Here is a 55,507-nt window from a genome sequence, read left to right as displayed (position 1 = left end):
GGAAGTGGTTCGGCGGCACCCCGCAGCTCCTGCGGACCGTGTCGGCGAGCACCGGGCTCCCGTTGCTGCGCAAGGACTTCATCGTGCGGGAGTCCGACCTGGACGACAGCCTCGCCTGGGGCGCCGACGCGGTGCTGATCACCGCGTCGGTGCTGCCCGCGGGGGCGCTCGACGGCTTGGTCACCGGGGCCCTGCGCCGGGGGCTGACGCCGTTCGTCGAGGTCACCACGGCCGCCGAGGTGGCGGCGGTGCCGCACGCGGACGAGTGCGTGGTCGCGGTGAACAACAAGGACATCGGCGACCGGGAGCGCGGGTCGGCCGACCTCGGGCGCAGCCGGGAGCTGCTGGCGGCCGTGCTGGCCACGGGGACGCCGTGCCCGGTCAGCGCGAGCGGCCTGGACGACCCGGTGGCCGCGGCGGGCCTGGTGGCAGACGGGTACGCCGGTCTGCTGGTGGGCACCGGGGTGCTGCGCGCCGACGTCGACGGCTGGGTGGCGGCGTTCCGAGCCGCGCGCGGCCCGGCTGGAGCGTTCCTCCACGGCGAACCCGGCACTGTTCCAGGGAGCTTTGAGCCGGGGCGGTGATGCTGGGGCACAAGCGGAAGAGCGATGCGGGGAACGCGGTACAGGGCCACACCGCCGTCGGCGGGGGCACGGACGAAAGGTCGGCTCATGGCTGGACAACGACGAGTCGTCATCACCGGGATCGGGGTGGTGGCGCCCGGCGGGATCGGGCGGGAGGCGTTCTGGGACCTGGTCACCAGCGGACGCACCGCGACCCGCGCGATCTCCACGTTCGACCCGGGGCAGTTCCGCTCGCGGGTGGCCGCCGAGGCCGACTTCGACCCGCTGGCGCACGGGCTGAGCCCGCGCGAGGTGCGCCGGATGGACCGCGCCGCCCAGTTCGCCGCGGTGTGCGCCAGGGAGGCGCTGGCCGACAGCGGCCTCGGCGTCGCGGACCTGCCCCCGGAGCGCACCGGGGTGACCGTGGGCAGCGCGGTGGGCTGCACGATGAGCCTGGAGCAGGAGTACGCGGTGGTCAGCGACTCCGGCGAGAAGTGGCTGGTGGACCCGTCCTACGCCGTGCCGCACCTCTACGACTACCTGGTGCCCAGCTCGCTGGCCCGCGAGGTGGCCTGGGCGGTCGGCGCCGAGGGGCCGGCCACGGTGGTCTCCACCGGCTGCACCTCCGGGATCGACTCGGTCGGCCACGGCTGCGAGCTGATCCGCGAGGGCTCGGCCGACGTGGTGATCGCGGGCGCCGCCGACGCGCCGATCTCCCCGATCACGGTGGCCTGCTTCGACGCGATCAAGGCGACCACCCCGTACAACGACGACCCGGAGCACGCCTCGCGCCCGTTCGACAACACCCGCCGGGGTTTTGTGCTCGGCGAGGGCGCCGCGGTGTTCGTGCTGGAGGAGGCGGGGCGGGCCGCCGCGCGCGGCGCCAGGGTGTACGCGGAGGTCACCGGTTTCGCCTCGCGCTGCAACGCCTTCCACATGACCGGCCTGCGCCCGGACGGCCGCGAGCTGGCCGAGGCGATCCGCGCCGCCCTCGACGAGGCGCGCATCGACCCCACGGCGGTGGACTACGTCAACGCGCACGGCTCGGGCACCCGGCAGAACGACCGGCACGAGACCGCGGCGATGAAGTCGGCGCTGGGGTCGCACGCCTACGCGGTGCCGGTGTCGTCGATCAAGTCGATGATCGGGCACTCGCTGGGCGCCATCGGCTCGATCGAGATCGCCGCCTGCGCCCTGGCCATCGAGCGCGACGCGGTGCCGCCGACGGCGAACCTGCACGAACCCGACCCCGAGTGCGACCTGGACTACACCCCGCTCACCGCGCGCGAGCTGCCGGTGGGCACGGTCCTCACGGTGGGCAGCGGGTTCGGCGGGTTCCAGAGCGCCATGGTGCTCTCCGCGCCGGGGGTGGCGGCGTGACCCGCGCGGTGGTGACGGGCCTGGGTGTGCTGTCCCCCAACGGGTTGGGCGTCGAGCAGTACTGGGCGGCCACCCTCAAGGGGGTGACCGGGATCGCGCCGATCACCCGGTTCGACCCGGCGGGGTACCCGTCGCGGCTGGCCGGGGAGGTCGACGGGTTCGATGCGGGCGAGCACCTGCCGTCGCGGCTGCTGCCGCAGACCGACCACATGACCAGGATGGCGCTGGTCGCCTCGGACTGGGCGCTGGCCGACGCCGGGGTCGACCCGGCCGAGCAGGCCGAGTTCGGCATGGGTGTGGTCACCGCGAGCGCGTCGGGCGGGTTCGAGTTCGGCCAGCGGGAGCTGGAGAACCTGTGGCGCCGGGGTTCCCGGCACGTCAGCGCCTACCAGTCGTTCGCCTGGTTCTACGCGGTGAACACCGGTCAGATCTCCATCCGGCACGGGATGCGCGGCCCCAGCGGGGTGCTGGTGTCGGAGCAGGCGGGCGGGCTCGACGCGATCGCGCAGGCCCGCAGGCACCTGCGCCGCGACACCGACCTGGTGCTCACCGGGGGTGTGGACTCGTCGCTGTGCCCGTGGGGCCTGGTCGCCCAGCTCCCCAGCGGCAGGCTGAGCACCTCGGCCGACCCGGACGCGGCGTACCTGCCCTTCGACCGCCGGGCCGCCGGGCACGTGCCCGGTGAGGGCGGCGCCATCCTGGTGCTCGAACGGGCGGGCGCCCGCCCGGGGCAGCGCCCCTACGGCGAGGTGGCGGGCTGGGGCGCGGGCCTGGACCCGGCGCCGGGCTCGGACCGCCCGTCGGCGCTGCGCCGCACCGCCGAGGCGGCCCTGGCCGACGCGGGCGTGGACGCCGCCGACGTCGACGTGGTGTTCGCCGACGCCGCGGGCACCCCGGAGCTGGACGCGGCCGAGGTGGCGGCGCTGGTGGAGGTGTTCGGCGCCGGGCGGGTGCCGGTGACCGCCCCCAAGACGATGACCGGGCGGCTGTACTCGGGCGGGGCGCCGCTGGACGTGGTGGCCGCCCTGCTGTCCATCCGGGACGGTGTCATCCCGCCCTCGGTCAACACCGCGGGCACCGCGGCGGACGGGCTCGACCTGGTGCTGGACACCCCGCGCCCGGCCGCGCTGCGCACCGCGCTGGTCCTCGCCCGCGGGTTCGGCGGCTTCAACTCCGCGGTGGTGGTGCGCGCCGCCGACTGAGGCAGCGCCACCGACACCTGCCCGACCCGCCCGTTCCCGGGCGGGCACACCGAGAGCACGGAGGTTAGGACGATGCAGATGACCCCGACCGAGTTCAGCGAGGTCTTGCGGGCGAGCGCGGGCGGCGAGGAACCCGCCGACGTGGGCCCGGACTTCCTGGACACCACGTTCGAGGAGCTGGGCTACGACTCGCTGGCCCTGCTGGAGACCCAGGGCCGGATCGAGCGCGACCACGGGGTGGTGCTGTCCGACGAGGCGGTCACCGAGCTGACCACCCCGCGGGCCTTCCTGGACCTGGTGAACGAGCACCTGGGGCGGGCGCTCGCGGTGTGAGCGCGCTCCCCCGCCCGGCTGCCGCGCCGCGCGGTGGCGCGGCAGCCGGGCGGGGGTTCCTCCTGCTGGGAAGAGTCGACACGCGGAGGGGGTGGTGCGAGAATTCCCGCCACTGTGCTCCGGGAGGCGGGTTGATGGGGATCGAGACGAGTCGGCGGTCGTTCCTGGCGGTGGCCGGGTTGCTGGGGCTGGCGGCGTGCGGGTCGAACACCGGGCGGGAGGGGTCGGCGAAGGGGACGCTGCGGCACTGGTACCACGCCTACGGGGAGGACGGGGTGCAGGACGCCGTCCGGCGGTACGCCGCCGCCTACCCCGGGGCGAAGGTCGAGGTGCAGTGGAACCCCGGGGACTACGACTCCAAGATCGTCACCGCCCTGCAGAACAGCGCCGTGCCGGACGTGTTCGAGGCGCAGGTGAAAGTGGACTGGGTGCGGCAGGGGCAGGTCGCGCCGGTGGGCGACCTGCTCGGGGACGCCCGCGGTGACTTCGTGGCCTCCCTGCTCGAATCGCAGACCGTGGACGGGCAGCTCTACGGCATCCCGCAGTCCATCGACACGCAGGTGCTGTTCTACCGGCCCAGCCTGCTCCAGCAGGCCGGGGTGACCCCGCCGCGGACCGTGGACGAGTTGCTGGACGCGGTCAAGCGGCTCAACACCGGAGGCGTTCGCGGGCTGTTCGCGGGCAACGACGGCGGTGTCGGTGTGCTGACCCCGCCGCTGCTGTGGGCCGCGGGGCTGGACTTCCTGTCCCCCGACGGGACAGCGCCGGGGTTCGACGACCCGCGGGCCGCCACCGTGTTCGGCAAGTTCCGGGAGTTGCAGACCGGCGGCGGGCTGCTGCTGGGCGCCCCCGCCGACTGGTCGGACCCGGGGGCGTTGGTCGACGGCCGGGTCGCCATGCAGTGGACCGGGCTGTGGAACCTGCCCAAGATCACCGCCGCGCTCGGGGACGACGTGGGGGTGCTGCCGTTCCCCAGGCTCGACGACAGCGGTGCGGTGTCGGTGCCGGTCGGGGCCTACAGCGCGATGGTGAACGCGCGCAGCGCCGACGTGGAGGCGGCGAAGGCCTACGTGCGGTGGCTGTGGGTGGAGAAGACCGACTACCAGACCGAGTTCGCCACCGCGTTCGGCGCGCACGTGCCCGCCCGCAAGAGCCTCGGCGACAAGGCCGAGTCGCTGCGGTCGGGGCCCGCCAAGGACATCGTCGGGTTCGTCGTCGACAGCGGGCGGATCGCGAGCCCGTCCCGGTGGTCGGCGCGGGCGAACACCGCCCTGTCCGACGCGGTGTCGCGGATCGCGCGCGAGGGGGCGGACGCCGCCGCCGAACTGCGCGCCGCGGTGGAGGTCGCCCGGGGTGAGATCAGCAGGACCGGTCGGTGAACCGACGGGGCGCACTGGCGTTCTGGCTGTTCGTCGGTCCGTTCGCGGCGGGGTTGCTGCTGTTCACGTACGTGCCGATCGGGTGGAGCGCGTACCTGAGCTTCTTCGACGCGCACAACACCGTCACCCCGACCGAGTTCGTCGGGCTCGACAACTACACCGACATGCTCACCGACCGCGCGTTCCTCGACAGCATCGGCACGTTCTCCGCGTTCGCGGCGCTGATCGTGCCCACCACGGTCGTGCTGTCGCTGCTGCTGGCGCTGCTGGTCAACCAGGTGCGGGTGGCGCGGGCGTTCGTGCGGTCGGTGTTCTTCCTGCCGTTCGCCTGCTCGTACGTGGTGGCCTCGCTGGTGTGGAAGATGTCGCTGTTCTCCGGGGTGGACACCGGGGTGGTGAACACCGTGCTCGGGTGGTTCGGCGGCGAACCGCAGGCGTGGGTGGGCACGGTCGACCCGCCGCTGTACTGGGTCGTGCTGGTGACCGTGCGGCTGTGGTTGCAGCTTGGCTTCTACATGATCCTGTTCCTGGCCGCCCTGCAACGCGTCCCCGACCACCTCTACGAGGCCGCGTGGATCGACGGCGCCTCCCCGGGGTGGCAGACGTTCCGGCACGTGACGCTGCCCGGCCTGCGCGGGGCGCTGGTGGCGGTGCTGGTGCTGAACCTGATCAACGCCTACCAGGCGTTCGACGAGTTCTACAACATCCTCGGCGACGCGCGCGGCTACCCGCCGTTCGCCCGGCCACCGCTGGTCTACCTCTACTACACCTCACTGGGTTCCGGCGGCCAGGACCTGGGGCGGGGCAGCGCGGGCGCCCTCGTGCTGGCGCTGGTGATCGCCCTGGTGACCCTGTTGTCCGGCCGCGTGCTGCGGAGGTCGTCGACGTGAACCCACCCGTAGGCCACAACCGCACGACGGTGTCCCGCGTGCTCCTCTGGCTCGTGCTGGCCCTCGCCGCGGCGCTGTTCCTGCTGCCGTTCGCGGTGATGCTCGGCAAGGGCCTCGCCGAGGACTGGTCGACCGTCGGCGACCTGTTCACCGACGACGAGGTCCCGTTCGCCCGCAGCCTGCTGAACTCCGTGATCGTGTCGGTGCCGCAGACCCTCGGCCAGCTCGTGGTGTGCTCGCTCGCGGGCTACGGCCTCGCCCGCGTCCCGTACCGGCACGCGTCGAAGGTGCTCTACGCGGTGGTCGCCACCCTGATGGTGCCCACCGCGGTGACGTTCGTGCCGAGCTTCGTGGTGGTGTCGAGCCTCGGGTGGCTGTCGGACCTGCGCGGGCTGATCGTGCCGGGGTTGTTCAGCGCGCTCAGCGTGTTCCTGTTCCGCCAGTACTTCCTGGACTTCCCGCAGGCGCTGGAGGAAGCGGGCCGGTTGGACGGGCTGAGCCGGTGGGGCGTGTTCTGGCGCGTGGTGGTGCCCAACTCGACCGGCTTCATCGCGGCCATCGCGGTGATCGACTTCATCGGGAGCTGGAACCAGCTGCTGTGGCCGCTGATCATCGCCCAGGACTCGTCCACCTGGACCGTGCAGGTGGCCCTGTCCAGCCTGCTGACCGCGCAGAACCCCAAGATCACCCTGCTCTTCGCGGGCGCGGCCGTGTCGATCCTGCCGGTGCTGCTGGTCTTCGTGCTGCTCCAGCGCCACCTCGTGCGCGGCGTCACCGAGACCGGCCTCAAGGGGTAGGCGGGGCGTCCTTGACGAACACGATCCCGTCGTAGTTGTCGGTGTGCGCCGGGTCGAGCGGGGCGTAACCGTAGTAGGGCGACACCCGGGGCTCCGCGTTGCCGAGGGCAGCCCCGAGACGGCGGGGGTCGACGAGGCACCGATCTCCCGGGAGCGCGTACAGGAGCCCCTCAAGGGTGCCCGGGGGCGGGGTGTCGACTCCCCGGTGGCGGATCGTGCCGAGGGCCGTGGCCAGGAAGGCGTACCCGTCGCCGAGGTGGGCACCGACGATCGCGCCCGCGCTCCACCACCGCAGCGGCAGGCCGCCCATCCGCATGCTGCTCTCGTCCCGCTGGAGGTGGCCGTTGTGGGCGTGCGCCAGTACCGGGCCCCGTTCCGCGAGGGCGAGCAGGTTGGCGGCCATCATCGAATCCCGCAGGCCCACCAGCCGCGCCATCCGGCTCGGTGACGTGTCGGCCATGCAGGAGTGGTAGCGCAGCAACCCGGTGGCGGTCCGCCCGTACAGGCGGGCCCGGTCCCACTCGTCCCGCGAGGACACCGCGAGCAGGTGCGGTGTCTGCGCGTCGAGCAGGGCCACCAGGTCGTCGGCGATCAACCGCAACCGCTCGGCCTCGGGCGTCCGCCCCGCGGACCGCGCGGGGTCCGCCATCGCGGCGGGGTCGGTCCACCGGTCGTCGGCACCGAGCAGGCGGTCGAGGACCTCGGCGGTGCACGGGAGCAGGTCCGCGCCCACCCGGGCCGCGAGGTGGTCGTGGAGTGCGGTGAGGGCTTGCCGGGGACTCGCGGCGTGGGTCATCTCCAGCGGGCCGTCGATCCCGGCGAAGCGCAGCCGTTCGGCCGCGGGCAGGCCCTCGTTGTGGGCGCGCATCCACCGCACCAGTTCGCGGTTGGCCTCGGACGCGCCGAAGCCGTGGCTGAACCCGGCCTCCACGACCTCGTCGAGGGTGCCCGCGCCGGAGGTGATGTGGTCGTCCACGACCAGGCCCATCATGCAGTCGCTCTCGACCGCGATCGTCCGGTAGCCCTCCCGCTCGACGAGCTGCCGGAACAGGTCGTTGCGCAGGTGGAGCAGGACGTCCTCGCCGTGGGTGGGTTCGCCGAGGGCGAGCAGTCGCGGGCGGTTCGGGAGCAGCCCCATGACGGCAGCGGCGTCGACGGGGTGGGTGGCGTCCACGAGGTCGGAAGTCATGCTTCAACACTATCGTTGAACATTGTATTGAAACTTTTCCTCGGTATGTGGGGTGGAACCCTCAAAACGAGGTGTCGCTACCGGCGGCCGGGAGCGCGGCGGCGAAGTTCGGGGTGGGCGAGCGCGGGCGGGACGTAGGCGACGTCGACGGGTCCGACGTCAGTTCCCGGCGGCACGATGTCGTCGATGCGGTCGAGCACGTCGTCGTCGAGGGCGGTGTCCGCTCCCGCCAGCAGGTCGTCGAGTTGTTCCGGTGTGCGCGGGCCGATGATCGCCGAGGTGACCGCGGGGTGGGCGGTCGCGAACCCCAGGGCGAGGTGGGGCAGCGACAGCCCGGCCTGCTCGGCGACCGGGACGAGGGCTTCGACGGCGTCGAGCTTGCGCCCGTCGGTCATGTGCCGCCGCGCCCAGTGCAGGCGGCCCGCCGACGCCGTTTCCGCGCTGCCCCTGCGGAGGCGGCCCGCGAGCAGGCCCATCGCCAGCGGGCTCCACACCAGGACACCCAGCCCGTGGCGCTCGCAGACCGGCAGGACCTCGCGTTCGACCCCGCGGTTGAGGATCGAGTAGTGCGGCTGCTCGGAGCGGAAGCGGGCCAGCCCGCGCCGATCGGCCACCCACTGGGCTTCGACGATCTCCGAGGCGGGCAGGTTCGAGTGGCCGATCGCGCGGACCTTGCCCGCGCGGAGCAGGTCGGTCAGCGCACCGAGGGTTTCCTCGATGTCGGTGCCGGGTTCGGGGTGGTGGGCCTGGTAGAGGTCGATGTGGTCGACCCCGAGGCGGCGCAGGGACCCTTCGACGGCGGTGACGACCCAGCGGCGGGAGTTCCCGCCCCGGTTCGGGCCGGGGCCCATCGGGCCGTTGAACTTGGTGGCGAGGACAACGTCGTCACGGCGTCCGCGCAGGGCCTTGCCGACGATCCTCTCGGATTCGCCGTCGCCGCCGTAGACGTCGGCGGTGTCGATGGTGTTGATGCCGCCGTCGAGGGCGCGGTGGACGATGCGGGCGCACTCGTCCGGGTCGGGGTTGCCGTGCGGCCCGAACATCATCGTGCCCAGGGTGTAGGCGCTGACCTGGATGCCGGTGCGGCCGAGCGGGCGGGTTCGCATGGGACTTCTCCTGGGTGGTGGGGGGTGCGGCCGGGACCGACCGCACCCCCCGGCGGGAAGATCAGGCCTGGGTGTACTCGGCCGCGACGTCGACGATCCAGGTGATGCCGAAGCGGTCGGCCAGCATCCCGAAGGCGGGCGCCCACTGCGCGGGGCCGAACGGCTCGATCACGGTCGCGCCCTCGGCGAGGCCCTCCCACACCGGGGTGACCTCGTCGACGCTCTCGCCGCGCACGGAGAGGAAGAACGGTTCCCCGGTGATCGTGGTGCCGTTCTCGCGGCGCGTGGTGGGGGCGGCCGGTGCGGCGGGCGCGTCCTGGCCGGGCACGTCGTAGGCCATCACCCGGAAGCCGTTGTCGGCGACGACCTGTCCGAAGACGACGTTCGCCGCGCCGGGCAGTTCGGCGGGCATCCCGAAGTCGGCGTAGGTGGCGACGGTGAGCTGTCCGCCGAACACCGCCCGGTAGAACTCAAGGGCTTCGCGGGCCTGCCCGTGGAAGTTCAGGTGGGCGACAGCGTTGAGCGACATGGTGTTCCGGTCCTTCATGAACGGTTCGCCGCCGGAGGCTTCCGGCGACGAGGTCCACGGTGTCACCAGTACCGGTCAGGGAAGGTCCGCTACTTCCGGACGCGGCCCTGGACGTCCTGTGTCGCGCCGCACGGGCCTGCGCCCGGAAGCCCACCGGGTGGAGGACGAACCGGGTGCCCGGGCGTGTCCTTGGTGGAGAAGACCTTCACGAGCTGGTCGATGGCGGCGGCGATGCCGTCCCGGGCGCTGATGGCGCCACTGTGGAGGGTGCGGGCCAGTTCGTCGAGGTCGAGTGTGACCGAGACCAGGCGGAGCGTGGTGGGGGTGTTCGGCCACCTGCCCGTGTCCGAGGCGGCGAGGACGGGCCCGGCCAGGGAGCGGGGGACGGTGCCCGCGATCCGGATTCCCGGCAGCTCCAGGGGAACGGGCCGCAGGCGCAGGGTGGCGCGGGCGGAACCGTCGGAGAGCTGTTCGGCGGAGACGAACTCCGCCGCCACGGTGGTGCCGTTGGGGAGGTGCGCGCGCACCTCGGGGAAGGCTGCCCGCAACTCCAGCCCCACCTCCAGGCGGAGGTGGGAGATCAGAGCAGCAACAGGGCCAAGAGCACGACCAAGGCCAGTCCCGCGCCGAGCAGGAGCCGGATCGGGAACGGGGTGGGCGCCGGGGACCGCGGGGTCCCCGGCGCTTTTCCCAGCGGCCGCACCCCCACCACGGTCGCGGAGTTGCTGAGGAGCAGGACGGCGGTGTCCGCGCCCAGGGCCTGCCTGGCCCGTTCCGCCCCGGCCTCGCTGACGAGCCTGTTGGTGGCGATCGCGTAACCGCGGGCCTCGCCGGTGAGCAGGTCGCCGAGCCGGGCGAGGAAGGCGTCGGTCGAGGAGGGGTCGTCGGCGGACACCACCCAGGACGCCGGTTGCCCGGCGCCCGGCACCTGCGCCTCCGGGGAGCCGACGGCGTCGAGGACCGCGTCCGCCGCCGGGCCCAGGGGGCGGTCGACGACGCCGCGCCACTCGTCGACCAGGGCCTCGGTGATGACCTCGTCGAGGCGGGCGCCCAGGGCGGCGCGGGCGGTGTCGTCCAGGGCCGCGCGCGCCAGGGCGAGCACCGCGCCGGGCCGGTCGTCGCCCGCCAGGACCAGGGTCACCCGGATGGTGCGGCCCACGGTGTCGCGGCGGGCGGAGGGGATCCCGCTGACCAGTGCCCGGAACCCGGACCCGTCCCGCAGGGCCAGCACCGCGGGCTGGTCGAGGTCGGTGAACCTGGCGGGTTCCACCCACCACTCCTCGCCGGGGGTGCCGAGGTAGCCGTAGTCCCTGGTCCGGCCCCGGGTGATGACGGCGGTGACCTCCGCCCTGCTCACCAGACCTCCACCCGGGCGTCGCGGTCGCGGGTGGCCAGGCTCTCCACCGCCGCGGCCAACTGCTCGTGGCGGGCCTCGATCTCGACGAGTTCGGCGGTGCCCGACTCGATCTCGCGGGTCACCCGGACCGCCTCGCCGCTGAGGTGGTAGGCGAGGGTCCCGATGAGGCCCTTGCGCTGGGCGCGGCGGGAGGTCAGCTCGGCGACCGCCGTGGTGGTGGCGGCCTGGGCCGCGGCCTCCTGCTCGCGCCGGGCGGAGATGATCGCCTGGCACAGCTCCTGCACGACCGTGGCGGCGGCCCGGATCGACGGCCGCGGCGGGTCGCCGCGGAAGCGGTAGGTGGCCCGCAGGGTCAGGATGCCGTCGGCGGCGGGCTCCCAGAACGCCTCCGACAGCTCGACGCAGCCGTAGGTGTCGATCGGCGAGTAGACGACCCGGATGGCGCGCTTGGTCGCCTCGTCGCGGACCGCGGCCAGGACGTCGGCGTAGACGGTGCGGACCTCCTTGGCCAGCTCGACGCCGGAGTAGCCGGTGCGGCGGCCGTTGTCGGAGAAGTACTTCTCGCACTTGAGCGGGGCGAGCACCAGGACCGCGGGTTCGTCGGGGGCCTGGTTGCGCAGCCGCGCCCACTGCTTCACGACCTGGTGCACCTCGGTCAGCCCCAGCCGGGCGACCCTGGCCGCGCGCTCCTTGCCGGTGGTGGTCTCCATCAGCACCGCGGCGTCGATGGGGACCACCAGCATGATGCTCTGCCTGATGTGGCCCTCGCACCGCGGCCAGTCGGTCTTGGCCTGCGGTGAGCCCGCCCGCTCCAGCGGGTCCAGCCAGCCACCGGGGAAGTCGAGGACGGAGAACGGGACCGACAGCTCGGCCCTGTCGATCGACCGCAGCTGCAGGGTGTACTCGGTGGTGGTCTGGGTGCTGCCCAGCGAGTGCGGCTCGAACTCCTGGGCCGCGAGCGCCATGGCGAGCTGCTTGCGGTGGGTGGCCAGCTTGTTCTCGGTCTCCTCGTCCGCGGCGACCTCGACCGGCGTGCCGCGCAGCAGCGACTGGGTCTGGTCGAGGATCGCCGAGACCAGGGTGGTCTTGCCGACCGCGCTCGGGCCGACCATGGACACCTTGAACGGGTCGGTCACGCCGCCACCCCCTGCTCCTCGGCGAGGACGGCCCGCAGCTCGGCCAGCAGCCCGCGCAGCCGCTGCAACCCGATGCCGACCGCCAGGTCCGCGTTGCCGTCGGCGGGCCACATCTGCTCCCGGAAGGCGTCCACGACCCGCACCATCTCCTTCTCCGCCGCCTTGCCGCGGATGAGGCCGTCCTCGAACTGCTCGGCGAAGGCGAGCAGCACGTTGGCCGCGCGCTCGGGGATGGTCGCCATGACCCGCCCGGTGTCGTGCACGCCCTGCTTGGCGAGCTGGGTGACCCGCTTGTAGAGCAGCTCGGCGCCCTGGGCGTCGTGGCTGACCCCGAGCAGCGACGCCATCTGCACGCCCTCCTCCCCCGGCGGCTCCGGGTAGAGCAGTTGCAGTGCGTCGCGCACGTCCGGCAGCACCAGGGTCCGGAAGTCCATGCGCACGTCGAGCACGAACTCGAAGGCGTCCACCATCGCCGGGCACGGCTCCGGGATCTCCCGCAGCGCCCCGACCAGGCGGTTCAGCGCCGCCTGCGGGTCCCGCTCGGCACCGCAGAGCACCCCGAGCCTGCCCAGCGCCTCGACCAGCCCCGACCAGAACTCCGCGCGCCGGGCCAGCAGCACGTCGTCCACCGCGGCGAGCCTGCGGGCCAGCTCCACCCGCACGCTGTTGAGCGCCGCGGCGGCGAACGGGCGCGACGCCTTCTTGCGCCGGAAGTCCTGCAGCGCCATCTCCTGCCAGTGCTCGGCGCCCTCGCCGAACCCGGTGTCGATCCAGGCGCGGATGTCGGCCCGCACCTCCGCGGCCCGGTCGTGGAAGCCGTCGCCGACGTCCTCGCGGGTGAGCTGCCGCTCCAGGTCCCCGATCCAGGCCTGCAACGACTGCGCCAGCTCGGCCAGCACCGACTGCGCCAGCGCGTGCAGCGCCTCGCTGGAGGTGGGGGTGACGACCTTGCGCAGCGCGTCGAGCGCCTCCCCGACCCGTGCGGCGATGGCCTGCTGGTTGCGCGCGCACTGCGCCAGGGCGTCGCCGATCACCGCGGCGTCCATCCGCGGCAGCGCGTCGGCGAGGTGGTCGAGCACGGTGTCCAGCACCTCGACCCGGACCGCGTCCGGGTCGGCCACATCGGCCTCCAGCACCCGGAAGTAGGCGTCGTCGGTGCGGTTGTTGACCCGCTCGGTCAGGTCCGCGCGCAGCGCGGCCACGTTCTCCTGGTCGCACTGCCCGGTGTTGACCAGGATCATGGCGAAGTCGCGCATCGCCGCCGCGCCCCGAGCCTTGTTGGCCAGGTCCATCGCCGCCGCGTCCGAGGTCGTCCACAGCGCGTTGGTGCTGGTCGGCCACTTGACCATGAGCACGAGGTCGACGTCGTTGTGCAGCCCGACGATGTGCCGCTCCTCGGCCCGCGGGGTCAGCTCGCCCAGCCCGGGCAGGTCGATCAACCCGACGTCGGTGGTGTCGGTGCGCGGGAACGCGCAGTGCACCACGGCCTCGCGCACCGCCAGGTACCTGCGGTCGGGGTCCGCGGACTCCTCGGCCGGGTACGCCACCCACTGCCGCAGCTCGTCCAGCGGCACGTCGAGCACGGCGCCGGTCAGGTGGCGGCGCCAGGTGTGCGCGCTGTCCCGGATCTCCCGCAACCGCGCCAGCAGCGGCCCGTTGTGCGGGTCGGCGGCCAACTGCGCGGCCAGGGTGGAATCGGCGAGCACGTCGGAGCCCCGGGTGAACTCGGCGAGGTCGGTCGGCACGGTGACCACGCCGAACTCGGCGTAGTAGGGGTAGAGCACCTCGTCGAGGAAGGACTGCTCGGTGTGGGTGGTGACCCTGGCGCCCTCGTGGTCGGTCGAGTGGAAGATCCGGCTGCGCACGGCGGTCACCGGCCTGCCCTTGCCGGTGGGCACCTGCTCGTCACCGAGTCCGGACAGCGACCGCAGCAGGGTGCTCTTGCCGTTGCGCGCCTGACCGCTGACCCCGATGTTGATCGTCCGCCTGCGCACCCTGGCCCGCACCCGCCCCAGCGCGGCCGCCGAGTCCAGGGCCAGCCCGGCCAGCTCGACCAGGTCGGTGTCCAGCAGCCCGGCCCTGGCGAGCAGGTCCCCGCCCAACCCGGGCGCCTGCAGCAGGCCGAGCACCTCCCCCACCCGGTTCCACCTGGCGATCTCGCCGTCGACGAGGGGGAGCTGGGCCTGCCGCCGCTCCAGCACACCGTCGAGCTTCTGGCTCGTGACCGACACCCCACACCCCTCCCGGCTCCGGCACGGGCAGCGGGGCAACCGCCCACCACCCGCCCCGAACACTACGCAAGGCCGGTGGACAGCCACATCCCTGAGCCGAGGATCGGCGCCCACCGGCCGGGCGTGGGTGGTTCTCCGCCGCAGCGCGCCCGCCCCGTCGACGCCACCCCGGCCTGCGCGGGGCCGGAGACGGGCGGAAGGGCCCCGATCACCCGTCCAGTTGGTTCGCCTGCTTCACCACGCGTTGCACCGAGGCGTTCTCGGCATGCGATTCCAGCAGTCGTCGGAATCCCTGGAAGGCGAAGTCGACGCGGACAGACCGCACGTAGGGGTACTCGTCGAGGAACCCCTGCCAGGTTTCGCAGGCCGGTTCGAGTCGGCCCCGCCGCAGGTGCAGTTCGGCGAGTTGGTGGGTGGTCAGAACGCGGGAACGGCGTTGGGTCCTCGGGAACTGCCGGAGTGATTCCCGCCACGCGCGCTCGGCCCCGTGGTGATCACCGAGCAGGGCCAGCACCTGACCGGTGCGGTGCGCGAGTTCCGCCCGGCAGGCGGCGGAGCCGGTGTCGTCCACGTGCTTTTCGGCTTCGGTCAGCCGGACCAGTGCCGTGGTCCGGTCGGAAAGAGTCGCGTGCGCGACCGCGGCCTGCCCGAGCAGGGCCACCCGCGTGCCGGGTGGCGTCGAGGGGTCGGCGCGGGTCACGGCCGCGTCCGCCAGCAGGACCATCTGCCGGTGGTGGCCAAGGAACCTGGCCTGTGAACTCATGCTGCCCAGGACGGCCGCCTGACCGGCCGGGTCGCCCGCCTCGCCTGCCAGGTGCAGCGCGATGCGGTAGTAGCGCTGGGCCAGGTGGTGGTACAGGCTGTCGAAGCACATGAATCCGAGCAGGCGGACGAGTCCGGCCGTTGCGCTGAGGGAGACGGACGCGGGGGGCTCGGTCCTGCTCAACTGCAAGCGTGGCGTGATGTCGGTGGCCAGGTAGGCGACGAGCGCGAGACGGGCGTGGCCACCCCCGAACTCCTCCCCCGCCGCGGCGAAGGCGGAGGCCATCGCCTCGATCGCGGTCCAGGCGCCGCGTTCGACCGGGCCGGGTTCGGCCAGGGGGACCGCGCGGGCGGTCGGCCGGTCGGGGACCACCGCCCAGTCGGTCCGGAACGGCTGTTCGCGCAGCAGGGTCCTGCGCACCGGGTCCAGGTCGGCCAGGACGAGCTGGCGCAGGCCCTGGACACCGGGAGCCTCCTCCAGCAGCGCCGCGCCCGCCACCGGCGCATCGGCCATCCCGGTCTCCGCCACCGCGATGTGACGGCCGAGGCGGCGGGACATCGCCTCGGCCAGGAGCGTGGGGACCGGCGGGCGCGGGCGACTCCCGGACAACCAGTGCGACACCGCCGTCCGGTCGTAGTGGAATGTCAGGCCCGCTTCCGCCGCGACGCGGTTGACCGCGACCGCGAAGTTGTGACTCGTCCAACGCGCCTCTTTGAGCAACGCACGAAGCGCGTCATTGTGTCTACGGCTTTGTGGCGGCATGTCTCTCCGAACAAATAGGCGGCATCCGTCAGTCTTGGCCGAGGGCAGACCCAATTCCTTCGTTGTTCGCCGATTAGCTCTTCGCACAGCCAATCACCACGCCGTCGACCTGACAACCGGCAACAGGGTGACATGGCCTCACTTAGGCACTCTGACTTGCGCAGCCGCACGTGCAGGCGCGTTCTCCGTAAAAGACCAGGCAATGAGCGGTACGTGAACACGTTCAACATCGACAGGTTGTGGAGTCGCGCTTCGCCTGCTGTGATGAAGAAGGCACCCGGCTACGCCCGACCAGGCCCGAGAAGGGCACACATCGGAACGCACACCCACGAGGAACGGGTTGTCGCGCACGCGCCGATCTCCGCTGTTGCCCTGTGGTGGGCGGTCGCCAAAATCGACGACCAGCCCCGCCGGACCATCCACGGGTGCACCGATGACGAATTCCACGAAAGGACAACCGATGAGGAAATCACGTTTCAGCGTGGTGGCGGCGGCGGTGGCGGCCCTCGGGTCGCTCGCGGTTCCGCAGGCGAGCGCGCAGGCCGCCGCAGCACCAGCCAACGTGACCTGTGCCTCGGGAAGCGCGGTGCTCGACTTCACGCCCGGAATGGGTGCGACGACCGCGCCCATCTTGGCCACCGGCAAGGGCACGGTGTCCGGCTGCTCCGGCATCGTCGGTCGAACGGTGCTCAACGGGGTCGACGGCATCCTCACCTACTACGCCTCGGGCGTCGCCTCGTGCTCCTGGGGCAAGGGGTCCGGGTACTTCGCCCTCCAGCTCAACACGACCCCGACCCAGGTCCTGCGGGGTGAGTTCGTCCTCTCCACCCGGGGGCTGACCGCCATCTTCACCGGCGAGGCGAACTCGGTCGGCATCGCCCAGGCGACCAACCCGACAGAGGACTGCGTCACCGTCCCGGTCACCAAGGTGCGGTCCCTCTTCGAGCCGATCTACATCGTCACCTCCTGACGCACCCCCGGGCGCCCCTGCCCGCTGCGCGGGCACGGGCGCCCGGGGTGGTCGTGGCCTGCCCGGTGGAACCAGGACGGAGAAGGCATGGACCCCACACCCACACCCAGGACCTTCGCCTCCGCCCGGGTGGCGGGCCGGTTCACCCCGGGAATCCTGGGCGCCCGCCTGACCGGGGCGGGGCTGTTCGATTCGGCTGTGCTCCTCGAACGCGACGGCGAGTGCAGGGTGGGCCTCGGCGCGGTGGTGCGCGTGACCGTGGACCGCGAGGAGATCCACTGCTGGAGCGACGGCGGTGGTGTGCGGAGCCGACCGAGGCCGCCGCAGGCACTGGACGGCGTGCGCGAGGCGTTGGCGGATTCCCCCGTGCGGGACTGGTCCGCCTACGGGTGGGTCGGGTTCGACCACTCCGGTGTCCCGGCGGGCCGGGGAAACCCGCCGTCCGGTGACCCGTCCGTCCACATCGTCGTCCCGCACACCGAGGTGATCATCCACTCCGAACAGCTTGTGGTGCGCAGCGCCGATCACACGACCCTCACCCGGGTCGTCGACTTCCTGGGCAGTCCCCTCCCGTGCAGGCTCTACACACCGCGACCGGTCGACGTTGACCGCGATCGCGGCGCCTACGAGGAAATGGTGCGCCGCGGCATCGGCGAGATCCGAGCGGGCCGAGCGCACAAGGTGGTCCTCTCCCGCAGCGTCCCGGTCGACTTCGTCCCCGACCTGGTGGGCACGTACGTCCAGGGGCGGGCGGCCAACCCGCTGGCGCACTCCTTCCTCGTCGACCTCGGCGGTCGGCAAGCGGTCGGGTTCTCCCCGGAGAGGTTGCTGAAGGTCACCGCGGGGGGCCGGGTCAGCACCGAGCCCCTGGCCGGGACCCGCGCCCACGGCTTGGGACAGGACCGCGACGAGCAGTTGCGGGCCACCCTCCTCGCCGACCCCAAGGAGATCTACGAACACGCCATCTCGGTTCGCGCCGCCCGCGACGAGCTCACCGGTGTCTGCGCGCCGCACTCGGTCGCGGTCCACGACTTCCTCTCCGTCAGGGAACGCGGAACGGTGCAGCACCTGGGTTCGTCGGTGGTCGGCAGGCTCGACCCCGACCGCACCGCCTGGCAGGCGCTGGACGCGGTGCTCCCCGCGGTCACCGCCACCGGCATCGAGAAGGCCGATGCCCGTTCGCGCATCGCGGAGCTGGAGGACGGCCCACGCGGTCTCTACGGCGGGGCCGTCCTGGTCGCCGACCACACCGGCGTGGTGGACGCGGTGCTGGTGCTGCGGACCGTCTTCCACGAGCACGGTCGCACCTGGATCCGCGGTGGAGCGGGGATCGTCGCCGATTCCGTACCTGCCCGCGAGTACGAGGAGACCTGCGAGAAACTCCGCAGCGTCGCCGCCCACGTGGTGCCGCTGGAGTCGCCGTGAGCGGCCCCGGCACCCCACCCGGTGGCCAGGCGCTCCCCGAGTCCGCCGTCGACGCCCTGGCCCACTGCATGCGGACCCTGCGTTCGGTCCGCCGCTTCCTCGCCGCCGACGTCGACCAGCGCAGCGTCGAGTTCGTGCTGGAACTGGCGACCCGGGCCGGATCGGCGAAGAACAGGCAGCCCTGGCGGTTCGTGGTGGTGCGCGACGCGCGCGTCCTGGCCGAGCTGACCGGCTGGTACCGGCGCTCCTGGCAGAAGATGGCGGACTTGGCCGCCTCCCGCCCCGAGCTGTACCCGGCCGGGGGCCGCAGGCAGGCCCAGTTGCGGGAGAGCGAGTTCCTCGCCCGGTCCTTCGGCTCGGTCCCGGTGGTGGTCGTGGCGTGTTTCATCCCGTCGCCGTCCAACCCCGCCGACTTCTACGGTGGGGCGTCCGTCTACCCCGCCGTGCAGAACCTCCTGCTGGCCGCTCGGGCGATCGGGCTCGGCGGCACCCTGACCACCCTGCAGGCGGTGGACGAGCTGCCCGAGGCCGCCTGCCTGGAGGGGGGCGGGGGTGTCGTCGCCGAGCTGCGGGAACTGCTGGGCATCCCCGCTGAGGTCGTGCCCGCCGCAGTCGTCCCGCTCGGTTGGCCCGCCGAACCCCTCACCGCGAACCGGAGGACCCCGGTTCGGGAGGTCAGCAGCGTCGACCGGTGGGACAGCCGGTGGTCGACCGGCTGACCGCACCCGTTCACCCTCCCGGAACGACCCCGTGCTGGAGGCTGTCATGAGCCCGTTGATGAACGCGTCGGTGCACCTGGTGGACCGCCAGGTCGCGGCCGGGCTCGGCGAGCGCACCGCCGTCGTGGACCCCGGTGGCCACGTGGACTACCGCACCCTCGGTCGCCGCGTGGAATCGGCCACGAGCCGGTGGCGGGCCGCCGGTCTGCGCCCGGAGGAGCGCGTGGTGCTCCACGCCCCCGACTCGGCGGACCTGCTGGTGGCCCTGTTGTCGGTCATGCGCTGCGGCGCGATCGCCGTCCCGGTCCCCACCCACTACGGCGCGGCGGAGTTGGCCGCCGTGCTGCGCGACTGCCGGGCGCGCGCTCTTGTCGTCGGCGTCGAGCAGGGCGAACGGTTGCGGGAGCTCTCGGAACGGGCCCGGGACTTCCCGGACCTGCACGTGGTGGTGCCCCTGGGCGGACCCGGTTCCGACCCCCCGGGCCGGTTGACGTCGTTGCCCTGGGCGGAGTTCTCGCAGCAGGCGGGTTCCGCGGGTGATCCCGCCGACGCGCACCCCGATCGCACCACCGCGGACTCACCGGCGCTGTGGTTGTACACCTCGGGCACCACCGGCACCCCCAAGGCCGCGATGCACCGGCACGGCAGCATCCGGTTCGTGGCCGAGTCCTACGGGCGCCAGGTCCTCGGCCTCGACGCGGCGGACCGGTGCTTGTCCGTGGCCAAGCTGTCCTTCGCCTACGGCCTGGGGAACTCCTGCTTCCTGCCGCTGTCCGCGGGCGCCACGACACTCCTCGAACCCGCCAAGCCCACCGCGGACGTGGTGTTCCGCCGCCTGACCGCCGACCGGCCCACGGTGTTCTTCGGCGTTCCCACCTCCTACGCCGCGCTGCTGCGCGCATCGGGAGCACCGGAGGGGGCGTTCTCCTCGGTCCGGTTGGCCGTTTCCGCCGGGGAGGCGTTCCCCGCGGAGCTGCACCGCAGGGTGCGCGACCGGTTCGGTGTCGACGTGGTCGACGGTCTGGGCAGCACGGAGACGCTGCACGTCTTCCTGTCCAACAGACCGGGGCGGACCCGGCCGGGCAGCGTGGGCACCGCTGTGCCCGGCTACCGGTTGGAAGTGCTCGCCGAGGACGGTTCCCCCGCGCCCGCGGGCCTGCCCGGGACGTTGCACGTCCGCGCCCCGTCCACGGCCACCGGCTACTGGGGGCGGGTGGAAGCGGGGTGGGAGGTCTTCCGCGGCGCGTGGGTGAACACCGGTGACCTGGTCACCCGCGACGCGGACGGCCGGTACACCCACCTCGGCCGCAACGCCGAGGTCATCAAGAGCGGTGGTCTGTGGATCTCCCCCGCCGAGGTCGAGTCACGGTTGCTGCACCACCCGGGGGTCGACCAGGCGGCGGTCGTGGCGGTGCCCGACGCCGACGGCCTGGACAAGCCGGTGGCCTGCGTGGTGGTGGCCGCGGACCCGGGTCCCGGCGAGGACGAGCTGCGCGAGTTCTGCCGCGCGGAACTCGCCGCGTTCAAGTGCCCACGCCGAGTCCTGGTCGTCAGCGCTCTGCCCACCACGGGCAACGGAAAACTCCAGCGAGAGGTGGTGCGCTCCATGGTGATCGACCTGCTCGGTGCCGAGATCCCGTCGCCTCCGGGCGATCCCGGCCCCCCGTCCTCGGGAGGTCGGTCATGACCCCGGCGAGCACCGGACCCGCCACGCGCGCGCCCGGCCCACTCGACCTGATGTTCCACCAGGCAGCGGTGACCCCCTCACACCCGGCCGCCTCGGCGAACGTGGGCGCGGTGCTGCACGTGGCGGGAACCGCGCCCGACATCGCGGCGCTGCGCGCCCACGTCGCGGAGCGGCTCCCCGGCGTCCCCGCCCTGACCCACTTCCTCACCGGGCACCCCGGCGCGGTCCGGTGGACCACCGGACGAGCCGAGCCGGACACCCAGGTCATCGACCACCCGCTCCCGGAGGGCGCGGAGCACCTCGAAGCCGCGGTGCACCACCTGAGGTTCACGCGATTGCCCGCGGACGCGCCGCCCTGGCGCCTGTGGCTCCTGCGCGGCCACGCCCCCGACCACTACGCGCTGTTCTACCTGGCGCAGCACGACGTGCAGGACGCGGGTGCCATCGTGGGGGTCCTGGAAGCCCTGTTCGGCCCGGAACCACTCCCGTCGTCGTCGGCCACGACGCCCGCGCTCGCCGCGCAGGCGCCCGCGTCCGCCGCCGAGGTCGTCGACGCCCTCGACCAGGTGTGGCACAGCACGCGCGGGCACGGCACCTGGGGGTGGCCGAAGCACCCGCTGTCCGGGGAGCGCACCGTGCGCTGGACGGCGGTGCCCACCGACCTGCTCAGGGCGATCGGCCGGGCGTTCGGCGCCAGCACGAACGACGTGCACCTCACCGCGTTGGGCGCGGCGGTGGCCCGCTGGGCCGATCGGCACTGGCCGCTCGCCGACGGCGTGCCGCTGCCGATCATGGTGCCGTTGAACCTGCGCGGCCCCCAGGACCTCCACCTGCCGGGGAACCGGTTCTTCCTCGGTCGCGTCACGGTTCCCGGGGGGTCGTCGACCACCCCGCTGCGGCGCCTCGCCCACACGGTCCGGGCCACCGCGCCCTTGAAGCCCCCCGGGAACCGGGTCGCCCTGCGGTGGGTGCTGGACTCGCTGCCCAGACCGGCCCTGGACCTGCTGACCGGCATCGGTGCGGCACCGGACCGGCAGAGCGTCGTGGGGTCGATCTTCGCGCTGCGGCAGCCGCTGCGGGTGGGCCGCGACCCGGTGCACCGGGTCGACCCGCTCATCTGCTGCCCGGACGGGTTCCCGATGACCGTGGCGCTGTTCCAGTACGGGGGCGTCGCCTCGGTCTGCTTCCAGGTCGACCGCGCCCTGCCGGACGGCGACGCGATCCCCGACCTGTGGCGCGCGGCCCTCGCGGAGCTGGCGACCGCCCTCGGCGTACCGCAGCCGGACGACCCCACCGGCGATGACGGCACCCCCACCGCGCCCGGCGACGCGGATGGGCGGGCACGACCGTGAACGGGTCGGTCGACCCGCGGCTCGCGGAGCTGCCCGGCCGGACGGTGATCGTCACCGGCAGCACCGGGGGCTTCGGCAGGGCGATCAGCCGGGCGCTGGCCGAGGCGGGCGCGCGGCTCGTCCTCACCGGGCGCGACCCCGACGCGCTCGACCGGGCGGCCCGCGACCTCGACGCGACCCCCGGCGCGGTCCTGACCGTCGCGGGCGACCTCGGCGACCCCACCACGATGGACCGCGTCGCGGCGGCGGCCGTGCGCCGCTTCGGCCAGGTGGACGCGCTGGTGAACAACGCCGCGGTCCTCGGCCCGCTCGGACCGACGTGGACAGTCGACGAGCGGTCGTGGTGGCACACCATGGAGATCAACCTGCGGGGCGTCGCGCACGGCTGCCGGGCCGTGTTGCCGCACATGACCGAGCGCGGCTGCGGCCGGATCGTCAACGTCGTCAGCAGCGCCGGGCGCACCCGCTGGCCGCTGGCCAGCGCCTACTCGGTCTCCAAGGCCGCGGTCATCACCCTGACCGAGAACCTGGCCGTGGAACTGCGCAGGCACGCGGTCGCGGTGTTCGCCTACCACCCCGGCCTCCTCGACGTCGGCATGGCCGGGGCCCCGCACGAGTTCGTCCAGCGCCACGGCCGGGAGGCGGACGCGATCGCCACCTGGCTGCGCGACCAGGTCCACCGCGGCGGGGGCACCCCGCTGCGGACCGCGGTGGCCAACCTGGCCCTGCTGCTCACCGGCGCGGCGGACCCGCTGTCGGGTCGCTACCTCACCGCCCAGGACGACCTCGTTGACCTCATCGACTCCAGGGAGGCCGATCCACGATGAAGATCGAAGCCGCGGTCACCGAGCACCCCTCCGCGCCGTTCACCCTCGACGGGCTCGACCTGGACGCTCCCCGGGCGGATGAGGTCCTGGTGCGGTTGGTGGGAACCGGTGTCTGCCACACCGACCTGGTGGCGCGCGACCAGGGGCTGCCGGTGCCCCTGCCCGCCGTCCTCGGGCACGAGGGAGCGGGGGTGGTCGAGGCCGTCGGTGACGGCGTCCACCACGTGGCACCGGGTGACCACGTCGTGCTCACCTACGACCACTGCGGCACCTGTCGCCACTGCGCCGCGGGCCGCCCCGCGCTGTGCGCGCACTTCCACGCCCGCAACTTCTCCGGCGTCCGCCCCGACGGGTCGACCCCGCTGCACCGGGGGACCACCGAGGTCCGCGGCCGGTTCTTCGGCCAGTCCTCGTTCGCCACGCACGCCATCGCCACCAGCGGCAACACCGTTCCGGTGCCCACCGACCTGCCGCTGCCCCTGTTGGGGCCGCTCGCCTGCGGAATCCAGACCGGCGCGGGCAGCGTGCTCAACTCGCTGCGCTGCGAGGCGGGCAGCAGCATCGCGATCTTCGGCACCGGGTCGGTGGCCTGCGCGGCCGTGCTGGCCGCGGTCCTCAGCGGGTGCACCACCATCATCACGGTGGGCCGCAACCCGGCCGGACTCCGGTTCACGGCCGAACTCGGGGCCACCCACACCCTGCTCACCGGGGACGGGGCCGTCGCGGACATCCGAGACCTCACCGGCGGCGGGGCGGAGTACAGCATCGACACCACAGCGACGCCCGCACTCCTGCGCCACGCGGTCGAGTGCCTGGACCAGGGCGGGATCTGCGGTCACCTGGGGGCGACCGCACCCGGGACCGACGTCCACCTGGACATGGCCTCACTGCTGTTCGGCCGGGAGGTCCGCGGCATCGTGGAGGGGGACAGCCTGCCCGCGCGGTTCATCCCAGTGCTCGTGGAGCTCTACCGGCAGGGGCGGTTCCCCTTCGACAAGCTCATCGCCACCTACCCGCTGAGCGACATCAACCGGGCCGTCGCCGAGGCGGGCAGGCGCGACCGGCCCAAGGCCGTGGTCCTCCCCGGCTGAGGCACTGACCTCGGGTGTCAAGCGGTGAAGGCGTCCCGGTTGGCGGCAACGAAGTCGCGGAATGATCGGGCGGGGTGGCCGGTGAGGTCTCGCACCGTTGAGGTGACGCGGTCCTCTGCGCCGTGGCGGATGGCGGTGTCGAGGTCGGCCAGGATGGTGGCGAACTGCGGTGACATGCCGGTGTCGGTGAACCGGGTGGCCATCTCGGTGGCGCTGACGGCTCGGTGTTCGACCGCGCGGCCGGTGGTCTCGGTGATGATCGCGGCGGTGTCGGCGTAGCTGAGGGCTTCCGGGCCGGTGATCAGGTGGTCGGTGTTGTGCGGCACGGGGTCCAGCAGGGCTCGTGCGGCCACCGCGGCGATGTCGGCGGCGTCGACGAACCCGACTCGGCCGGACCCGGTCGCGGTGACGATTTCCCCGTGTTCCCGGATGCCCGCCGCGACGGGGTGGGAGCCGAGGAAGTTCTGCATGAACCAGGACGGCCGCAGCACAGCCCACTCCGGCACCGCCGCGCGGACCAGCGGGGGCAGGGCTCCCGGCCCGGAGTCGGCGTCCGGCACCGCGGAGGAGCTGAGGAGCACCACCCGCCGCACCCCCGCCCGTGCCGCTTCGGCGAGGAAGCCCTCGACCAGCGGTGCGGGCTCGGCGACCCCGACCGGCGGGAGGAGGTAGACCCGCTCCGCTCCGGCCACCGCGGGACCGTGCGTGGCCCGCTCGCTCCAATCGAACCGGACCTGCCCGGGGTCGTCGGGTTTCCTGGTGCCGATGCGCACTGCGGCTGACTGTTCGCGCAGCAGGGCGACGACCCGGCTGCCGGTGGTGCCGGTGCCGCCGATGACCAGCACTGTCGACGGTGTGCTCATGCCTTCGACGCCTCACCGGCGAAAGCCTTGAGTTCGCCGAGGCCGCCCAGGATCTCCGTGGCCGCCAGGGGGCTCCAGTAGTCGCGGTAGGAGGTGATCTCACCGTTGCGCGCGGTGAGCACCGCGACGTAGCGGATCCGGTAGGGCTTGCCGGTCGCCACTGCCACTCCCGCGGCCTCGAACTCGGCGATCACGACATCCGGGTCGCTCGTGCGGTGGACCACCTGCTCGGTGATCTCCCGAACGTCCAGCAGGTCCGGGTAACCGCGCAGGTAGGCCGCGATGGCCGCGCGGCCTTCCAGGCGGGCCGGGTAGTCCGCCGCGGCGAAGGGGAACACCATGACGCCGTCGACGGCCCACAACGCGGCGTAGCCCGCCATGTCCTTGGCCAGCAGCAACCGCACCGACTCGGTGAAGAGGTCGCTCGCCGTGCGTACCGGTGTGGTCATGGTGCAACTCCCCGTTCCAGAAGCGGACGAGACGGTACCGTCCCGACGTCAATCTTAGACGGGACGGTACCGTCCCGTCCAGGGATAGACTCCGGGGATGACCGAGCAGCGCACCCGACGCGCCCCGACGGGCGCAGCCCTCCTCCAGCCGCACATCACCTCGGCCATCACCGACGCCGTGCTCCACGAGTTGGCCGCGCGGGGCTACGGCAGGCTGTCCATGGAGGCGGTGGCCAGGCGCGCGGAGGTGTCCAAGAGCGCGCTGTACCGCCGCTGGCCGTCCAAGCAGGACATGGTGATCGCGGTGCTGTCGGAGTTCAGCGTGGCGCAGGCCGAGGTGTCCGACACGGGCTCGCTGCGCGGGGACCTGCTGGCGACCCTGCGCGCGGTCCGGGACTGGGTGACCCACCCCCTCTTCGCCACGATCCTGCCCGACCTGGTCGCCGAGGCCGCCCGCAACCCGACGCTGGCCGCGGCGATCGCGGCCACGATCGGCGAGCCCCGCCGCGCCCTCGGCGCGGTCCCGCTCCGCCGCGCGATCGACCGCGGCGAGCTGCCCGCCGACCTGGACCTCGAACTCGCGCTCGACCTGGTGGCCGCCCCCGTCTACTGGCGGCTGACCGTCCGGCGGGCCCCGGCCCCGCCCGACCACCTCGAACGCCTCGCCGACCACCTCGTGCGCGCCCTGCGCGGGTGAGCGCGGGTCATCGGGGTCAGCGGCTCGTCAGGGCGAACGCCAGCAACGCCGTCGCGGTGAAGTCGTCGGCGGGTTCGACGCTCTGCCAGGCGCCGACGTCGTCGACGAAGCGGGCGCCGTGGCCGTCGAAGCGGGTGGAGTCCTCCGACGCGCAGGGGCGCATGGTCGGGAACCGGTTGAGCTCGGTGAAGCGGTCCGCCCGGTTCGGCCCGTTGACCGCCGCGCCGGTCAGCTCCCGCCCGGTGAGGTTCGCGATCTGGTGCTCCGGGCAGCGCGGGTAGGCGCTGCCCGCGCCGATGACAAACGACGACCCCCACGGGTTGGCGCCGAGTGCCCAGTTCCGCTGCTGGGTGCCGAACGCGGCGTAGGTGTCCTCCCCGGTGGTCAGCCGGTGCAGCAGTGCCGTCGCGGCGAGGCCGAAGGCGTGCGGCACGGCGTCGAACTCGAGGTAGTCGGCGCCCGCGCGGAAGGGGTCGCCCGCGGCCCGCGCGCTGCCGTCGTCGAGTTGGCGGGCGAGGTCGCCGGTGAGCCGGTCCCTGGTGACCTCGTCGGCCGCGGCACCGGTGTCGAGGAGTTCGACCAGGTCGGCGTGGGCGAGGGCGCTGACGTCGCCGACACCGAGGGTGCCGAGGGCGTCGGAGGCCAGGTAGTCCGCGGCCCAGTGCCCGGCGTCGCGCGTCCAGCCGCCGGTGCGCGGGTCGCCGAGCGCCCGGCCCGCCCTGGCCAGTTCCGCGGCGGCGAATTCGAGGTCGTCCTGCCAGGACGCTTCGGGGTAGAACGCGTGCGGGTACGCGGTGACCAGCGCGTCCGGCTCGCGGTCGGCCAGGTCGTAGGCCTTCGCCGCCTTGTCGAGCGCGCGGAGCGCCGCGTCGCCGGTGGTGGTCTGGGCCGCCAGCGCGAAGGCGGCGGCGACCTTCCCGGCCAGGTTGGGGCTGATCGGCTGACCGGGGTCGGCGGCGCGGAACACCGGCCTGCGGGCCAGAGCGGGATCGGCACCGGGTGCCTCGTCGGCTTCGGGCAGCCGCCAGACGTCGTGGTCGGTGCGCACGCCCTCGTTGCCCGCGCCGATCCCGACCTGGGCGTGGAGGGTGCCGGTCGAGTCGTCCCACACCTTGTCCAACCACGCCAGGCCGTGCCGGGCCTCGGCCGCCAGTTCGGGTCCGCCTGCGGGGGTGTCCCGCTGGGCCAGCAGGAGCAGGGCCGTGCTGTAGGCGGTGGTGTGCGTGAACTTGAGGAAGTCGCCCGCGTCGAACCAGCCCCCGGAGACGTCGACCGGCCCACCGACGGGGGTGAGCCGGTCGTCGAGCAGTTCGCTCCCGGTCTCGTCGTAGCGGGGAACCTCGTACACGGTCGCGGCGGCGTCGTTGAGGTGCGCGGGTTTGCGGTCCACAATCGACGGGATGACATCCGCGCCGTCGCGCTGGGCCTGGAAGAAGTGGACGTTCGCGGCGACCTGGGGGCCGAACAGCTCGGCACCCGAGCCGACCGGGAAGACCGGCGACGGCTCCGCCCCGGTGGCGAGGACCCGGTAGCTGCCCGGGGTCCGCACGGCCGAGAAGTCCAGCGCCCGGACCTCGGGGAACCCGGTGTTCCACGATCCGGTCGACGGACCCGCGACACCGTTGAGGACGGTTCGCCCGGACTCGTCGACCACCTGGAAGGACGCGTCACCGGCCGACCCCATCAGGAAGGCCAGCTTGGCCTCGTCGGTGCGGTACCCGACCTGGTCGACGCGGACGAACCCGGTCGGCGACGGGGCGGGCGAGCCGCACGCCGCAGCGCAGGCGGCGAGCAGGGTGGCGGCGAGGCACAGCACGAGCCTGGACATGGCCCGAGTATGTCAACGCCTCGGCGGGGAGTTCGGGACCACGGGGGCAGGAACCGGCTCCGCCGGTGTGCCGCCGCCTACAGCGGGCAGCCGCGTCGGACCACCGTGCGGGTGGTGCTGCCCCGACGGGCCCGGCACCGGGTGGTCGGCTCGGGACGACCCACCGCGCACGTCGCGTTCATCCCGCGTACACCGGGACCTCGTACGTTCCGACCATGTCCCCACTCGCCCTCGCCGTGGTCCCGCTGCTGCTGACCGGGGTGCCCGCCGTGCCCCCCGTGCTCGCGCCGACCGCCGTGACGCAGACCTTCGCCGAACCCGCCGACGCCGACGACCCGGCGATCTGGGTCAACCCCGCGGGGGTGGAGCGCAGCGTCGTCCTCGGCACGCTGAAGGAGGGCGGGCTCGCCGCGTTCGACCTGCGGGGCCGCACGCTCGGCGTCGTCCCGGCACCGGCCGCGCCGACACCGGGGGCGAAGCCGGGGCGGTTCAACAACGTCGACGTGCTCGGGGACCTGGCGTTCGTCAGCGACCGCGGCCGGGACCGCATCCGGGCCTACCGGGTGTCGGCCGCGGGCGTGCGGGACGTGACCTCCCCCGGCACCCGCCCGGTGTTCTCCGCCTCCGAGGCCGAGGTCGACGAGCAGCACACCGCCTACGGCCTGGCCGCGGGCACCGTCGGGGGCCGCGACGTGGTCGTCACCAGCAGGCGCAGCGAGACCCGCATCGCGCTGCTGCACGTGGTCGAGGGCAGCACCGTCGACACGCGCGTGGCGGCGACCCTGGACCTGCCGAACCGGTTCACCCTCCCCGACGGGACGACGTGGTCCCCGTGCGGCGATCCCGGCGACGACCCGCAGGTGGAGGGCATGGTGATCGACTCCCGCGCCGGGGTGCTGTACGCCGCGCAGGAGGACGTCGGCATCTGGCGCATCCCGTTGCGCGCGAGCGGTTTCGGCGAGCCCGAACTGGTGGACAGGGTGCGCACGTTCGGCGCGCCGCAGGCCTACGACCCGCAGACCGAGGAGTGCGCCGCCGCCGGACCGGACCCCGGCTTCGGCGGGCGGTGGCTGGAAGCCGACGCCGAAGGGCTCACCATCACCGGCGACAAGCTCATCGCCTCGAGCCAGGGCGACTCGCGGTTCGTGCTGTACCAGCGGACGGGGCACTTCCACGCCCTGCGCGACTTCCGCGTCGAGGGCGTCGAGCACTCCGACGGCGCGGCGATCGTGACCGGGCGGCTGAACCTGCTGGTGGTCCACGACGGCGAACGCCCCGACGGCACCGGGTTCGCCTTCCTGCGCTGGTGACCGGAGCACCCGCCTGGTCCGCGGGTACCGGGGACCAGGCGGGCGGTGTCGGATCAGTTGGCGAAGTAGCCCACGGTGTCGATCACGACGTGGGTGGGCGCGGTGGTCCAGGAGGAGCGGAGGAACGGCCCGAAGATGAGCTGCGGGGGGTGGTTCCGGCGGTTCCAACCCGGCGTCATCAGGTTCGACGTGGTCTGCGCGGCGCTGAAGTCGATGCTGGTCCCGCTCGGCTGCGGGCTCCACTGGCTCTCGGCGACGAAGTGACCACCGGATTCCGGCTCGACGACCGTGATGGTGTTGACGGTGCCCGTCATCGCTCCCTCGCCCTCGGTGGGGATTTCCGGCGAGAAGGTGTTGACGACGCTGCTTCCGCCCGGGGGGATGGGACCGGAGGGGTCGACGCGGGAGTCGTGGGTCCGCACCGGCACCACCGGCCGGTATCCGGGAGTGGCCTGCGGCGTGAACGAGGCCGTCCGGTCGACGATGAGGTGGGTGTGGGCGGTGGTGAAGACCCTGACCGTGCCGTCCGCGCCGACCGGTGCGACGACGGTGTTGGACACCGTCTGGTTCGGCAGGTAGTTCAGGTTGGACGTGCCGGGACGCGCCGTGCCCCCGGCGTGGACGACCACGTACCCGGGTGCAAGGGGCTCGGTCACCTTGATGTTGAGCACGACCTGCTCACCGGGTTGTCCCACCCCCACGGACAGCGCCGTCCCACCCGGGATCCGCTGCCCGGTGTTGCGGGTGTCCACCAGGCGCGTCGGCCCGACCGGTCCGCCGTAGCCGAGGCCGGGTCCGGGCTTGAAGTACCCGACCACGTCGGCGATGACGGCGATACTGGCACCGCTGCCGTTGCCGAGCAGGATGTCACCGCTCGCCCCCACCTCCACGAAGGCCAGGCCGGGCACGCTGCGCCCGGGGGCGAAGTTGACGTTCGAGGTCCCCGGCCGTTCGGTCCCGTCCGCCCACGCCGTCAGGAAGCCCGCCCCGGTGGCGTCGGTGACGGTCAGGTTGACCGCCACCGCCACCACACCGGACGGCATCCCGTGGGCGCCGGAGATCCGGAGCCTGGTCGTCGCGTACGGCCCCACCGGCCCGGTGGCCCGGGTGTCCAGCACCCGCACCGGCCCGTGCGGGAAGTACATGTTCTTCTCCACCTGCTCGGCCGCCGCCGCTCCCGCGACCGGCACCACCAGGACACCGCTCAGCACCGCGACCGCGACGAACAGGCCGCGTAGACGTTTCCCCATCGTATTCCCCCTGACGCATTGCACGTGGCATGCGGACCCCGGCGCCACCATAGCCCCGGATCACCCTTTTCCCAGGCGCATTGGGCCATCCGGTGAATCCCCCCGACCACATGGCCTCGCCCGCTCCCGGTGGCCCGGTGCCGACGTCCCACACCGGGCGGGGCGGGCTGATCGGTGTGATCCTGGTGGCATGACCGATCGGCCCGCGCCGCAGCGGGAGTTGGAGCGCATCCGGGACGGTGGTGGCCCCGGTGCCGACCAGGCCCGGATCGCACTGACCGCTGAGGCTCACCCGGAACGGCTGCGGGCCGCCATCCTGGCTCTGACCTGCGCGCGGGGCGCGGACTCCAGCACCTGTCCGTCCGACGCGGCCAGGGCGGTGGCCGACGACTGGCGGCCCCTGCTGCCGCGGGCCCGGGAGGTGGCTCGGGAGTTGACCCGGGCCGGGCGGGTGCGGCTCACCCAGGGGGACCGGGTGCTCGACCCCGACGGCGAGTGGCGGGGGCCGATCAGGATCCGGCTGCCCGGGAGTGCGGGTGGCTGAGCCGGAGCGCACGCCGGACGGGCGCTTCATCGTGGTCGACGGGCGGCGGTGGCGGGCCACCGATCCCGAGATCCCGGAGGAGGCCGCGGCCCGGTTGCGCAGCCTGCTGATGCGGGCCCGCCGGGACGTCGGGGCCGCCCGCCGCGGGCAGGACGCCGAGGCGGAGCGGGATGCGCGGGCGCGGGTGCACACCGCCAAGGTCGCCCTGGGTGAGCGTGGGACACCGTGGTGGGAACAGGATTTCGCCGAGCGGCGGCGGCGCTGGGAGCACGGGCTGGACGTGCTGGACTGAGGTCGGGCCGGAATCATCCGGCTGGGCGGTTCAGCGGCTACCGGCTCCGCGTCGGGACATGACCGGGAAGCCCAGCTCGCAGGACCACCGGTGGCGTCACGGGCGTTCTCTTGTGCGCAGGCCCTCGAAGGCCACCGCGACGACCGTGGCGGCGAGGGCGGTGGGGCTGGTTCCGCCGCGCGGGCGGTACCACTCGGCGATGGAGTTGACCATGCCGAACAGGAGGCGGGTGGCGGTGGGTGGGTCGATGTCCGGCCGCAGGTCGCCCTCCTGGGCCGCCTGGGCCACCAGGGCGGCGACGAGGTGGTCGAACTCGCGCCTGCGGGCCAGTGCCGCCCGTTCCACCGGGGTGTTGCCCCGAACCCGCAGCAGCAGGGTCACGAACGGCAGCTGCTCGACCAGTACCCGGACGCTGCCCCGGACCAGTTGTTCGAGCCGGTCGATGGCCGGGCCCCGCACCGCTTCCAGCTTCTCCACCTCGGCGAACAGCCCGTCCAGGGCCCGGTCCACCGCCAGGCGCAGCAGTTCCTGCTTGCTGGGGACGTGGTGGTAGATCGCGGACTTGGTGATGCCCAGCCGCTGGGACAGGTGTTCCATGCTGGTGCCGTCGTAACCCCGTTCGGTGAACAGGGTGGCCGCGGCGGTCAGCAGGGATTCCAGGTCGTAGCCCGGCCTGCCCCGGCGCCTGCCTTCGACGTCGGGTCGGGGCGGGTGGGCTGCTCGGGACATGTCGGCAGTGTCGCACCCCGCGGGTGCGGCGCCCGGGTCAGGCACGCGGGTCAGGCGTCGAAGTCGACGGTCACGGTGTCGCCGACGGGGAAGGTCTGGCAGGTGAGGACGAAGTCGCGGGCCACCTCGTCGGCTTCCAGGGCGTAGTTGCGGACCATGTCGACCTCGCCCTCCCGGACCAGGGCCCGGCAGGTGCCGCAGACCCCGCCCTTGCAGGCGAACGGCACGTCGCCGCGCAGCCGCTGGACGGAGTCGAGGATCGTGGTGTCGCGGGGCAGCGGCGCGGTGGTCGAGCGGCCGTCGAGGACCACGGTGACGTCGCTGGTGATCCCCTCGGCGAGCGTGTCCGCGTGCCGGAACCTCGGCGGTGGTTCGTCGACGTAGAACAGTTCGAAGTGGACCTTTGCCGGGTCCACGCCCAGCTCGGCGAGCACGGCGCGGGCGTCGGAGAGCATGTCCAGCGGCCCGCACAGCCACACGTGGTCCAGCGCGCCGACCGGGACCAGGGCGCTCAGCAGGCGGCGCAGCCGGTCGGCGTCGAGGCGGCCGGAGAACAGCTCGACGTCGCGCGGTTCGCGGGAGAGCACGTGCGCGAGCTCGAACCGCCGGTGGTGGGCGTCCTTGAGGTCGGCAAGCTCCTCGGCGAACATCACCGAGTTGGTGGTGCGGTTGCCGTAGAGCAGGGTCACGTGGCTCTTCGGGTTGCGCAGCACCGTGGAGGCGATGGACAGCATCGGCGTGATGCCGGAACCCGCGGCGACGCACAGGTGCCGCCCGCCCGCGTCGGGGTCGGCGCGGAAGGTGCCGGACGGAGCCCGTACCTCGATCGCGTCGCCGGGGCGGACCTCGCGGGCCAGCCAGGTGGAGAACAGGCCGCCCGGGATCGCGCGGACGCCGATGCGGGGTGGCTCGCCCACCGCAGCGCAGATCGAGTAGCTGCGGCGGTGCTCGACGCCGTCGACCACGCGGCGCAGGGTCAGCGACTGGCCTGCGGCGAAGTCGAACTCCGCGCGCAGGTCGTCGGGGACGGTGAAGGTGACCGCCACGGCGTCGTCGGCGACGTGGTCGACCCGGCTCACGGTGAGGGCGTGGAAGCGCGTCGGGGACACCACCGGGAGCGTGCTCGTCACCTCAGATCTCCTTCACGTGGTCGAACGGTTCGAGGCAGGCGCGGCACCGGTAGAGCGCCTTGCACGCGGTGGAGCCGAACTCCGAGGTCAGCTCGGTGTCGGCGGACGCGCAGCGCGGGCAGTGCACGCGGCGCCGGGGCGCCAGCAGGTCCAGCGCCACCGGGCCGTCGCGGCGCGGGGCCGGTCCGGGTGGGGAGATCCCGGCGTCGCTCAGGGCCGCCCGGCCGCGCGGGGTGATCCAGTCGGTGGTCCACGCCGGGTGGAGCGCGACCCGGACCCGCGCGCCGGGGAACCCGGCGCGGTGCAGGGCGCGGACGAGGTCGTCGCGCATGGTGGCCATGGCCGGGCAGCCGGAGTAGGTGGGGGTGATCGCCACCTCGACCGACCCGTCCCCGGCCACCCCGACCTCGCGCAGCACGCCCAGGTCGGCCAGGGTCAGCATCGGCAGCTCGGGGTCCACCACCGACTCGGCGGCGACCCTGGCGCGGTGCAGGGGCGTCGAAGCCGCGCTGTCCTCCACCACGGCTTCGTCGTCCAGCGCGGCGTCGTTCACCACTGCCCCCGGGGGTGGGCGCGGGCCACCACCTGCATCTCGGCCAGCAGCAGGCTCAGCGCCTCGGTGTGCGCGCCGTCGCGGCCGAACCGGCCCGCCACCCCGGCCAGCGGCGCCGCCTCCGGCCGCTCCACCCCGCAGGTCGCGAACACCTGCCCGAGGACCGCGTCGACCCCGGCGGCCACCGACGCCGGGTCCACCCCGACCCCGGCCGCAGCGGCGGCGGCCTCGACCGGGTGGGTGCCGAACAGCTCCGGCCACAGCGGCCACAGCCCGGCCAGCGCGTCCAGCAGCCTGCGGCGGGATTCCTCGGTGCCCCGGGCCAGGGTGAGGAACCAGCGGCCGGCGAAGTCGCGGTGGTAGGTCAGCTCCTTGCGCCCCTTGGCGGCCACCGCGGCCAGCACCGCGTCCCTGCTGCCCGCCAGGTGCTCGAACAGGGCCAGCCGCCAAGTGGAGAACAGCAGCAGGCGGGCGACGGCCTCGGCGAAGTCGCCGTTGGGGACCTCGGCCATGCGGACGTTGCCGAAGTCGCGGTCCTCCCGGAAGTAGGCCAAGGCGTCCTCGGCGGGCACCGGTGAACCCTCGGGCAGTGCGGGCACGCACGACGGGTCCGCGGCGGCGGCGCGGGTGAGCAGCAGGCGGGCCTGGCCGAGCAGGTCGAGGGCGATGTTGGCCAGCGCGATGTCCTCCTCCAGGTCCGGGGCCCGGCCGCACCACTGGGTCAGCCGGTGCGAGAGGACGAGCGCGTCGTCGCCGAGCGCCAGGCAGTACCGGGCGAGCACGGCCGGGTCGACGCCGTCGGGGATGGTGGTGTCCACCCCGGCCAGCGGGTCCTCGAAGTCGGTGCCGAAGGCCCAGTGCGCGTCGTTGACCAGCAGCCCCGCATAGGCGGACTCGTGGTCGTCTGGTGCGTGCACGGCACGCCTCCTCACATGTGCGGGACGGACCGGGGGATGTCGTAGAACGTGGGGTGCCGGTAGACCTTGTCGCCGCTGGGGGCGAACATCGGGTCCTTCTCGTCCGGGCTGGAGGCGGTGATGTGCTCGGAGCGCACCACCCACACGCTGACGCCCTCGTTGCGGCGGGTGTAGACGTCGCGGGCGTGCAGGACGGCCATCGCGTCGTCGGCGGCGTGCAGGGAGCCGACGTGGACGTGGTTGAGGCCGCGCTTGCCGCGCACGAACACCTCGTAGAGCGGCCACTCCGGGCTGGTCTCGCGCTCGCTCACCGGCTTTCCCCCTCCTCGGCCTGCCGGGCGGCGAAGGCGGTGGCCGCCGCGCGCACCCAGGCGCCGTCGTCGTGGGCGCGGCGCCGGTGTTCGATCCGCTGGGCGTTGCACGGGCCGTCGCCGCGCACCACGGCCCGGAACTCGTCCCAGTCCGGCCGGCCGAAGTCGTGCGCCTGCCGCTCCTCGTTCCACCGGAGGTCCGGGTCGGGCAGCGTGACCCCGAGGGCCTCGGCCTGCGGGACGGACATGTCCACGAACTTCTGGCGCAGCTCGTCGTTGGTGTTGCGCTTGATGCCCCAGGCCATCGACTGCGCGGTGTTGGGCGAGTCCGCGTCCGGCGGGCCGAACATCATCAGCGCGGGCCACCAGAACCGGTCCACCGACTCCTGCACCATGGCCCGCTGCTCGTCGGTCCCGCGCATCATCGTCAGCAGCAGCTCGTAGCCCTGCCGCTGGTGGAAGGACTCCTCCTTGCAGATCCGGATCATGGCGCGGCCGTAGGGGCCGTAGGAGGTGCGGCACAGCGGCACCTGGTTGCAGATGGCGGCGCCGTCGACCAGCCAGCCGATGGTGCCCACGTCGGCGTAGGACAGGGTGGGGTAGTTGAAGATCGAGGAGTACTTCTGCCTGCCGGTCAGCAGCTTCTCGGTCAGCTCCCGGCGCGAGGTGCCCAGGGTCTCGCACGCGGAGTACAGGTACAGCCCGTGGCCCGCCTCGTCCTGCACCTTGGCCAGCAGGATCGCCTTGCGCCGCAGCGAGGGGGCGCGGGTCAGCCAGTTGCCCTCCGGCTGCATCCCGATGATCTCCGAGTGCGCGTGCTGGGCGATCTGGCGCACCAGGGTCGCGCGGTAGGCATCGGGCATCCAGTCGCGCGGCTCGATCCGGTCGTGGCTGGCGAGGGTGGCCTCGAAGTGCTCGACGAGCGCGGGCTCGGCGACCGTGGTCATCAGACCTCCTGCGGGGCGATTTACCGACCGAACGTTCTGTATTACCGTGGCACACGGGAACGGGGTCGCGCAACGCCGCGGCGGCACCCCCGCCGACGCACCCCAGGGAGAGGACGCCGACCGGTGAGCGCACTGCTGGAGAGCTACGCCGCGGGCCGCTGGTTCCGCGCCGACGACGAGGGCGAGCCGCTGGCGGACGCGGTCACCGGGGCGGAGGTCGCCCGGCTGTCCAGCCGCGGCCTGGACCTGCGCGCGATGGTCGGGCACGCCAGGTCGGTGGGCGGTCCGGCGCTGCGCGAGCTGACGTTCCACCAGCGCGCGGCCATGATCAAGAAGCTGGCGGCCCTGCTGATGGCGGAGAAGGAGAGCTTCTACGCGCTGTCCGCCCGCACCGGCGCGACCCGGCGGGACTCCGCCGTGGACGTCGACGGCGGCTTCGGCACCCTGTTCAGCTACGCCAGCAAGGGCGCCCGCGAGCTGCCGAACGACACGATCGCCCTCGACGGTGGCGTGGAGCGGCTCGGCCGGGGCGGGACCTTCCTCGGTCAGCACGTCTACAGCTCGCGGCCCGGTGTCGCGGTGCAGATCAACGCGTTCAACTTCCCGGTGTGGGGGATGCTGGAGAAGCTGGCCCCGGCGTTCCTGGCGGGCCTGCCGAGCATCGTCAAGCCCGCGAGCCAGACCGCGTACCTGACCGAGGCGGTGGTGCGGCGGATCATCGAGTCCGGCATCCTGCCCGAGGGCGCGCTGCAACTGCTCTCGGGCAGTCCGCGCGGGCTGCTCGACGAGTTGGGCGAGCAGGACTTCGTCGGCTTCACCGGCTCCGCGCACACCGCGGGCATCCTGCGCGACCACCCGTCCGTGCTGCACGGCGGCACCCGCCTCGGCGTCGAGGCGGACTCGCTGAACTGCTCCATCCTCGGCCCGGACGTCACCCCCGACGACCCGGAGTTCGACCTGTTCGTCACGGCCGTCGTCACCGAGATGACCGTCAAGGCGGGCCAGAAGTGCACGGCGATCCGCCGGGTCCTCGTCCCGGAGGGCACGTCCGCCGCGGTGCTCGACGCGCTGACCGCGCGGCTGGCGCAGGTGACCGTCGGGAACCCGGAGAACGAGGACGTGCGCATGGGCGCGCTGGCGAGCCTGGGGCAGCGCCGGGAGGTGCGCAAGGCGGTCGAGGCGCTGCGCGCGTCGTCCGAGGTGGTCTTCGGCGACCCCGACCGGGTCTCGGTGCTCGACGCGGACCCGGAGCGGGGCGCATTCCTCTCCCCCATCCTGCTCAAGGCGGCGCCGGGCGCGGTCGAGCCGCACGACGTGGAGCCGTTCGGGCCGGTCAGCATCGTGCTGACCTACTCGTCGGTGGACGAGGCCGTGGCGCTGGCGGCGCGCGGCCGGGGCAGCCTGGTGGGGTCGCTGGTCACCCACGACCCGCAGGTGGCCCGCGCGGTGACGATCGGCCTGGCACCGTGGCACGGGCGGGTCCTGGTGCTCGACCGCACCTGCGCCGAGGAGTCCACCGGGCACGGCAGCCCGCTGCCGGTGCTGGTCCACGGCGGCCCCGGCCGCGCGGGCGGCGGCGAGGAGCTGGGCGGGGTCCGGGGCGTGCTGAACCTGATGCAGCGCACGGCCGTGCAGGGGTCGCCGGACATGCTGACCGCGATCACCGGCCGGTGGACGACCGGGTCGCGGCGCGCGGTCGGCGAGGTGCACCCGTTCCGCAAGTCCCTGGCCGAGCTGCGGATCGGCGACTCGATCGAGTCGGCGGCGCGCGAGGTGACCCCCGCCGACATCGAGCACTTCGCCGAGTTCACCGGCGACACGTTCTACGCGCACACCGATGCGGCGGCGGCAGCGCAGAACCCGCTGTTCGGGGGCATCGTGGCGCACGGGTACCTGGTGGTCTCGCTCGCCGCCGGGCTGTTCGTCGAGCCGGACCCGGGTCCGGTCCTGGCGAACTTCGGCGTGGACGGCCTGCGGTTCCTGACCCCGGTGCGGGCCGGGGACACCATCTCGGTCGCGCTGACGGTCAAGCAGATCACCGCCCGCACCAACGCCGACTACGGCGAGGTGCGCTGGGACGCCGTGGTGGCGAACCAGGACGGTGCCCCGGTCGCCACCTACGACGTGCTGACCCTGGTGGCCAAGACCTGGCCGCGCGAGGGCTGAGCGGCGGCGCTCAGGGGCGCCGCGCCGCCCACACGGTGCGCTCGGTGCGGACCGCGAGGTCGTCGCGGCGCAGGATGCTGTGCGGGCCGTCGATGTCGAGCAGCCGGTCCAGCGCGGCGCGGTCCTCCGCCGAGAGCTCGTCGGCGACGCCGCCGCGCACGCGCCGCAGGCCGTTGAGCGCGTAGCGGCCCACCGCCGCCGAGCGGGAGTGCTCGATGTGGACGGTGAGGGTGCGTTCGCCCTCGACGGTGAACCCGGCAGCGGTCAACACGGGGCCCCAGTCGGCACCGCGGTGGGGCATGTGCTCGGCGGCGCGGCGGTCGCCCACGGCGTGGCAGCGCTCCTCCAGCCCGGGGCGGTCCTCGGGGGCGTCGGCGGGCAGGAACCGGGGGAAGCCCGCGAGTTCGACGACGGCGAGCAGGCCGCCGGGGGCGAGCGCATCGCGGACCCGGCGCAGCGCGCGGTCGGGGTCGGCGAAGTGGTGCAGGGACGCCGACGCCCACACCAGGTCCGGTTCGCCGAGGTCGGGCCACGCCGCGTCGAGGTCGGCCTGGACGGCGTGCACGCGGTCGGCCACCCCCGCCTCGCGGGCCTTCTCCCCCAGGCGGCGCAGGTGCTCGGTCGAGGAATCGATGGCGATCACCCGCGCCTCGGGGAAGCGGGCGAGCAGGGCGAAGGTGCCCGCACCGGTCCCGCAGCCCAGGTCGACGACCTGCCGGGGACCCGTCTCGACGGGCAGCCAGTCGATGACGGAGGCGAGGTGCTCCGCGAGCACCTCCGCGTCGAGGTCGAGGATCTCCACCTGGTCGTGGTCGCCGTGCTGGTGGGCGTGGTGGTCGTGCTTCGTGGGTGCCATGGGACCACCGTAGGACGGTTGTGCGTCACAAGCACAGGATCTTGCCAATAAGGCAAGAAGGTGGGCTTTCCGGCTGCCGGACGCGCAAGCGGGTCAGCGCTCCTCCGGAGGGGGCTTGTCGTCGGACCGGTGCCCGCGCCGGGCGTCGCGGTCGAAGATGCCCAGGACCTCGCACGGTCCGCCCTCGGCGCCGATCGCGTGCGGGAGCATGGTGGGGAACTCCGCGGCCTGGTTGGTCTCCACGCGGAAGCGGCGGTTGCCCAGCAGCAGGACCGCAGTGCCGGAGAGGACGACGAGCCACTCGCGACCCGGGTGGGCGCGCAGGCGCGCGGGGTGGTCCGACGGCGGGTCGGTCATGCGCTTGCGCACCACGCTCAAGCCGGGATCGGCCTTGACCGACCACCGCAGCCCGCCCACCCCGTCGACCACCGGGTGGGAGACCACGTCGTCGGTGTCCGTCTGGACCAACTGGTCGAGGGAGGTGTCCAGTGCCTTGGCGAGGATGACGAGCTGGTCCAGGGCGAGGCGCCGCTGCCCGTTCTCGATGCGGCTCAGCGAGGACGGGCTGAGCCGCGCCCGGGCGGCCAGTTCCTCCAGGGACCAGCCCTGCGCCACCCGCAGGGCGCGGATGCGCTTGCGCACCAGGCTGTCCAGCTCACCATCGCTTTGCGTCATGGGCAAGAGACTATGTCCTGACCGCAAGCCGTGTGCACGCTCGCCGCGAAGACCCACAGCCGGGAGAAGGGCGCGGGCCTGTTTCTCCGCCCGCCTTCTGAAACATTCGATACGCGAAGGTGTCCAGCAGCCCGCCATCGACTCTCACCGGCCACTTAAGACCGTCCACAACGGAGAGTCAACCGCCGGGTCCGCGTTCCCCGGCAGCGGGTGCGCGGTGATCGTGCGGCCCGCGCGGGGCAATTCCGCTGGTTCATCACCCGACTCGGTGGTCACCACCTGTCCGCCCGGCGCCACCGGACATTGGGCCATTAGTGTGACTTCCTGGCGGGCGAAGCTCACCTCCACAAGAGGACTCGCACCGCGGGAACCAGGCCACGCCACTGTCGGCAATGGCCTCCACCAGCGCCTCCGGTCCAGCACCACCGATCGGACTCGGCTTTCGAGGGACCATGTCGCACCGCGTACTCACCGATGCCCTTCCCCCACCCGAGCGGCTGACCGCGCCCTGCGGTCCCCGCCTCACCTGGACGGCGAGCGCCTTCGCGGCGCTGGCGGCGCTGGTGGGGTTGCGCCTGCCCGCCGGGGCCGAGGCCGCCGAGGCACCGACCGCGCAGGCCGACCCCCGCTACCCGGCGCGGGTGCAGGTGTTCGTGGCCAACAGCGGTTCCGACACGGTCAGCGCCTACGACACCCGCATGCGCCGGGTCGCGGCCACCATCGCGGTGGGCGACACCCCCGTGGGCGTCGGTGCGGGCCCGGACGGTGACCGCGTCTACGTCACCAACGAGCAGGACGACACCCTGTCGGTGATCGACCCGCGCGCCTACACCGTGCTGGCCACCGTGCCCGTCGGCGCGCACCCCTTCGGGGTCGCCGCCACCCGCACCCACGCCTACGTCGCGAACTTCGGCGCCGACACCGTCACCGTGGTCGCCACCGCCACCAACACCGCCGTGCGCACCATCGGGGTCGGCCGGTTCCCGCACAGCGTCACCACCAACCGGGACGGCACGCGCGTGTACGTCACCGACAACGGTTCCGCCACGGTCACCGTCATCGACACCAGCACCCAGAGCGTGCTGCGCACCATCCCGGTCGGCCACTACCCGGCGGGCATCACCACCAGCCCGGACGGCCGCCGCCTCCACGTCGCCAACACCGGCGACGACACCGTCACCACCATCGACACCGGCAACGACCGCCCGGTCGCCACCACCCCCACCGACCGCTCCCCCATGGGGGTGGCGGCGACCCCCACCGGGCGGGTCTACGTGGCCAACGCGGGCTCGGACACCGTCACCGTCCACGAGGCGGACGACGCCATCGTCGGCTCCCCCGTCCCGGTCCGGCGGCAACCCGAGGGCGCCGCCCACGACGGCACCTTCGTCTACATCACCAACGCCGCCGACGACGTGCTGACCGTCATCGACCCCGCCACCGACACGGTGATCGCCACCGTGCCCGTGGGCAGGCAGCCCGAGGGCATCGCCGTCACCTCGTGACGGCGCCCGGTCAGCTCCCCCCGCGCGGGTGGCCGGGGTAGGTGCCGAAGTTCCACGCGTTGCCCTCGGGGTCGCGCAGCGCGAAGTCCCGGGAGCCGTAGTCGGTGTCGAACGGCGGCGTGGTGATCTCCGCGCCCGCCGCGGCCACCCGGTCGTGCAGGGCGTCGGGGTCGGCCGTCACGACGTAGGCGCTGAACGACCCGGGCCGGGTGACGCAGGCGCCCGACTCGCGCTCCTGGCCGAGCATGACGCCGCCGCCCTCGGGCCAGGCCAGTTCGGCGTGCTGCACGACGCCGCTGTCGTCGCGGTGGGCCATCGTCTCCTCGAAGCCGACGACGTCGACCAGGAAGCGGATCAGCGCGTCGGCGTCCTCGGCGCGGAAGGTCGGCCATACCTGCGGTGCCGGGGGATTTCCGGTTGTTGTGCTCATGCCGGGGAGTCTGCTGCCTCGACCGGACCCATGGCTTGGACGATTCGGAACTCCTCGGCCAACCAGGTCGTCGGCGAGCACCCGGCGAACTCGCGGAAGTCCCGCACGAAGTGCGACTGGTCGTAGTAGCCGTGCGCCGCCGCGACCGCGGCGGCGCTGTGCGGTGCCGCCGCCAGCGCCCGGCGGGCCCGGTCGAACCGCACCACCCGCGCGGCCGTCTTCGGCGACAGGCCCAGTTCCGTGGCGAACCGGCCGGACAGGTGCCGGGCGCTCCACCCCAGCTCGTCGGCCAGCCCCGCCACCGACACGTTCCCACCCGAGCGCAGCAGCCGCCCCCAGGCGTGCCGCACCCTCGGGTCGACCACCCGGCGGTCGTCCACCCGCGACAGCAGCGCCCGGTCGAGCACGGCGAACCGCTGCGGCCACGTGTCCGCGTGCAACATCCGCTCGCGGACCTCCCAGGCCAGCGGCCCGAGCACGTCGGCCGCGTCGAGTTCCAGACCCGCCAGCTCACCGGCCGGGCACCCGAAGAGGACCCGGGCGCCGAGCGGGTGCAACGACACCTGCACCCCGGACTGCCTGCCGCCGTAGGCGATGAACGCGGGCGTGGGGTCCAACCCGCCGAGCAGGGAGCGGTAGCTGCGGGGAGTCCGCGCCGGGTCGGCCATGACCAACGGGTCGTCCAGGGTGAAGATCAGCGTCAGGTACGGCGACGGCAGTCCCCGGTGCACGGCCAAGTCGCCGCCGCTGTCCCGGTAGCCGCTGTAGAAGGCCGCGTAGGGCCGCAGCGCGGCGGCGGGCCGCCCGCGCACGTACTCGCTCACCTCGTCCACGCCCACCTTGCCCACGCCCACCCTGCCCACGCCCACCGCCTTCCCCACCGGCCAGTCCGGAGGCACCCCATCCTCGCAGAGGCCACCGACACCCCGACCCGCTTCGAAGATCCCGCAGAGGTGCCGCACGAGCGGCGCTCCGGCGGGCGCGGTCGCGGGACGGGTCACCGGGTGCGGGCGATCCGGTGGTGTTCGCGGGCGGTGGCGACCGCGTAGCCGCCACCGCCCGCGCCGCGCTGGGCGCGGGTGGCGGCGAGCGTGGCGAAGACGGTGCCCGCGGCGAGGCCCGCGCCGAGCAGGGCCGTCGGCAGCCACCCGGGGAGGGTGACCAGCGGGTCGGGGCCGGTGGTGATCGCGGTGGAACCGTGCCCGAGCACGTAGGCCAAGCCGAAGCCGGTGTAGGCGGCGCGGTTGTCGACCTCGCCGACGCGGGTGGGCGGCGGGCAGGCGGGGAGTGCGACGGCGGTCATGGCGGGTGCCTCCGGGGCGGGCCGCGGTGGGGTTGGGGAGAGGAGTCGGTGCGCGAGGGCGTGGCCGGGTTCGAGGACGCGGGCCGCGCTCACGGGACGATGACGACCTTGCCCGCGGTGGTGCGCGACTCGGCGAGTGCCAGTGCCGCGTGGGCTTCGGCCAGCGGGAACTCCGCGGCGACCTGCGCGGTGAGCACGCCGTCGGCCAGCAGACCCAGCACCCGGGTGAGGTCTTCGGCCAGCCGGGCCCGGAAGGCCGCCGGGCGGCGCTTGCCCGCCCAGAAGTTGTAGAAGTGCGCGCTCCTGCCGTTGGGCAGGAGGTTCCACGCCGCCAGCCGGGCGATCGACTTCAGCACCGGGAGTCGCGAGTTGCCGTCCTCGTCCTTCGTGGCCGCGGTGCCGTAGGACACCAGCGTCCCACCCCGGCGCACCAGCCGCCACGACTCCACCAGCCCGGCGCCGCCGACGTGGTCGAACACCGCGTGCACACCGTCCGGCGCGAGGTCGCGGATCTTGCCGTGCACGTCCGGGTCGCGGTGGTCGACCGGGGTCGCGCCGAGCCCGCGCACCAGCTCGTGGTGCCGCGGCGACGCGGTGCCGATGACCGCGATCCCGGCGTGCCGGGCCAGTTGCACCAGGGTGGAACCGACGCCGCCGTTGGCGCCGAGCACGACGACCGTCGCACCCGCGGGCACCGCGGCGGTGCGGTGCAGCATCTGCCAGGCGGTGACCCCGTTGACCACCACGGTCTCCGCGGCGGCCGAACCGACCCCGTCCGGCACGGGCACCAGGTCCGCCGCGTCGAGCAGCAGTGAACTGGCCCAGGCGCCGACCTTGGTGACCGCGGCGTACCGGCGACCGACCATCGCGGGGTCCACCCGCGGACCGACGGCGGTCACCGCGCCGACCACGTCGTACCCGGGCACGAACGGGAACGCGGGCTGGTCGTAGTACTTGCCGCGGCGCATCTGCTGCTCGGCGAAGGACACCCCGGTCGCCTCCATCCGCAGGACGACCTGGCCTGCGGCGGGCTCCGGGAGGTCGCGGGCGGTGACCCGCAGGCCGTCGGGCTCGACCAGGCCGGGCAGCACGACCTCGGTGGCGCGGGTGGTGGTGAGGCTGTTCATGGTTCTGTCTCCGATGCGGCTCAGTGAGGTTTACGAGCGTAAGGCTACGACTGTAAGCGAACAGCACGCAAGGAGTTACGACCATAAGTTTTCAGGTGTAAGCTGACACCATGGCGAACACCCCGAACGCGGTGCCCACCCGTACCCGCAACCGCCGGGGCGAGGGCTCGCGCCTGCGCGACGAGATCGTGGCCGCAGCGGTCGAACTGCTCGACGAGACCGGCGACGAGAGCGCCATCACCCTGCGGTCGGTCGCCCGCCGGGTGGGGATCGCGGCGCCCTCGATCTACCGCCACTTCCCCGACCAGCCGACCATCATGCTGGCCGTGGTGCAGCAGGCTTTCGCCGAGTTGGAGGCGACGCTGCGCACCGCGCTGAACGCGGCGACCGGCGACGACCGACGACGCCTCTTCGCCGTCTGCCACGGCTACCTGGACTTCGCCCACGAGCACCCCGAGCGCTACCGCACCATGTTCGGCGGGCTGTGGATGCCCGCGCTGGAGGACACCGCCGTGACGCGCGCCGACCTCTCCGCACTGGGCGACGGCTGCCTGGGGCTGCTCCGCGAGGTCCTGGACGACTGCGTCGCCGCGGGCAACGCCACCAGCACCGACCCGGCGGCCGACACCATCGCGCTGTGGCTGGGCCTGCACGGCCTGGCCCACCAGCGGGCCGTGACCGTCGCCTTCCCCTGGCCACCGGACATCGCCGATCGCGTCATCACCGCCCTGGCCCACCTGGAACCCGCCTGACACACGGGCCGAGAGCGTGGTCGACGCCTCTGCGGGATTTCGCGACTGGCGCAAGTACAACAAGCATGGGACGTCGCCGCGAGCCCATCCGGCGAAAGTGGACACGCTGGGCGAACCGGTGCGGGTGACCGCCGAGCGGGCCAGAGGTCTCGCGTGTGGACAGACCCGGGCGGGGTGGCCCGTCCGCCCCCGGCGGACGAGGGGCGACGGCGACGGCGGGCACGGCACCGCGCTCGCCGGGGCCAATCACCTGTTCGAGGGCGTGGCCCGCCCCGGGCCGGGCCCGGGGCGGTGGCGCCCCCTAGGATTCCCGGGTGACCGCCTACGACGTCGACCCGTTCGAGCACCTGGACGCCTCCGCGCTGCCGCTGCGCCAGCAGCAGATCCTCGCCACCATCCAGGACTGGGCGATCCGCCACGGCCACTCCCCCAGCACCCGCGAGATCGGCGACGCCGTCGGCCTGCGGTCGTCGTCCTCGGTCTCCAGGCACTTGGCCAGTCTCGAAGAGCGCGGTTTCCTGCGCCGCGGCGGCGCGGTGTCGCGGCCGATCGACGTGCGGGGGTTCCTGCGGGAGCCGCGGGGTGAGCGGGTCGAGGAGTCGGTGCCGGTGCCGGTGGTCGGGCACATCGCCGCGGGCACGCCGATCACCGCCGACGAGCACGTGGACGACGTGCTGCACCTGCCGCGCGGGCTCACCGGGCGCGGGACCGTCTTCGGCCTGCGGGTGCGCGGGGACTCCATGGTCGACGCGGCCATCTGCGACGGTGACATCGTGTTGGTGCGCAGGCAGTCGGAGGCGCACTCGGGGCAGATCGTCGCGGCGATGATCGACGACGAGGCCACCGTCAAGGTGTACCGGCGCAGCGGCGGCCACGTCTTCCTGGAACCGCGCAACCCCGCCTACGACGTCATCGACGGCGACCGGGCCGTGGTGCTGGGCATCGTCGTCACGGTGCTGCGCAGCGTCTGACCCACCGCCGCACGCCGCGGTCCGGGCCGGGTCCAGTCCACAGAGGACAGCCGAGACCGCTGCGGGTCAGATCGCCTGCGGCGTGCGCGGCACCTCGGTGCTCATGCGGGTCCGCCGCAGGTGCTCGGCCTCGGCGGTGCGCCCCTGCTCCCGGTACGCCACCAGCGCCTCCCGCCACGCGGCGTTCGCCAGGTCGGTGCGGTGCAGCGCCGCGTAGGTGTCGCCCAGGCCCTCCAGCGGCTCGGTGACCTGGTAGTCGTCCCCCAGCGAGCGGAAGGCGTCGATCGCCGCCCGGTAGTGGCCCAGGGCCTCCTCGTACCGGCCGGTCTGGTGGGTGATGCGCCCCAGGGTCGCGCTGACGTCGGCGATGCCGTGCCGGTGGTCGTGCGCGCGGAACAGCGCCAGCGCGGCGTCGGCCGCGCTCTCGGCCTCGGCGTACTCGCCGAGTTGGGCGTGGAACCAGCCCATCCCGTTGAGGATGTCGGCCTCCAGGACGGGTTCGCCGAGGTCGCGGTAGGTGTGGCGGAGCCGGTCCAGGTGCTCCAGGGCCTCCCGGGTGTGGCCGAGTTCGCCGAGCGTCCACACCAGCACCCGGCGGGTGTCGGCCTGCCCGCGGGGGTCCTGCTCCCGCTCGGCCAGGGCGAGGCTCGTTTCGAGGTGGCGCGAGGCGTCCTCGTGGGCGGCCAGGCGCGAGTGGGCCTGCCCCAGGTAGCGGTGGGCCATGGCCTGCGCCGCGGTCGACCCCGCCTGCTCGGCCGCGCGCAGGCCGAGGGTCCAGCAGGTCAGCACGTCGTGCATGCGCCCGTGCCGGAAGTGGAAGGTGTCCAGCGCCCAGGCGAGCTGCCAGACCGCGTCGTGCCTGCCCCGCGCGGCAGCCCACTGCTGGACGGCCAGCAGGTTCGAGTGCTCGGCGGCGAACCAGCGCATCGCCGCCTCTTCGTCGGCCGGGGTCGTCGGTCGGCTGCGCGGGTCGGGCGGGCCCGGGTCCACGGGGTGGCGGTGCGCGGCGAGCACCAGCTCCGCGGCGCAGGCGCTGTGCAGGTAGTGGTCGAGCAGCCGGTCCACGGCCGCGGCCGAGTCGGCGGCGGAGGCGGCCCGCACCCGCTCGCCCGCGTACTGGCGCAGCAGGTCGTGCATCCGGTACCGGCCGGGGGCCGACACCCCGATCAGCGACGCCTGCGCCAGGCCGCGCAGCACCGCGGTCGCCTCGGCGGGGGTGACCCCGAGCAGGCCCGCCGCGGCCGGGACGCCGATGTCGGGCCCCGGCGCGGTGCCGAGCAGCTCGAAGGACTCGGCCTGCTCGGCGGTCAGGGCGCGGTGCGACCAGGACAGCACCGCGGGCAGGCTGGCGGTGGGGTCGTCGTCGTCGAGGGCGTCGAGGCCCGCCTCGCGCAGTTCGGTGGCGAGGTCGGCCAGCGGGACCCGCGGGCGGATGCGGCAGCGCCCGGCGATGATGCCCAGGGCCAGCGGGAGCCCGCCGCACCGGGCCACGATCTCGTCCACCGCCTCGGGGGCCGCCGCGGTGCGCGCGGCGCCGAGCCGGGCGGTCAGCAGCCTGCGCGCCTCCCCCTCGGGGAGGGCGTCGAGCGGCAGGTGGTGGGCGCGGTGGGTGGTGAGCAGCCCCGGCAGTGGACCGCGGCTGGTGACCACGACCGTGCACGTCTCCCCGCCGGGCAGCAGCGGGACGACCTGCGCGCTGTCGACGGCGTTGTCCAGCACCAGCAGCATCCGCTTGTCGGCGACCAGGCTGCGGAACAGCGCCGTCCGCCCGTGCGGGTCGGTGGGGACGCGGTCGGCGCGGGTGCCGAGCGCCTCCAGGAACCCGCGCAGCGCCACCTGCGGGGACATGGGGGCCTGGTCGGGGCTGAACCCGCGCAGGTCCACGAACAGCTGCCCGTCCGGGAACCGGCCCAGGGCGCGGTGGGCCCAGTGCAGCGCCAGCCAGGTCTTGCCGATGCCGCCGGTCCCGGCGACCACGACGACCCCGCCGTCCTCGGTCCCGCCCACGGCGGCGTCCAGGGCGGCGAGGGCGTCCGCGCGGCCCGCGAACGGCGCGGGCCGGGCGGGTAGCTGCCGGGGGACCACCGGGGCCTGCACCCCGGGCTGCTCGGGCCCGTCGGTGAGGATGCGCTGGTGCAGGGCGGTGAGCGCGGCGCCGGGGTCGACGCCCAGCTCCTCGACCAGCCGCACCCGGAACCGCCGGTAGTGGTTGAGCGCGTCGGCGGTGCGGCCGTCGCGGTGCAGCGCGCGCATGAACTGCCCGGCGACGCGCTCGTCCAGCGGGTGCTCGACGACCCGCGCGGACAACTCGGCGACCAGCGCGTCGTCCCGCCCGTCGAGCCGCAGCCTGGCGTCGGTCAGGTCGCACTCGGCGCCGAAGCGCACCCGGTGCAGGCGGTCGCGCTCCTCGGCGGCCCACTCGCCGTCCAGGCCGGTCAGGGCCTCCCCGCGCCACAGCGCCAACGCCGAGGTCAGCAGTTCCGCGGCCTCCTCGGCGTCACCGGAGGCCGCCAGCGCGCACAGGTCGTGGAAGCGCCGCAGGTCCACCGTGACGTGCTCGTCGAGCAGCACGAACCCACCGGAGCGCCGCTTGATGTCCGCCCCGGTCCCGGCGAACGCCGTGCGCAGCCGCGACACGTAGCTGGCGAGGGTCTTGCGCGAGGTGGACGGCGGGTCGACCCCCCACACCCGGTCCACGAGCTGCTCGTCGGACACCACCCGGCCCAGGTCGACGGCCAGGGCGGCCAGGACGCAGCGCTGCTTGGCGGCGCCGATGTCGACCGGGTGCCCGTGCGCGCTCGCGCCGACCTCGCCGAGCAGGCCGATCCGCACCGCCATAGTCCCCCCGAGTGGATCGGAGCCCAGACCCACCGACACCGGGCGATCCCCCGTAGCACCCCCGCCCCTTCCCGCGGGTGGGGTACCTCGCACGGCGAGCGGTGACACGCAGCGGCCGCTGCGCCGCCCATGATGCCGGCGCCGAGCAGGTTCGCGGGCAACCGCCCCGCCGGTCCCGCGCCGAACTCCGGAGAGGACTGGCGGCACACCCCCGCCACCCGGTGCCGGGATCGGGTCCGGCGCCGCCCCGATCACCGGTTCCAGCGGCACGCCTGCCAATCCCCCGTGGCAGGAATGGCCATGGGCGCGGACTCCGGCCAAGACCTGCTCAGCGGCTCGTGAAGCTGTGCCGGTAGGACTGCGGCGTGGTGCCGACCACCCGGCGGAACCGGTCGCGGAACGCCGTGGGGGAACCGAAGCCGACCTGCGCGGCGATCCGGTCCACCGGGTGCCCGGTGGCCTCCAGCAGGTGCTGCGCCGTGCGGACGCGGGCGCGCAGCAGCCACTGCAACGGCGTGGTCCCGGTCTGCTCGCGGAAGCGGCGGTTGAGCGTGCGCACGCTCATCCCCGCGTGCGCGGCGATGTCCTCCACGGTCAACTCGCGCGCGCAGTGCTCCTCCAGCCACCGCAGCACCGGCTCCAACTCCGAACCCCGGGGTGTGGGCGGCTGGTCGTGCACGATGAACTGCGCCTGCCCGCCCTCCCGCTCCAGCGGCATCACCGACAGCCGCGCGGCGTCCGCGGCCACCGCCGAGCCGTGGTCGCGCCGGATCAGGTGCAGGCACAGGTCCAGGCCCGCCGCCGCGCCCGCCGAGGTGAGGAACTGCCCGTTGTCCACGTAGAGCACGTCCGGGTCCACGTCGATCCCGGGGTGCCGGGCGGCCAGCGCGCCCGCCGCCCCCCAGTGCGTGGTCGCCCGCAGCCCGTCCAGCAGACCGGTCTCGGCCAGGGTGAACGCGCCGGTGCAGATCGTGGCGATGCGGGTGCCCGCGGCAGCGGCCGCGCGCAGCGCCTCCAGCACGTCGTCCGGGGTGGGCAGGATCTCGGCGCGGCCGGGCAGGACGATCGTGTCCGCCTCCGCCAGCGCGTCGAGACCCCGGGGCGGGGTGAGGGTGAACGCGCCCGCGTCCACGGTCGGGGTGGCACCGCAGACGCGCACGCGGTACGGCGCGCGGCCGTCCGGCAGCCGGGTACGGGTGAACACCTCGATCGGGGTGGCCAGGTCGAAGGGGATGACCCGGTCCAACGCCAGGACGGCCACGGTGTGCATGGCCCCACCCTAGGAGCCGGAACCGGGTGTTGGCGAGAACCCGTTGAAAGCTGGCATTCCAGCCACTGCCACCCGGCGGCGACCGTGGTTAGCGTGGCGCCATGCTCGCTCAGATCGTGTTGTTCGACGGGTTCGACCCGCTCGACGTCATCGCCCCCTACGAGGTGCTCGCCGCCGCCGCTCTCGTCGCCGACCGGGGTTTCGAGGTGGAACTGGTCGCCGCCGGGGGACCGCGCGAGGTGCCCAGCGGCCTGGTCCCGCTGACCCTGCGCGCCACCGCCGCCCTGGACCCGCAGCGGGCGGACTTCGTCGTCGTACCCGGCGCACTGGGCTCCCTGGCCGACCCGGACGGCGGGGAGCCCGCCGAGGACAGCATCCCGGTGCTGCTCGGGCGCACGCTGACCACCGCCCTGCCCGCGCTGCTCAAGGAGGCGCTGGACCGCGAAGGCGTCACCGTGGCGACGGTGTGCGGCGGGTCGCTGGTGCTGGCCATGGCCGGGCTGATCGAGGGCCGCCCCGCGACCACGCACCGAATGGGCCTGGACATGCTGACCGCCGCGGGCGCGCGGGCGCTCGACGTGCGCGTGGTCGACGACGGCGACCTGGTCACCTCGTCCTCGGTCACCTCCGGGCTCGACCTGGGGCTGTACCTGCTGGAGCGCGAACTCGGCCCCGAGGTGGCGATCGCGGTGGAGAAGCTCATCGCCCACGAGCGCCGGGGCACGGTGTGGCACGCCGCCACCGGCCGTGCGCCGGGCGCGGGGGTCGGCGGCCACCGGGTGGCCCCGGCATGACGAAGTTCCTGCTGTCCGTGCACGTGCTGGCCGCGATCATCGCGGTCGGCCCGGTCACCGTGGCCGCCAGCATGTTCCCCGCCGCCACCCGCCGCGCCCTGGCCGCGCCCGGTCAGGAGCGGGAGGTGGCCGTGCTGCGCACCCTGCACCGCGTGTGCCGGGTGTACGCCGCGATCGGCATCGCGGTGCCTGCGTTCGGCCTGGCGACCGGGAGCAGCCTCGGCGTGCTCGGCGACCCCTGGCTGGTCGTGTCCATGGCGCTCACCGCGCTGGCCGCCGCCACGCTGGTGCTGGTGATCCTGCCGCGCCAAGTCGAGGTCTTGGACGCGGTGACCGCCGCCGACCAGTCGGTGCCCGACCGGCTGCCCGCGCGGCTGGCCATGTACACCGGCGTGTTCAACCTGCTGTGGGCGACGGTCACGGTCCTGATGGTCGTCCGCCCCGGCTCCACCACGGGCGCCTGAGCCCCGGCCCGCTCACCCCGACGGCCGCCAACCCCTCTCGACCGAGCGGCGGCACCGACCCGGGTCGTCCCCGGTGTGGACGAACAGGGCGGTCAGCAACGGGATGCCGTTGTCGAGCGTCGGGCGGGCCAGCGGGCCGTTGGCCACCAGGGACACCAACCCGTGGGCGATGGTCCAGCTCTGGGTCGCCACGTCCAGCGGGACGGTGTCGGCGCGGAAGCGCCCGGTCCCCCTGGCCCGGTCGGCGGCCCGCACCAGGTGTTCCAGGGTGGCGTCGGCGGCGGCGAGGTCTTCGAGGTCGAAGTCCGCGTCGAACATGACCCGGTACAGGTCGGGGTGGCGCAGGGCGTTGCCGAGGTAGGCGGCGACCAGCGCGGTCAGGTCCTCGACCGGGTCCCGGGTCGTGGCCACCGCCGCGAACTCGGCCGCCAGCCGGGTGAAGCCCTCCTGGCGCAGGGCCATCCACATGCCGTCCATGCCACCGAAGTGGGTGTAGACCGCCATCGTGGACACCCCGGTGCCCGCCACCAGCGAGCGCAGGGTGATCGGCTCACGGGTGCGCAGCATGTGGGCGGCCCGCTCGATGAGCAGGACGCGCACCGCGGGGTCCTTCGTCCTCGCCATGCGGACACTTTACATGGCATTGCAATGCTATGTTCTGGTGAGCCCGAACCGACGGGCCCGCAGCGCGAGGAGACAGCATGCCCATCACCCTGGTGAACCCCGACGGCCTGCCGGAGGTCGACCTCTACCGGCAGGTATCGGTCGCCACCGGCTCGAAACTGGTGTTCACCGCCGGTCAGATCGCCCGGGACGCCGACGGGAACAAGGTCGGCGAAGGCGACTTCACCGCCCAGGTCGAGCAGTGCTACCTCAACGTCGGCACCGCCTTGGCGGCGGCGGGCGCCACCTTCGACGACGTGGTGAAGCTGACCGTCTACCTGGTCGACTGGACCCCCGACAAGATGGCCCTGTTCACGGCGGGGGTCGCCAGGGCGGCCGAGAAGCTGGGCGTCACCCCGGCGGCCCCGCTCACCGGGGTGGGCGTCGCCGCGCTGGCCGAACCCGACGTGCTGGTGGAGGTCGAGGCCACCGCCGTCCTCGGCTGACCACCGGGGCGGGACCGGCGGGCCCCGCCCCGGAGCCGTCAGCGCTCGACGGGAACGCGCTCGTTGGGCACGCAGTGGGTCATGGTGTGCCCAACGACGTCGCGCGGGCCGTTCTTGCCCAGGTTGGCGGCCCTGGCCTTCTCCTCCTCCGACAAACGCTGGGTGGGCAGCGGCTCCAGGTGGCGGACGTCGTCCGGGCTGATGCCCAGCCCCTCGCCGACGCGCAGGCCCAGCTCGTCCTCGGCCATCAGCAGGTGCCAGACCATCCGCTCCTGGATCGGGCGGTCGCACTGGCCCAGGGCGTCGACGAGGTTGGCGACCAGGTCGTCGCGCTCCCACTCCTGCGAGAGGCGGAAGCGCTCACCGGGCTGGGCGTAGTCGTTGGTGCGCGGGATGCGCTTGCGGGTCAGCCTGCCGGTCAGCTCCGGCCCCTGCTCGTCGTGCGCGGGGTACTCGCCCTCGCGGAGACCGCCGAGGATCGACGGTTCGTAGTTGACGTGCGGGTTCTGCCCCTCGCCGAGGTCGACCCCGTAGGCCATCTGACCGTCGCGCTGGTTGGTGGCCACGCGGGTCCTGGGCGCGTTGACCGGCAACTGGAGGTAGTTCGGCCCGACGCGGTAGCGCTGGGTGTCGCTGTAGCTGAAGGTGCGACCCACCAACATCTTGTCGTCGGAGAAGTCCAGGCCATCGACGAGCACACCGGTGCCGAACGCGATCTGCTCGTTCTCCAGGAAGAAGTTCTCCGGCGCGCGGTCGAGGACCATCCGGCCCACGGCGCGCAGCGGGAACAACTCCTCCGGCCACGCCTTGGTGTCGTCGAGCGGGTCGAAGTCGAGTTCCGGGTGGTCGTGGTCCTCCATGAGCTGGACCTTCAACTCCCACTCGGGGTACTCACCGCGCTCGATGGCCTGGTAGAGGTCCCGGGTGTGCGAACCGAGGTCGTTCGCCTGCACGTTCGCCGCGTCGGCGGCGGTGTACGACCGCACCCCCGACTTCGGCGACCAGTGGTACTTCACCAACACGGTGTCACCCGCCCGGTTGACCCACTTGTAAGTGTTCACCCCGAACCCCTGCTGCGTCCGGTAACTGGCCGGAATCCCCCGCGGGCTGAACACCAGCGTCACCATGTGCAACGCCTCAGGCGTCTGGCTGATGAAGTCGAACACCCGGTTGGGGTCCTGGCGCTCGAAGGTCACCGGGTCCGGCTTCTGCGAGTGGATCAGGTCCGGGAACTTGATGGCGTCCCGGATGAAGAAGACACCGAGGTTGTTGCCCACCAGGTCCCAGTTGCCGTCCTCGGTGTAGAACTTCACGGCGAACCCCCGGGGGTCCCGCGCCACCTCCGAGGAATCGCGACCACCCGCCACGGTCGAGAACCGAACCGCGACGTCGGTGCGCTTCCCCTTCTCCTGGAACAACTTCGCCCGGGTGAACTTCGCCACGGGCTCGTCCCCCACGGTGCCGTACGCCTCGAAGTACCCGAAGGCGGTGGCCCCCCGCGCGTGCACCACCCGCTCGGGGATGCGCTCGCGGTCGAAGTGGCTGATCTTCTCCAGGAACTGGTAGTTCTCCAGCGTGGCGGGCCCGCGGGCACCGACGCTCCGCTGGTTCTGGTTGTCGTAGACCACGTGTCCTTGGCGGTTGGTCAGCACCGGCCGCCCGGAATCGGACGGCTGCTGCTGGGAGGACGCGGACGTCATGGTGTTCCCTTCACGCTGGATCGTCTGGTGCGGTCTGACCCGTCCCCCGACACCTACCACGCCGACCGCGCACGGTCACCCCGCCCCGCCGACCGTGTCCCCCGGGCAACCCTGCGACAACCCGCCCCGGTGGCTAACCTCCCCCCATGGACCTGACCGAAGAAGAACTCCACTTCCTCCAGTCGATCCTCGACCTCGCCCGCGAAGGCGATGCCGAAGCCCTGGCAACCGCCATCGACTCCGGAGTCCCCGCCAACCTCACCAGCGGCGCGGGCGACTCACTGCTCATCCTCGCCGCCTACCACAACCACCCCGAAACCGTCCGAGTCCTCCTCGAACGAGGAGCAGACGTCACCAGGGTCAACGACCGCGGCCAGACAGCCCTGGGCGCGGCGGTCTTCCGCCGCAACGCCACCAGCGTGGACCTGCTCCTGGCCGCGGGCGCCGACCCCGACCAGGGAGCCCGCTCAGCCCGCGACATCGCCCAGTTCTTCGAACTCCCGGAAATGCTCGCCCTCCTCCCCTCCTGACCACCCCAAGCCACCCCCACGCCCCACCGGTCTTCCTCCACGAATCTGATTTCCCAGCGCGGAGAGTCGCACCACCAAGTCGCACAGCGAGGCCGAACCGATGAGCCGACCCCAGCCGCCGCTCACGCGTTGCACCACTTCCCAATCGGCGCTGCCGCATCCAGCGTGATCAACCAGCCGGCTGTGGCGCGGGCAAGCAACGCTCTCTTGACGACGCACAAGACTGGCGGTTGCAATCGCCCATCACGCACTGAATCTGACACAGAGTGACCATTCCGTTACACTGCACCGGAGCAGAGCGAAAAGTGAAGCCAAAACGGTCCTGGCTCACCCAAACCCGCAGGTCAAGAAGTGTCCTCCCCGCGCGAGCGGGGCTGTTCCCGGCGAGGTGGACACCGACCCGGTCAGCCCCGCGTCCTCCCCGCGCGAGCGGGGCTGTTCCTCCCCTGCCGAACCCATGTCCCATTCCTGATCGGTCCTCCCCGCGCGAGCGGGGCTGTTCCCAGCTCGGCCAGCTCTGGTGAAGCGTCCACTTCGTCCTCCCCGCGCGAGCGGGGCTGTTCCCTGCTGTCGGCGGTGTTGGACTCGACGGACCTGGTCCTCCCCGCGCGAGCGGGGCTGTTCCGGCGCCACCGGTGGTGGTGTCGAGGTAGTGCCGGTCCTCCCCGCGCGAGCGGGGCTGTTCCCGCTCGTGCGCGACCAGCAGAAACAGGGCTTAGGTCCTCCCCGCGCGAGCGGGGCTGTTCCCGAAGAGGTTCAGCCTGGAGGACGTCCTCTACGGTCCTCCCCGCGCGAGCGGGGCTGTTCCGGCAATATCTGTGCTGGTCACGGGGGGCTCCAAGTCCTCCCCGCGCGAGCGGGGCTGTTCCGGTGAGCATCACCGCCACCAAGAACCCGGCGGAGTCCTCCCCGCGCGAGCGGGGCTGTTCCCCCGGCGCCCGCGCCCGCTGCGAGTCGTGCCCGGTCCTCCCCGCGCGAGCGGGGCTGTTCCGGTCGGCGTAGGTGCTCGCCTCGTCGAGCAGGTCGTCCTCCCCGCGCGAGCGGGGCTGTTCCCGGGTTCGAGGTGGTCTCGGCGGGGTGCACGGCCGTCCTCCCCCGCGCAGATGAACGGTTCCCATGAGCACTCTTGACCACCGTGCCGGCACGGTGCGGGTGGACCGTGGAGTGTGATCGTGTGGTTGAACGGACCCTTCGGGGCGGGGAAGACAACCGCATCCCGTGAGTTGACCGGGTTGCTGCCGCGAGCGCGGGTCTTCGACCCCGAGGAGGTCGGTTTCATGCTGCGGCACGTGCTGACCGAGCCGGTGTCCGACTTCCAGGACTGGCCCGCGTGGCGGGCGCTGGTGGTGCACACCGCCGCCGAGGTCCTCTCCCAGGTGGGTGGCACGCTGGTCGTGCCGCAGGCGGTGTTGGACCAGAGCTACGCCGAGGAGATCTTCGCGGGACTCCGCAGGCACGGGATTCCGGTTGTGCACGCGGTGTTGCACGTCGAGCGGGGAGAGTTGGTTC

Annotated in this window: 54 protein-coding genes, 1 pseudogene and 1 CRISPR repeat array (1 of these 56 only partly in view); of the genes and pseudogenes, 27 read left to right on the top strand and 28 right to left on the bottom strand. The window is 73.3% G+C overall.

Annotated elements, in window-relative coordinates:
• From L6E12_RS25730 to L6E12_RS25700, 7 genes are all read left to right on the top strand, one after another.
• Positions 1-584 carry the 3' portion of a hypothetical protein gene (locus L6E12_RS25730; RefSeq protein ID WP_236230490.1) on the top strand. It extends 160 nt beyond the left edge of the window, so only the last 584 of its 744 coding nucleotides appear in the window; its start codon lies beyond the left edge, outside the window; the stop codon is at positions 582-584.
• Positions 585-671: 87 nt separating this feature from the next.
• Positions 672-1,943, top strand: a complete 1,272-nt coding sequence (locus L6E12_RS25725) for a beta-ketoacyl synthase (protein WP_236230489.1) — start codon at positions 672-674, stop codon at positions 1,941-1,943.
• Complete coding sequence (locus L6E12_RS25720; protein WP_236230488.1) at positions 1,940-3,145, top strand: ketosynthase chain-length factor; 1,206 nt, start codon at positions 1,940-1,942, stop codon at positions 3,143-3,145. Before L6E12_RS25725 ends, L6E12_RS25720 begins: the two co-directional genes overlap by 4 nt.
• Positions 3,146-3,217: 72 nt before the next feature.
• Positions 3,218-3,478 carry an acyl carrier protein gene (locus L6E12_RS25715; protein WP_236230487.1) on the top strand — a complete coding sequence of 87 codons (261 nt, stop codon included), beginning with the start codon at positions 3,218-3,220 and terminating at the stop codon, positions 3,476-3,478.
• A gap of 134 nt (positions 3,479-3,612) precedes the next feature.
• Entirely contained in the window at positions 3,613-4,857 is a 1,245-nt protein-coding gene (locus tag L6E12_RS25710; protein ID WP_236230486.1) for an ABC transporter substrate-binding protein, read from the top strand.
• Entirely contained in the window at positions 4,854-5,747 is an 894-nt protein-coding gene (locus L6E12_RS25705; protein WP_236230485.1) for a carbohydrate ABC transporter permease, read from the top strand. The genes L6E12_RS25710 and L6E12_RS25705 overlap by 4 nt, the downstream gene beginning before the upstream one ends.
• A 29-nt stretch (positions 5,748-5,776) precedes the next feature.
• Entirely contained in the window at positions 5,777-6,544 is a 768-nt protein-coding gene (locus L6E12_RS25700) for a carbohydrate ABC transporter permease (RefSeq protein ID WP_374201947.1), read from the top strand.
• On the opposite strand, the gene L6E12_RS25695 is transcribed toward L6E12_RS25700, so the two are convergent.
• The 8 genes from L6E12_RS25695 to L6E12_RS25660 all read right to left on the bottom strand — a co-directional run bounded on the left by L6E12_RS25695 (position 6,534) and on the right by L6E12_RS25660 (position 15,575).
• Positions 6,534-7,733 (bottom strand): erythromycin esterase family protein, encoded by a 1,200-nt coding sequence (locus tag L6E12_RS25695; protein WP_236230484.1) that lies wholly within the window; start codon positions 7,731-7,733, stop codon positions 6,534-6,536. The two genes, L6E12_RS25700 and L6E12_RS25695, sit on opposite strands and share 11 nt — an antisense overlap.
• Positions 7,734-7,810: 77 nt before the next feature.
• A complete protein-coding gene (locus L6E12_RS25690; RefSeq protein ID WP_236230483.1) occupies positions 7,811-8,839 on the bottom strand; it encodes an aldo/keto reductase in 1,029 nt (342 codons plus the stop codon).
• Positions 8,840-8,900: 61 nt separating this feature from the next.
• The gene (locus L6E12_RS25685) at positions 8,901-9,368 is read right to left on the bottom strand and encodes a VOC family protein (RefSeq protein WP_236230482.1); all 468 of its coding nucleotides are present in this window, start codon (positions 9,366-9,368) and stop codon (positions 8,901-8,903) included.
• 89 nt (positions 9,369-9,457) lie between these two features.
• Positions 9,458-9,916, bottom strand: coding sequence for a hypothetical protein (locus tag L6E12_RS25680; protein ID WP_236230481.1), 459 nt, complete (start codon positions 9,914-9,916; stop codon positions 9,458-9,460).
• Positions 9,917-9,948: 32 nt separating this feature from the next.
• Positions 9,949-10,725, bottom strand: coding sequence for a hypothetical protein (locus L6E12_RS25675; protein WP_236230480.1), 777 nt, complete (start codon positions 10,723-10,725; stop codon positions 9,949-9,951).
• Positions 10,722-11,861 (bottom strand): hypothetical protein, encoded by a 1,140-nt coding sequence (locus L6E12_RS25670; RefSeq protein ID WP_236230479.1) that lies wholly within the window; start codon positions 11,859-11,861, stop codon positions 10,722-10,724. The genes L6E12_RS25675 and L6E12_RS25670 overlap by 4 nt, the downstream gene beginning before the upstream one ends.
• Positions 11,858-14,092: a hypothetical protein gene (locus L6E12_RS25665; protein WP_236230478.1), complete on the bottom strand. Its 2,235-nt coding sequence runs from the start codon at positions 14,090-14,092 to the stop codon at positions 11,858-11,860. The genes L6E12_RS25670 and L6E12_RS25665 overlap by 4 nt, the downstream gene beginning before the upstream one ends.
• A gap of 208 nt (positions 14,093-14,300) precedes the next feature.
• Complete coding sequence (locus tag L6E12_RS25660) at positions 14,301-15,575, bottom strand: tol-pal system YbgF family protein (RefSeq protein ID WP_236230477.1); 1,275 nt, start codon at positions 15,573-15,575, stop codon at positions 14,301-14,303.
• A gap of 502 nt (positions 15,576-16,077) precedes the next feature.
• Here L6E12_RS25660 and L6E12_RS25655 point away from each other — a divergent pair.
• The 7 genes from L6E12_RS25655 (at position 16,078) to L6E12_RS25625 (ending at position 23,688) form a co-directional block, all read left to right on the top strand.
• Positions 16,078-16,587 carry a hypothetical protein gene (locus L6E12_RS25655; RefSeq protein ID WP_236230476.1) on the top strand — a complete coding sequence of 170 codons (510 nt, stop codon included), beginning with the start codon at positions 16,078-16,080 and terminating at the stop codon, positions 16,585-16,587.
• Positions 16,588-16,674: 87 nt separating this feature from the next.
• On the top strand, positions 16,675-18,012 hold the full coding sequence (locus L6E12_RS25650) for a salicylate synthase (RefSeq protein ID WP_236230475.1): 1,338 nt from the start codon (positions 16,675-16,677) through the stop codon (positions 18,010-18,012).
• On the top strand, positions 18,009-18,731 hold the full coding sequence (locus L6E12_RS25645; RefSeq protein WP_236230474.1) for a nitroreductase family protein: 723 nt from the start codon (positions 18,009-18,011) through the stop codon (positions 18,729-18,731). Before L6E12_RS25650 ends, L6E12_RS25645 begins: the two co-directional genes overlap by 4 nt.
• 46 nt (positions 18,732-18,777) lie before the next feature.
• The gene (locus L6E12_RS25640) at positions 18,778-20,418 is read left to right on the top strand and encodes a benzoate-CoA ligase family protein (RefSeq protein WP_236230473.1); all 1,641 of its coding nucleotides are present in this window, start codon (positions 18,778-18,780) and stop codon (positions 20,416-20,418) included.
• Positions 20,415-21,770 carry a hypothetical protein gene (locus tag L6E12_RS25635; protein ID WP_236230472.1) on the top strand — a complete coding sequence of 452 codons (1,356 nt, stop codon included), beginning with the start codon at positions 20,415-20,417 and terminating at the stop codon, positions 21,768-21,770. The genes L6E12_RS25640 and L6E12_RS25635 overlap by 4 nt, the downstream gene beginning before the upstream one ends.
• On the top strand, positions 21,767-22,597 hold the full coding sequence (locus L6E12_RS25630) for an SDR family NAD(P)-dependent oxidoreductase (RefSeq protein ID WP_236230471.1): 831 nt from the start codon (positions 21,767-21,769) through the stop codon (positions 22,595-22,597). Before L6E12_RS25635 ends, L6E12_RS25630 begins: the two co-directional genes overlap by 4 nt.
• Positions 22,594-23,688 carry an NAD(P)-dependent alcohol dehydrogenase gene (locus L6E12_RS25625; protein ID WP_236230470.1) on the top strand — a complete coding sequence of 365 codons (1,095 nt, stop codon included), beginning with the start codon at positions 22,594-22,596 and terminating at the stop codon, positions 23,686-23,688. Before L6E12_RS25630 ends, L6E12_RS25625 begins: the two co-directional genes overlap by 4 nt.
• A gap of 17 nt (positions 23,689-23,705) precedes the next feature.
• Here L6E12_RS25625 and L6E12_RS25620 read toward each other — a convergent pair whose 3' ends face one another.
• Both L6E12_RS25620 and L6E12_RS25615 read right to left on the bottom strand, forming a co-directional pair.
• Positions 23,706-24,551, bottom strand: coding sequence for an ergot alkaloid biosynthesis protein (locus tag L6E12_RS25620; protein ID WP_236230469.1), 846 nt, complete (start codon positions 24,549-24,551; stop codon positions 23,706-23,708).
• The gene (locus L6E12_RS25615) at positions 24,548-25,000 is read right to left on the bottom strand and encodes a nuclear transport factor 2 family protein (protein WP_236230468.1); all 453 of its coding nucleotides are present in this window, start codon (positions 24,998-25,000) and stop codon (positions 24,548-24,550) included. Before L6E12_RS25615 ends, L6E12_RS25620 begins: the two co-directional genes overlap by 4 nt.
• Positions 25,001-25,097: 97 nt before the next feature.
• Here L6E12_RS25615 and L6E12_RS25610 point away from each other — a divergent pair, with 97 nt between their 5' ends.
• A complete protein-coding gene (locus L6E12_RS25610) occupies positions 25,098-25,697 on the top strand; it encodes a TetR/AcrR family transcriptional regulator (protein WP_236230467.1) in 600 nt (199 codons plus the stop codon).
• A 16-nt stretch (positions 25,698-25,713) separates the two neighbouring features.
• On the opposite strand, the gene L6E12_RS25605 is transcribed toward L6E12_RS25610, so the two are convergent.
• Entirely contained in the window at positions 25,714-27,525 is a 1,812-nt protein-coding gene (locus tag L6E12_RS25605) for a glycoside hydrolase family 9 protein (protein ID WP_236230466.1), read from the bottom strand.
• Between the two features lie 215 nt (positions 27,526-27,740).
• Here L6E12_RS25605 and L6E12_RS25600 point away from each other — a divergent pair, with 215 nt between their 5' ends.
• Positions 27,741-28,835 carry a phytase gene (locus tag L6E12_RS25600; RefSeq protein WP_236230465.1) on the top strand — a complete coding sequence of 365 codons (1,095 nt, stop codon included), beginning with the start codon at positions 27,741-27,743 and terminating at the stop codon, positions 28,833-28,835.
• Between the two features lie 53 nt (positions 28,836-28,888).
• Here L6E12_RS25600 and L6E12_RS25595 read toward each other — a convergent pair whose 3' ends face one another.
• Positions 28,889-30,085, bottom strand: coding sequence for a hypothetical protein (locus L6E12_RS25595; RefSeq protein ID WP_236230464.1), 1,197 nt, complete (start codon positions 30,083-30,085; stop codon positions 28,889-28,891).
• A 190-nt stretch (positions 30,086-30,275) separates the two neighbouring features.
• Here L6E12_RS25595 and L6E12_RS25590 point away from each other — a divergent pair, with 190 nt between their 5' ends.
• On the top strand, positions 30,276-30,629 hold the full coding sequence (locus L6E12_RS25590; protein WP_236230463.1) for a DUF3253 domain-containing protein: 354 nt from the start codon (positions 30,276-30,278) through the stop codon (positions 30,627-30,629).
• Complete coding sequence (locus L6E12_RS25585; RefSeq protein WP_236230462.1) at positions 30,622-30,921, top strand: hypothetical protein; 300 nt, start codon at positions 30,622-30,624, stop codon at positions 30,919-30,921. Before L6E12_RS25590 ends, L6E12_RS25585 begins: the two co-directional genes overlap by 8 nt.
• Before the next feature lie 96 nt (positions 30,922-31,017).
• Here L6E12_RS25585 and L6E12_RS25580 read toward each other — a convergent pair whose 3' ends face one another.
• From L6E12_RS25580 to paaA, 6 genes are read right to left on the bottom strand one after another with little or no spacing between them, the layout of a single operon-like run.
• Positions 31,018-31,650, bottom strand: coding sequence for a TetR/AcrR family transcriptional regulator (locus L6E12_RS25580; protein ID WP_236230461.1), 633 nt, complete (start codon positions 31,648-31,650; stop codon positions 31,018-31,020).
• A gap of 50 nt (positions 31,651-31,700) precedes the next feature.
• A complete protein-coding gene (gene paaE, locus L6E12_RS25575) occupies positions 31,701-32,780 on the bottom strand; it encodes a 1,2-phenylacetyl-CoA epoxidase subunit PaaE (protein WP_236230460.1) in 1,080 nt (359 codons plus the stop codon).
• A 1-nt stretch (position 32,781) separates the two neighbouring features.
• Complete coding sequence (gene paaD / locus L6E12_RS25570) at positions 32,782-33,273, bottom strand: 1,2-phenylacetyl-CoA epoxidase subunit PaaD (protein ID WP_304523915.1); 492 nt, start codon at positions 33,271-33,273, stop codon at positions 32,782-32,784.
• A gap of 56 nt (positions 33,274-33,329) precedes the next feature.
• Positions 33,330-34,250 (bottom strand): 1,2-phenylacetyl-CoA epoxidase subunit PaaC, encoded by a 921-nt coding sequence (paaC, locus tag L6E12_RS25565; protein WP_236230459.1) that lies wholly within the window; start codon positions 34,248-34,250, stop codon positions 33,330-33,332.
• An 11-nt stretch (positions 34,251-34,261) separates the two neighbouring features.
• Positions 34,262-34,561 carry a 1,2-phenylacetyl-CoA epoxidase subunit PaaB gene (gene paaB, locus L6E12_RS25560; protein ID WP_236230458.1) on the bottom strand — a complete coding sequence of 100 codons (300 nt, stop codon included), beginning with the start codon at positions 34,559-34,561 and terminating at the stop codon, positions 34,262-34,264.
• The gene (gene paaA / locus L6E12_RS25555) at positions 34,558-35,508 is read right to left on the bottom strand and encodes a 1,2-phenylacetyl-CoA epoxidase subunit PaaA (RefSeq protein WP_236230457.1); all 951 of its coding nucleotides are present in this window, start codon (positions 35,506-35,508) and stop codon (positions 34,558-34,560) included. Before paaA ends, paaB begins: the two co-directional genes overlap by 4 nt.
• Positions 35,509-35,640: 132 nt before the next feature.
• On the opposite strand from paaA, the gene paaZ reads away from it, so the two are divergent.
• Positions 35,641-37,674 carry a phenylacetic acid degradation bifunctional protein PaaZ gene (gene paaZ / locus L6E12_RS25550; RefSeq protein ID WP_236230502.1) on the top strand — a complete coding sequence of 678 codons (2,034 nt, stop codon included), beginning with the start codon at positions 35,641-35,643 and terminating at the stop codon, positions 37,672-37,674.
• 10 nt (positions 37,675-37,684) lie between these two features.
• On the opposite strand, the gene L6E12_RS25545 is transcribed toward paaZ, so the two are convergent.
• A complete protein-coding gene (locus L6E12_RS25545; RefSeq protein ID WP_236230456.1) occupies positions 37,685-38,530 on the bottom strand; it encodes a trans-aconitate 2-methyltransferase in 846 nt (281 codons plus the stop codon).
• Positions 38,531-38,623: 93 nt separating this feature from the next.
• A complete protein-coding gene (locus tag L6E12_RS25540; RefSeq protein WP_236230455.1) occupies positions 38,624-39,205 on the bottom strand; it encodes a helix-turn-helix domain-containing protein in 582 nt (193 codons plus the stop codon).
• A 452-nt stretch (positions 39,206-39,657) separates the two neighbouring features.
• Here L6E12_RS25540 and L6E12_RS25535 point away from each other — a divergent pair, with 452 nt between their 5' ends.
• Positions 39,658-40,710: a YncE family protein gene (locus tag L6E12_RS25535; protein ID WP_236230454.1), complete on the top strand. Its 1,053-nt coding sequence runs from the start codon at positions 39,658-39,660 to the stop codon at positions 40,708-40,710.
• Positions 40,711-40,720: 10 nt separating this feature from the next.
• On the opposite strand, the gene L6E12_RS25530 is transcribed toward L6E12_RS25535, so the two are convergent.
• The 4 genes from L6E12_RS25530 to L6E12_RS25515 form a co-directional block, all read right to left on the bottom strand.
• Positions 40,721-41,140, bottom strand: a complete 420-nt coding sequence (locus L6E12_RS25530) for a VOC family protein (RefSeq protein ID WP_236230453.1) — start codon at positions 41,138-41,140, stop codon at positions 40,721-40,723.
• Positions 41,137-42,003, bottom strand: coding sequence for an AraC family transcriptional regulator (locus L6E12_RS35530; RefSeq protein WP_236230452.1), 867 nt, complete (start codon positions 42,001-42,003; stop codon positions 41,137-41,139). The genes L6E12_RS25530 and L6E12_RS35530 overlap by 4 nt, the downstream gene beginning before the upstream one ends.
• Before the next feature lie 134 nt (positions 42,004-42,137).
• Positions 42,138-42,443, bottom strand: a complete 306-nt coding sequence (locus L6E12_RS25520; RefSeq protein ID WP_236230451.1) for a hypothetical protein — start codon at positions 42,441-42,443, stop codon at positions 42,138-42,140.
• An 89-nt stretch (positions 42,444-42,532) separates the two neighbouring features.
• Positions 42,533-43,570, bottom strand: a complete 1,038-nt coding sequence (locus L6E12_RS25515) for a medium chain dehydrogenase/reductase family protein (RefSeq protein WP_236230450.1) — start codon at positions 43,568-43,570, stop codon at positions 42,533-42,535.
• A gap of 110 nt (positions 43,571-43,680) precedes the next feature.
• On the opposite strand from L6E12_RS25515, the gene L6E12_RS25510 reads away from it, so the two are divergent.
• Both L6E12_RS25510 and lexA read left to right on the top strand, forming a co-directional pair.
• Positions 43,681-44,322, top strand: coding sequence for a TetR/AcrR family transcriptional regulator (locus L6E12_RS25510; protein ID WP_236230449.1), 642 nt, complete (start codon positions 43,681-43,683; stop codon positions 44,320-44,322).
• A 314-nt stretch (positions 44,323-44,636) separates the two neighbouring features.
• On the top strand, positions 44,637-45,293 hold the full coding sequence (gene lexA, locus L6E12_RS25505; RefSeq protein WP_236230448.1) for a transcriptional repressor LexA: 657 nt from the start codon (positions 44,637-44,639) through the stop codon (positions 45,291-45,293).
• Positions 45,294-45,359: 66 nt separating this feature from the next.
• On the opposite strand, the gene L6E12_RS25500 is transcribed toward lexA, so the two are convergent.
• A complete protein-coding gene (locus L6E12_RS25500) occupies positions 45,360-48,131 on the bottom strand; it encodes a BTAD domain-containing putative transcriptional regulator (RefSeq protein WP_236230447.1) in 2,772 nt (923 codons plus the stop codon).
• A gap of 328 nt (positions 48,132-48,459) precedes the next feature.
• Positions 48,460-49,401, bottom strand: a complete 942-nt coding sequence (locus L6E12_RS25495) for a GlxA family transcriptional regulator (protein WP_236230446.1) — start codon at positions 49,399-49,401, stop codon at positions 48,460-48,462.
• Positions 49,402-49,502: 101 nt separating this feature from the next.
• Here L6E12_RS25495 and L6E12_RS25490 point away from each other — a divergent pair, with 101 nt between their 5' ends.
• Both L6E12_RS25490 and L6E12_RS25485 read left to right on the top strand, forming a co-directional pair.
• On the top strand, positions 49,503-50,195 hold the full coding sequence (locus tag L6E12_RS25490) for a DJ-1/PfpI family protein (RefSeq protein WP_236230445.1): 693 nt from the start codon (positions 49,503-49,505) through the stop codon (positions 50,193-50,195).
• Positions 50,192-50,659, top strand: a complete 468-nt coding sequence (locus tag L6E12_RS25485; protein WP_236230444.1) for a DUF2269 family protein — start codon at positions 50,192-50,194, stop codon at positions 50,657-50,659. The genes L6E12_RS25490 and L6E12_RS25485 overlap by 4 nt, the downstream gene beginning before the upstream one ends.
• 12 nt (positions 50,660-50,671) lie before the next feature.
• Here the strand turns inward: L6E12_RS25485 and L6E12_RS25480 are convergent, their stop codons facing one another.
• The gene (locus tag L6E12_RS25480) at positions 50,672-51,283 is read right to left on the bottom strand and encodes a TetR/AcrR family transcriptional regulator (RefSeq protein ID WP_236230443.1); all 612 of its coding nucleotides are present in this window, start codon (positions 51,281-51,283) and stop codon (positions 50,672-50,674) included.
• A gap of 77 nt (positions 51,284-51,360) precedes the next feature.
• Here L6E12_RS25480 and L6E12_RS25475 point away from each other — a divergent pair, with 77 nt between their 5' ends.
• Entirely contained in the window at positions 51,361-51,768 is a 408-nt protein-coding gene (locus L6E12_RS25475; RefSeq protein ID WP_236230442.1) for a RidA family protein, read from the top strand.
• A 38-nt stretch (positions 51,769-51,806) separates the two neighbouring features.
• Here the strand turns inward: L6E12_RS25475 and L6E12_RS25470 are convergent, their stop codons facing one another.
• On the bottom strand, positions 51,807-53,468 hold the full coding sequence (locus tag L6E12_RS25470; protein ID WP_304523914.1) for a catalase: 1,662 nt from the start codon (positions 53,466-53,468) through the stop codon (positions 51,807-51,809).
• 146 nt (positions 53,469-53,614) lie between these two features.
• On the opposite strand from L6E12_RS25470, the gene L6E12_RS25465 reads away from it, so the two are divergent.
• Positions 53,615-53,998, top strand: coding sequence for an ankyrin repeat domain-containing protein (locus L6E12_RS25465; protein ID WP_236230441.1), 384 nt, complete (start codon positions 53,615-53,617; stop codon positions 53,996-53,998).
• A 353-nt stretch (positions 53,999-54,351) separates the two neighbouring features.
• A CRISPR array of direct repeats spans positions 54,352-55,114; the repeat unit is 28 nt; unit sequence GTCCTCCCCGCGCGAGCGGGGCTGTTCC.
• Between the two features lie 107 nt (positions 55,115-55,221).
• Positions 55,222-55,507: pseudogene (locus tag L6E12_RS25460) on the top strand (ATP-binding protein); the annotation flags it as partial.

Origin of the sequence: Actinokineospora sp. PR83 (assembly GCF_021056305.1) — a bacterium.
In the GTDB taxonomy this organism is placed as follows: Bacteria; Actinomycetota; Actinomycetes; order Mycobacteriales; family Pseudonocardiaceae; genus Actinokineospora; species Actinokineospora spheciospongiae.
This window is presented reverse-complemented; position numbering and strand designations above follow the sequence as displayed.

What these genes read in the sequence shown, in the direction of transcription:
- L6E12_RS25715 (WP_236230487.1), top strand. Translation starts at nt 3,218, where the DNA reads ATGCAGATGACCCCGACCGAGTTCAGCGAGGTCTTGCGGGCGAGCGCG.
- L6E12_RS25515 (WP_236230450.1), bottom strand. Translation starts at nt 43,570, where the DNA reads ATGAACAGCCTCACCACCACCCGCGCCACCGAGGTCGTGCTGCCCGGC.
- L6E12_RS25610 (WP_236230467.1), top strand. Translation starts at nt 25,098, where the DNA reads ATGACCGAGCAGCGCACCCGACGCGCCCCGACGGGCGCAGCCCTCCTC.
- L6E12_RS25485 (WP_236230444.1), top strand. Translation starts at nt 50,192, where the DNA reads ATGACGAAGTTCCTGCTGTCCGTGCACGTGCTGGCCGCGATCATCGCG.
- L6E12_RS25615 (WP_236230468.1), bottom strand. Translation starts at nt 25,000, where the DNA reads ATGACCACACCGGTACGCACGGCGAGCGACCTCTTCACCGAGTCGGTG.
- L6E12_RS25465 (WP_236230441.1), top strand. Translation starts at nt 53,615, where the DNA reads ATGGACCTGACCGAAGAAGAACTCCACTTCCTCCAGTCGATCCTCGAC.
- L6E12_RS25580 (WP_236230461.1), bottom strand. Translation starts at nt 31,650, where the DNA reads ATGTCCCGAGCAGCCCACCCGCCCCGACCCGACGTCGAAGGCAGGCGC.
- L6E12_RS25690 (WP_236230483.1), bottom strand. Translation starts at nt 8,839, where the DNA reads ATGCGAACCCGCCCGCTCGGCCGCACCGGCATCCAGGTCAGCGCCTAC.
- L6E12_RS25535 (WP_236230454.1), top strand. Translation starts at nt 39,658, where the DNA reads ATGTCGCACCGCGTACTCACCGATGCCCTTCCCCCACCCGAGCGGCTG.
- L6E12_RS25510 (WP_236230449.1), top strand. Translation starts at nt 43,681, where the DNA reads ATGGCGAACACCCCGAACGCGGTGCCCACCCGTACCCGCAACCGCCGG.
- L6E12_RS25640 (WP_236230473.1), top strand. Translation starts at nt 18,778, where the DNA reads ATGAGCCCGTTGATGAACGCGTCGGTGCACCTGGTGGACCGCCAGGTC.
- L6E12_RS25520 (WP_236230451.1), bottom strand. Translation starts at nt 42,443, where the DNA reads ATGACCGCCGTCGCACTCCCCGCCTGCCCGCCGCCCACCCGCGTCGGC.
- L6E12_RS25655 (WP_236230476.1), top strand. Translation starts at nt 16,078, where the DNA reads ATGAGGAAATCACGTTTCAGCGTGGTGGCGGCGGCGGTGGCGGCCCTC.
- L6E12_RS25545 (WP_236230456.1), bottom strand. Translation starts at nt 38,530, where the DNA reads ATGGCACCCACGAAGCACGACCACCACGCCCACCAGCACGGCGACCAC.
- L6E12_RS25635 (WP_236230472.1), top strand. Translation starts at nt 20,415, where the DNA reads ATGACCCCGGCGAGCACCGGACCCGCCACGCGCGCGCCCGGCCCACTC.
- L6E12_RS25605 (WP_236230466.1), bottom strand. Translation starts at nt 27,525, where the DNA reads ATGTCCAGGCTCGTGCTGTGCCTCGCCGCCACCCTGCTCGCCGCCTGC.
- L6E12_RS25475 (WP_236230442.1), top strand. Translation starts at nt 51,361, where the DNA reads ATGCCCATCACCCTGGTGAACCCCGACGGCCTGCCGGAGGTCGACCTC.
- L6E12_RS25625 (WP_236230470.1), top strand. Translation starts at nt 22,594, where the DNA reads ATGAAGATCGAAGCCGCGGTCACCGAGCACCCCTCCGCGCCGTTCACC.
- L6E12_RS25530 (WP_236230453.1), bottom strand. Translation starts at nt 41,140, where the DNA reads ATGAGCACAACAACCGGAAATCCCCCGGCACCGCAGGTATGGCCGACC.
- paaA (WP_236230457.1), bottom strand. Translation starts at nt 35,508, where the DNA reads ATGACCACGGTCGCCGAGCCCGCGCTCGTCGAGCACTTCGAGGCCACC.
- L6E12_RS25490 (WP_236230445.1), top strand. Translation starts at nt 49,503, where the DNA reads ATGCTCGCTCAGATCGTGTTGTTCGACGGGTTCGACCCGCTCGACGTC.
- L6E12_RS25500 (WP_236230447.1), bottom strand. Translation starts at nt 48,131, where the DNA reads ATGGCGGTGCGGATCGGCCTGCTCGGCGAGGTCGGCGCGAGCGCGCAC.
- L6E12_RS25600 (WP_236230465.1), top strand. Translation starts at nt 27,741, where the DNA reads ATGTCCCCACTCGCCCTCGCCGTGGTCCCGCTGCTGCTGACCGGGGTG.
- L6E12_RS25590 (WP_236230463.1), top strand. Translation starts at nt 30,276, where the DNA reads ATGACCGATCGGCCCGCGCCGCAGCGGGAGTTGGAGCGCATCCGGGAC.
- L6E12_RS25695 (WP_236230484.1), bottom strand. Translation starts at nt 7,733, where the DNA reads ATGACTTCCGACCTCGTGGACGCCACCCACCCCGTCGACGCCGCTGCC.
- L6E12_RS25725 (WP_236230489.1), top strand. Translation starts at nt 672, where the DNA reads ATGGCTGGACAACGACGAGTCGTCATCACCGGGATCGGGGTGGTGGCG.
- L6E12_RS25540 (WP_236230455.1), bottom strand. Translation starts at nt 39,205, where the DNA reads ATGACGCAAAGCGATGGTGAGCTGGACAGCCTGGTGCGCAAGCGCATC.
- L6E12_RS25495 (WP_236230446.1), bottom strand. Translation starts at nt 49,401, where the DNA reads ATGCACACCGTGGCCGTCCTGGCGTTGGACCGGGTCATCCCCTTCGAC.
- L6E12_RS25595 (WP_236230464.1), bottom strand. Translation starts at nt 30,085, where the DNA reads ATGGGGAAACGTCTACGCGGCCTGTTCGTCGCGGTCGCGGTGCTGAGC.
- L6E12_RS25480 (WP_236230443.1), bottom strand. Translation starts at nt 51,283, where the DNA reads ATGGCGAGGACGAAGGACCCCGCGGTGCGCGTCCTGCTCATCGAGCGG.
- L6E12_RS25650 (WP_236230475.1), top strand. Translation starts at nt 16,675, where the DNA reads ATGGACCCCACACCCACACCCAGGACCTTCGCCTCCGCCCGGGTGGCG.
- L6E12_RS25620 (WP_236230469.1), bottom strand. Translation starts at nt 24,551, where the DNA reads ATGAGCACACCGTCGACAGTGCTGGTCATCGGCGGCACCGGCACCACC.
- L6E12_RS25710 (WP_236230486.1), top strand. Translation starts at nt 3,613, where the DNA reads ATGGGGATCGAGACGAGTCGGCGGTCGTTCCTGGCGGTGGCCGGGTTG.
- L6E12_RS25470 (WP_304523914.1), bottom strand. Translation starts at nt 53,468, where the DNA reads ATGACGTCCGCGTCCTCCCAGCAGCAGCCGTCCGATTCCGGGCGGCCG.
- L6E12_RS25685 (WP_236230482.1), bottom strand. Translation starts at nt 9,368, where the DNA reads ATGTCGCTCAACGCTGTCGCCCACCTGAACTTCCACGGGCAGGCCCGC.